This is a genomic window from Novosphingobium rosa NBRC 15208, assembly GCF_001598555.1.
Lineage (GTDB): Bacteria > Pseudomonadota > Alphaproteobacteria > Sphingomonadales > Sphingomonadaceae > Novosphingobium > Novosphingobium rosa.
This window is the reverse complement of sequence record NZ_BCZE01000045.1, coordinates 1-57,671: the sequence shown is the minus strand read 5'-3', so window position 1 is coordinate 57,671 and position 57,671 is coordinate 1. Positions and strand designations below refer to the sequence as shown.

Here is a 57,671-nt window from a genome sequence, read left to right as displayed (position 1 = left end):
CTCTGCCACACGCAGCACGCTGCAGGCCACGCCCAATTCGGCCTATGGCGCTAATTCCTATAATTCCGGGCCCTACAACAATGTGGTTTCCTATAATGGTGAACCGCAGGACAACGATCCCTCCTCCACCGATATCTCCACCCGGCAGGCCCCGCAGATACGCGGCGCGCGCGGCGCGGCGAACGGTGGCGTGAGCATGCAGGAGGTCGATGGCGCGGGCGGCGGCGATGATACCGTGCTGGCCCCCTCGGCGCTGATTCCCGGCCAGATCAACACCTTCGGCAGCGGCGATCTGCATGGCCGCCCGCTGGTGATCCGCCCCTATATCGAGGCGCAGCAGGTGGCCTATGTGCCGCTCTCGCCCTCCAGCGATGTTCTGACCTATTCGGTGCTGGCGGCGGGCGTGGACGGTCTGGTCAATGGCCGCAACACGCAGGGCGCGATTTCCTTGCGCTATCAGCGCAACATCGGCTGGGGCCGCGCGCAGGACAGCGACAATGTCAGCGGCATCGCCAATTTCTCGACCCGCCTCACCGGTGAGGGCAAAGGCGGGCTCTATATGGATTACGGCGGTTACGCCAACCGCGTGAACACCTACGCCGGGGGCGCGACCTTTGCGGGCGTGAACAGTCAGGGCGATTTCCTCAGCCAGATCTATTCGGTCTATGCCGGGCCGCGCTACGCCACGCAGCTGGGCGATGTGGCGGTGAACGCCGCCTATCACGCGGGCTACACCAAGGTGGATGGCAGCGACGGCGCGGTGGCGGCCGGCGGCGGCATCCTTGGCCATTCGCTCTCGCAGGATGCGCGTCTGGCCGCCGCGACCAAGCCGGGCGATCTGGGCCTGCCTGTCGGCCTGACGGGCGAGGCGGGCTATTACCGGCAAGATATTTCCAACCTCGACCAGAAGGTGGAGGATGTGCACGCCCGCGCGGGCGTGATCGTGCCGGTGACCCAGAATCTGAACGCCATCGGCACGATTGGCTATGAAAAGGTGCAGGTCAGCAGCCGCGATGCGGTGCGTGACGCCAGCGGCAACCCCGTGGTGGACAGCCATGGCCGCTATGTGACCGATTATGCCAGCCCGCGCATCATGGCCTTCGACACCAGCGGGCTGATCTGGGATGTGGGCGTGCAATGGCGCCCCAACCCCCGCACCAGCGCCGAGGCGCATATCGGGCGGCGTTATGGCCGTCTTGGCGGCTATGGCTTCTTCAACTGGAAGCCCAATGGCCGCACCACCTTCAATGTGGTGGCCTATGAGAACCTCACCGGTTTCGGCGGCGCCTTGACCACGGCGCTCAGCTCCGCGCCGACCAGCTTTACCGCCATTCGCGATCCGATTTCGGGTGGCCTCACCAGCTGCGTCGGTTCATCCACGGGCGGGGGCTGCGTCAGCGGCGGGCTTGGCTCGCTCAACGGGCAGATCTATCGCGGGCGCGGCGTGACGGCCAGCGCCATCTATGATTTCGGCCATTGGCAGGCGGGCCTTGCCGGTGGCTGGGAGCGGCGGCAGTATATCGGCGCCCCCGATACGGTGCTGGCTGCGCTGGACGGCAAGGCCGACCAGTATTACTGGGGCGCCGCGATGGTCAGCGGCAAGCTGAGCCAGCGCTCCACCATCCAGACCACGCTGGAGCTTTACCGCTTCGAGAGCGGTCTGGCGGCGGCAGGCGATACCACCGGCGTGAGTGCAACAGCTCTGTATAATTACTATTTCACACGGCACCTTAGCGGCAACGCCTCTGCGGTTATCACGGGGGCCAAGACCGATCAGAGCGAGGACATCTGGATCGCATCCGGGGCCCTTGGCATGCGCTACACCTTCTGATCGGCGGAGGACTGACGATGTTCGATGATTTTTACGGCTTCACCGCTCGCCCGTTCCAGCTGACGCCCGATCCGGCGTTCTATTTCGAAAGCGCGACGCATCGCAAGGCGCTCTCCTATCTGGGCTATGGCCTGGCGCAGGGCGAGGGTTTCGTGGTCATCACGGGGGACGTCGGCACCGGCAAGTCCACGCTCGTCGCTCATTTGATGGCCACCATCGACCGCCAGCGCCTGACCGCCGCGCAGGTCGTCACCAGCCGTCTGGACGATACCGATCTGGTGCAGCTTGTGGCGCAGGCCTTCGCCATCCGCGCCGAGGGCGAGGCCGCGCTGGGCCGCGATCCCGGCACCGGCAAGGCCAAAGCCCTTTCGCAGATCGAGGCCTTCCTGCATGCCGAGGCGCGCAACGGCCGCCGCTGCCTGCTGGTGGTGGATGAAAGCCAGAACCTCAGCGACGAGGCGCTGGAAGAGCTGCGCATGCTCTCCAACTTCCAGCTGGGCAATCATCCGCTGCTGCAGATCCTGCTGCTGGGCCAGCCCGAATTCCGCGACCACCTCTCGGCCCATGCCGGGCTGGAGCAGCTGCGCCAGCGCGTGATCGCCGCCCATCATCTGGAGCCCATGGGCGTGGATGAGGTGGAGGCCTATCTGGGCCACCGTTTGCGTCTGGTCGGCTGGCAGGGCCGCCCGACCTTCGCGCCCTCGCTGTTTGGTGAGATCCATCAGGCCAGCGGCGGCGTGCCGCGCCGGATCAACCAGATCGTCAGTCGCCTGCTGATGGCGGGCGGCGCCGAGCAGCGCGATCAGCTGGACGGCGTGCTGCTGGCCCGTGTGCTGAGCGAGATGGTGGCCGATGGCGGCCTGTCGCTGGGCCGCGTGATCGCCGAGCCCGCGCATGAGGCGCCTGCTGTGCTGACCGCGCGCGCCGCCGGTGGGCAGAAGCCGGTTGAGGAGCATCATGCCTCGCTGTCGGAAGAACTCGGCGCCCGTCTGGCCGAGCAGGCTGCGCAGATCGCCGAATTGCAACATGCCGTGATCGAGCTGGCCAGTGGACAGGGTGTGGAACGCCCCGAGGATGCGGCTCAAGCCGCCGCCTCGGCTGCTCAGGCCGCGGCCATCGAGACGCTGACCGCCCGCCTCGGCGAGCTTGAGGCCCGTCTGGCCGAGCAGGACCGCACTTTGCGTCACACGTTGACCATGCTGATCGAATGGATCGAGCGCGACGGGACGCCCCGCGTCGCCGCCTGACCTTTAGGAGAGTTTACCGTGCCCAAGTCCGCCATCGTCAATGGCCTGTCCGTGGACGTGGAGGACTGGTTTCAGGTCGGCGCCTTCGAAAAGGTGATCGACCGCGCGGATTGGGATTCGCTGGAACACCGCGTGGCGGCCAACACCAGCGCCGTGCTGGACCTGTTCGCCGCCGCCGATGTAAAAGCCACCTTCTTCACCCTGGGCTGGGTGGCGAAGCGCCATCCCGCGCTGATGCGGCGCATCGTGGCCGAGGGACACGAATTGGCCAGCCACGGCCTCGATCATGCCCGCGTCTTTACGCTGGGGGCGCAGCGCTTCGCCGAGGATCTGACCGAATCGCGCAAGATTCTCGAGGATGCCGGGGGCGTGGCGATCAAGGGCTATCGCGCGCCCAGCTTCTCCATCGATACGCGCACGCCCTGGGCCCACCCCATTCTGGCCGAGCAAGGGTACGACTATTCCTCCAGCGTGGCGCCCATCGCGCATGACCATTACGGCTGGCGCGAGGCGCCGCGTTTCGCCTTCCGCCCGCTGGCGGACAGCGCGCTGATTGAAATTCCCGTCACCACGGTGGAGGTGGCCGGGCGGCGTCAGGCGGCGGGCGGCGGCGGCTTCTTCCGCCTGTTCCCCTACTGGTTCAGCCAATGGGCGCTGCGGCGGGTCAACAGCCATGACCGGCGCCCCGCCATCACCTATTTCCACCCCTGGGAGATCGACCCCGGCCAGCCGCGCGTGGCGCAGGCCCCGGCGCGTTCGCGCTTGCGTCATTATACGAATCTTGACGTAATGGCGCCTAAGCTCGCGCGACTGGTGCGAGATTTTCAATGGGGTCGTATGGATATGCTGGCCAAGGCCGAGGCGCCCGGGGCGCTGCCTTTCATCATGCCGGGGGCGGAGACGGGGACCGGGGCCGGGCAGGCGGCATGAACGCGCCGCTTCGGATGGCTGTGGGGGCAGTTCGCCTCGCTGATTTGCGCGACCCTCAGGATGAGCGGCGGATCGAGGGTTTTCTGGCCGATCACCCCGACGCCACGCCGTTCCATCGCCCGGCTTGGCTGCTGGCGGTGGCGCAGGGCACGGGTAACCAGCCGCTGGCGCTGGTGCTGGAATGCTCTGGCGCGCTGATCGGCTATCTGCCGCTGACCTTGGTGACGTCGCCGATCTTCGGGCGCGTGCTGGCCTCCACCGGCTTTGCCGTGGGCGGCGGCCTGCTGATGGAGGAAGGCGCCGATCCCGCCCCGCTCTTCGCCGCGCTGGAGGATCTGGCCACAAAGCACAAAGCTCCCTCGGCGGAACTGCGCGGCGGTTTGCTGCCGGAAAGCCGCCAGGGCTGGGCGGTGAAGAACCAGTCGCATGCCGGTTTCATCCGCCCCCTGGCCGCCAGTGACGAGGCCGAACTCACCGCCATCCCCCGCAAGCAGCGCGCCGAGGTCCGCAAGGGTCTGGCCAATGATTTCGAGGTGGTGACGGGCGGCAAGGCGCTTTCCGCCGAGCATTACCAGATTTATGCCACCAGCGTGCGCAATCTGGGCACGCCGGTTTTCCCGCGCGCGCTGTTCCGCGCCGTGCTGCAGCGTTTTGGGCAGGATGCCGATATTCTCACCGTGCGCCATCAGGACAAGGCGGTGGCCAGCGTGCTGTCGCTCTATCATCGCGGCGCGGTGATGCCCTATTGGGGCGGCGGCACATGGGAGGCGCGATCCTTGCGCGCCAATGACCGCATGTATTACGAACTGATGCGTCATGCGCGCCTGCGGGGTTGCACCCATTTCGATTTCGGGCGCTCCAAGACGGGCAGCGGCGCCTATGATTTCAAGCGCAACTGGGGGTTCGAGCCCGCGCCGCTGTCCTATGGCGTCTACACCGCGCCGGGAGCCACGCCGCGCGATGCCGATCCCACCAGCGCGACGCATTCGCGCCGGATCGAGCTGTGGAAGAAGCTGCCTTTGCCCGTCGCCAATCTGATTGGCCCGTGGATCGCGCGGGGGCTGGGGTGAGCGCATCCTCTTCCGGCAACGAAATCCTGTTTCTGGCCCACCGCCTGCCGTTCCCGCCCGATCGGGGCGACAAGATCCATTCGCATCATGTGCTCAAGGCTCTGGCGGCGCTGGCGCCGGTGCATGTCGCCTGTTTCGCCGACGATGCGGGCGATTGGGCGCATGAGGACGAATTGGCCGCCTGCGCCAAGACCTATGGCCTGCGCCCCCGCAAGAAGCCTCTGCCGCTGGCCGGGCTGGAGGCTTTGGCCAAGGGCCAGCCGATCAGCCTCACGGCCTTTCATGACAAGGCTTTGGCCGATTATGTCCACGCCACGCTGGCCAGCGGCCAGATCGGCACGATTTTCGTCTTTTCCGGCCAGATGGGGCAATATGTACCGGCTGGCTTCAAGGGAAAGGTGATCCTCGATCTGGTGGACGTCGATTCGGCCAAATTCGACGCCTATGGGCGGGAGGGCAAGGGTCCGATGCGTTGGGTCCATGCCCGCGAGGGCCGCCTGCTGGCTGCGGAAGAGGCGCGTCTGGCGGCCCGTGCGAACGCCACGCTGCTGGTCAGCCAGAACGAGGCGGCCTTGTTGAAAAGCCGCCTGCCCGCCGGAAGCCCGGCAAAGGTGGGCGTGCTGAGCAATGGCATCGACTGCGACTTTTTCTCGCCTGATGGAGCGCCTGATGCTGCTCTGGCCGCCCAGCCTGGGCCGAAGCTGATCTTCACCGGGCAGATGGATTATGCCCCCAACATCGCCGCCGTCACCCGCGCGGCGCAGCAGCTGATGCCCGCCATCCTTGCCGAGCATCCCGAGGCCAGCTTCCATATCGTGGGCCGCGCCCCCACCCCCGCCGTGCAGGCGCTGCATGGGGTGAACGGCACGCAGGTCCATGGCGCGGTGCCCGATATGCGACCCTTTCTTGCCGCCGCCGATGTGGCTCTGGTGCCGCTGGAGATCGCGCGCGGCGTGCAGAACAAGGTGCTGGAGGCCATGGCCATGGCACTGCCCTGCGTCCTCTCCCCCGGCGCCGCCACAGGCATCGAAGCGCGGGACGGCACCGACTACATCATCGCCCGGAGCGATCAGGCGCTGATCGAGGCCACCCTCAACCTGCTGGGCAACCCCGAAAGCGCCAAAGCCATGGGCCAGTCCGCCCGCGCCCATGTGCTGGCCCATACCAGCTGGCAGGCCGCCATGGCCCCGCTCGCCGCGCTGGTCGGAGCCGCCTGAGATGGCGCGCGAACAATTCTCGCCGGACTGGGGCAAGGGGCTCACCCTGCTGGCCCTGCTCTGGGGCATCATGATCGGCGCGGCCAGTCAGGAATGGCGGGCCATGGCCGATCAGTGGTGGAACATCTCCACCTACACCCATGTGCTGCTGATCCCGCTGATCCTGGGCTGGCAGGTCTGGCACCGCTGGGCCGAAGCCAAACAGCTGCGCCCCGCCTGCTGGTGGCCCGGGCTGGTCCTGCTGCTGCTGGCGGCATTGGTCTGGGTGGCGGGGCGCCTCGCCAATCTGGCCGAGCTGGCGCAGTTCGGCGCGGTGGGGATGCTGATCGCCGCCGTGCCGCTGATGCTGGGCACGCGGGTGGCGGCGGCTTTCCTTTTCCCGCTGGCCTATATGGTCTTTCTGGTGCCCTTCGGCGACGAGATCATCCCGCCGCTGCAAACCATCACCGCGCGCCTGTGCATCTGGCTGGTGGTGATGACTCATGTCTCCGCCCATATCGACGGCGTCTTCATCGCCACCCCCGCCGGCCTGTTCGAGGTGGCGGAGGCCTGCTCGGGCGTGAAATTCCTGGTGGCGATGCTGGCCTTTGGCGTGCTGGCGGCCAATGTCTGTTTCCGCTCATGGACGCGCCGCGCGGCCTTTATGGCGCTCTGCGTGGTGGTGCCGGTGCTGGCCAACGGGGTGCGCGCCTGGGGCACGATCTATGTGGCGCAGATCAAGGGTGCGGCCTATGCGGGCGGGGTCGACCATATCATCTATGGCTGGTTCTTCTTCGCCGCCGTGATCGCCGCCATTCTGGCCATCAGCTGGCCCTTCTTCGACCGCAAGGTGCGCGATCCCATGATCGACGGCGCCGCCATCGCGAAAAACCCGGTGCTGGCGCAGCTGGATCGCTGGCGCTGCCCGCTGGGGCTGGCGGGGGGCGGGGCTTTTGTCATCGTGCTGGCGTGCCTCGTGTGGTCCACGGCGGCGGCGCGGCTGGAAGCGCCCATGCCGCCCCGGATCGAGGTGCCTCAGGTGCCTGGCTGGCACCGCGTTGGCACGCCGCTGCTGGTGGACTGGACGCCGCGCGCCGCCGGGGCCGACCACCGCATCCAGCTGCGCTATGCCGACGACAAGGGCCGCATCGTGGACATGTTCTTCGCTTTGTATGCGGCGCAGGGCCCGGGCCGCAAGGCGACCGGCTTTGGCGAGGGCGCTTTGCCGCCCGGCTCGGCATGGCAATGGCAGGGGCCGGGTGCGGGGGCTCTGGCGGCCAGGGGCGACCGCTTGCTGGCGCAGGGCCACCTCGCGCGCCTCGCCCAGACGACATGGCACACCGGAGACATCAGCACCGCCTCCACGGTGACGCTGCGCCTTGCGAATCTGGAGGACCGGCTGATGCTGCGCCGCGTGCCCACGATGATGCTGATCCTCTCGGTGGAAGAGGATGCCGCGCAGGCTCAGGCGCCGATGGGCGATCCGGCGGTGGATACGCTGCATGATTTCCGCCGCGCCATCGGGCCGGTGGGCAGCTTTATGGATCATATCGCGCTGGGCACGCCCGATGGCGATGATGATGCCGATTAGGGCGATGGCAAGGTCTGCCGCGCTAGGCTATGCCGCGAAAAGAGGTTTCTTATGTGCGGCATAGCAGGCATTTTCCATCGGGACGCGCGGGGCAGGGCCGATGCCGAAGTGCTGCGCGCCATGTGCGATGCCATCGCCCATCGCGGGCCGGACGGCTATGGCGTGTGGGAGGGCGGCGCGGTTGCTTTGGGCCATCGGCGGCTCTCGATCATCGATATTGCCGGCTCGCCCCAGCCCATGGCCTCGACCGATGGCCGGGCCATGCTGGTCTTCAACGGCGAGATCTACAATTACCGCGAATTGCGGGCCGAACTGGCCGGGCAGGGCGCGCGCTTCCACACCGATGGCGACAGTGAGGTCATTCTGGCGGCCTATCAGCGCTGGGGCGTCGATTGCGTCAGTCGCTTTTCGGGCATGTTCGCCTTTGCGCTCTATGATCTGGACCGGCGGCAGTTGCTGCTGGCGCGGGATCGTCTGGGGGTCAAGCCGCTCTATCTGGCGGAGCTGGCGGATGGCAGCACGATCTTCGCCTCCGAACTGAAGGCGCTGATCGCTCACCCGGCGCTGGAGCGGCGCATCGATCCGCTGGCTGTCGAGGACTATCTGGCCTGGGGCTATGTGCCCGATCATCGCTGCGTTCTGGCCGGGGTGCGCAAGCTGCCCGCCGCCCATGTGCTGCTGCTGAGCCATGATGCGCCCGTAACCGCGCCAAAACCCTATTGGGATGTGACATTCGCCGAACGCCACAAGGGCAGCGAAGCGGATCTGACGGCTCAGCTGGCCGATCTGCTGCGCTCCGCCGTGAAGAGCCGGATGGTGGCCGATGTGCCGCTGGGCGCCTTCCTCTCGGGCGGGGTGGACAGCTCCAGCGTGGTCGCGCTGATGGCCGAGGACAGCAGCCATCCGGTGCGGACCTGCTCGATCGGCTTCGATGTGAAGGCGCTTGATGAAACGGGCTATGCCGAGCAGGTGGCGCAGCGCTACGGCACGGATCATGTCAGCCGCATCGTCAGCCCCGATGATTTCGAGGCGGTGGACCACCTCGCCGCCATGTTCGACGAGCCCTTCGCCGATGCCAGCGCCCTGCCGACATGGCGCGTCTGCCAGCTGGCGCGCGAGAGCGTGACGGTGGCCCTCTCCGGCGATGGCGCGGATGAGGCTTTCGCCGGATACCGCCGCCACCGCTTCCAGCATGGCGAGGACCGGGTGAGGGGCCTGGTGCCCTCGGCGCTGCGCGCGCCTTTGTTCGGGCTGGCCGGGCGGCTCTACCCCAAGGCCGACTGGGCCCCGCGCCCGCTGCGGGCCAAGACCACGCTGCTGTCCTTGGCGGGCTCCTCGGCACAGGCCTATGCCAGCGCGATCTCGGTGACGGGGCCGGGGATGCGCGACAAGCTCTACAGCGACGATTACCGCCGCCTGCGCGGCGAGTACCGCGCCGAGCAGCCCTTTATCGAACTGATGGAGAAAGCCCCGGCGCGCTCCGGGCTGGACGCCGCGCAATATGCCGATCTCAAATTCTGGCTGCCGGGCGATATTCTCACCAAGGTGGACCGCGCTTCCATGGCGGTCTCTCTGGAGGCGCGCGAGCCTCTGCTGGATCACCGCCTGATCGAATTCGCCGCGGGTCTGCCTGAAAGCATGCGCATTCGCGGCACACAGGGCAAATGGCTGATGAAGCAGGCGATGAAGCCCCAGCTGCCCGAGGATATCCTCTTTCGCCCCAAGCAGGGCTTCGTCACCCCCATCGCGCAATGGTTCCGGGGGCCTCTGGCGGGCGCGGCGCGGGGGATCGCCCAAGGCGGAGCGCTCTCCCGCACCGGCTGGTTCGACAGCGCGGCCATCGACCGCGCCGCTCAAGCCCATATCGCGGGCACCAGCGACCACTCACGCCTGCTGTGGCAGCTGCTTCAGCTGGACCGTTCGCTCACCCACCTCGGGCTGGTCTAACCGGGCCGGTAATCGCGCTGGCCGGTGCCGGGGTGATACCAGACCTGCATGACCTGCCCGGTCTCCTCATCGAGGAATTTCTCGGTTGTGGGCTCCCAGCCGGTCACAGGCGGCTCTGCCCGCCCGCGGTAACGCCGGTCCACCAGCACCGAAATCGCCAGCACTGCGCCCATTACGCCCAGCGGCCACGCCGGCCAAAACGCCAGCGACACAGCCACCAGCGCGACCCCAATGGACAGCACCGCGATGCTGGCGACCGGACGCATTACAAAGGCTCGATCTTCACCGCCGTGCCATAGGCGACGACCTCATTCATCGCCTGCCCGATCTGCCCGGAATCGAAGCGCATCATCACCACCGCATCGGCGCCCATCGCCCGCGCATTGCTGACCAGCCGGTCCAGCGCGTGGCGGCGCGTGTCCTCCACCAGAGCGGAATATTCCTTGATCTCGCCGCCGATGATGGTGCGCAAAGCGGCGACGAAATTGCCCGTAAGCCCACGGCTGCGAACCACCACGCCAAAGACCTGTCCCAGCGATTGCGTGGTGCGATAACCCGCGACGTTTTCGGTGGTGGTGACGAGCATGGTTCGTTCTCCCTTTTGGTTAGAGGGAAACTAGCAGGAAGAAGAGGAAATGCGAGGGCCATCGCCCTCGCGCTCCCTTTCCTTGTCGGCGTTGCGCTTCGGGTTCGACCATGGCGCCAAGGTCGCCGCGCCGCAGGCATGAAACACATGGCGCCGCTCCATCGATTAGAGATTCGATTGCCTGCGGCGCTTCACGCTGCGCAGGTGGAGAGCCTGGGCGCGCCAATGCGGAACCACTGCCCGATCGCCGGGAGACGTAACGGGGGTGCAGGGGGCGATGGCCCCCTGCTTTTATCCCTTAACCTCTTCGTCCACACCATGCCCAGCGGCCAGATAATCCCGGCTCTGCATTTCCATCAGACGGCTGATGGTGCGGTCGAACTCGAAGCGGCCATCGCCGGCTTCATACAGGTCTTCGGGCGAGGTCTCCGCCGTGACGAACAGCTTCACCTTATGCTCGTAAAGCGAATCGATCAGCGTCACGAAGCGCGCGGCCTCGTTGCGGTTTTCCGGGCCCATGCGTTTCACGCCGACGAGGATCACCGTGTGGTAATGCCGCGCCACGGCGAGATAATCCGAGGCCCCGCGCGCCTCGCCGCACAGCTTCTTGAAGCTGAAGACAGCCACGCCCTTCAGGCTCTTGGGCACATGCAGCAGGCGGCCCCCGCCCACATCCAGATCGACCGAGGGCACGTTGGCGGCGTCCTCGGGCGGGTAGTCGGTGAGGCGGAAGAAGGCCTCGCGCACGCGGTGGGTTGCGGCTTCGCCCAGCGGCATGTGCCAGGTGGCGATGCCGGTGAGGCGTTCGAGGCGGTAGTCGACCGGGCCGTTGAGCGTCAGCACATCCAGATCGCCCTCGATCAGGGCGATGAAGGGCAGGAAATGCTCGCGGTTGAGGCCGTCCTTGTAGAGATCCTTGGGCGCGCGGTTGCTGGTCGTCACAATCACCAGCGCGTGGTCGCGGATCAGAGCGGTAAAGAGCCGGCTCATGATCATGGCGTCGGCGGAGTTGTTGACGACCATCTCGTCGAAGGCCAGCACGCGCAGGCCCTTGGCGATGCGCGCGGCGACCTGCGGGATAGGATCGCCGGTTTCGCCCTTGCGGACGTCGCGCATCACCTCGTGCACTTCCAGCATGAAGGCGTGGAAGTGGACGCGGCGCTTTTCGGGGATGGAGAGCGTATCGTGGAACAGGTCCATCAGCATGGACTTGCCGCGCCCCACGCCGCCCCACATGTAGAGCCCGCGCGGGGGAGCCGCCTTGCGGCCCAGCAGGCGGCCGAAGAAGCCGCCGGAGGGGGCGGCCTCCAGCTCGTCCTGCAAATGGGCCAGACGCTGGGCCGCAGCGGCCTGTTCGGCGTCGGGGCGCAGCTCTTCTGCGGAAATCAGCTTTTGATAATGTGCGATCAGGCCAGCCATGGCGCTCGTTAGACCCGGTGGGAGGGTTTGCGCAAGGCGGCGCTGAAGGCGGCGATGGTGGCGCCCTCCTGCTCGATCAGGCCGCGCATGAACACCATGCGCCCGGTTTCGCGCAGCACCTCGCCCACGGCGTCGAGCGGCGCGCCCACGCGACCGGCGCCGATGAACTGGCAGGAGAGGTCCAGCGTGACGCCACCGGCCAGATGCTCGCCCAGCAGGGTGCGCGCGGTGGCGAAAAGGCTGACATCGGCCAGCCCCAGCAGCACGCCGCCATGGATGCTGTCGAGCAGATTGGTGTGGCGGTGGGCCGGGGTGAGGCGCAGGCGGACCTTGTCGCCTTCCTGCCTCAGGATCAGATCGCCCAGCGTCGTGCCGTTATAGCGGGTGGGGTCTGAAAGATTCCAGCGAACCCAGCCCGGATTGTCCGGATCGGGTTCGCTGACAAAGACTGGCCGTGTAGAAATGGTCCGGGCCGCAATCAGATCTGGCGCTCGGCCTGCATCTTCTTGATTTCCGCGATAGCGCGTGCGGGGCTCAGGCCCTTGGGGCACACGTTGGCGCAGTTCATGATGGTGTGGCAACGGTACAGGCGGAAGGGGTCTTCCAGCGCGTCCAGACGCTCGCCGGTCATCTCGTCGCGGCTGTCGGCCAGCCAGCGATAGGCCTGAAGCAGGATGGCCGGGCCCAGGAACTTGTCCGAGTTCCACCAGTAGGAGGGGCAGCTGGTCGAGCAGCAGGCGCACAGGATGCACTCATAGAGGCCATCCAGCTTCTCGCGCTGTTCGGGGCTCTGCAGGCGCTCCTTGCCCGAGGGCGTGGTGGAGACGGTCTGCAGCCAGGGGCGGATGCTGGCGTATTGCGCATAGAAATGCGTGAAATCGGGGACGAGGTCCTTGATCACTTCCATGTGCGGCAGCGGGGTGATGCGCACATCGCCCTTCAGATCCTCGATGGCGGTGGTGCAGGCCAGACCGTTGCGACCGTTGATGTTCATCGCGCAGGAACCGCAGATGCCTTCACGGCAGGAACGGCGCAGCGTCAGGGTCGAGTCAACCTCGTTCTTGATCTTGAGCAGCGCGTCCAGCACCATGGGGCCGCAGCTGTCCAGATCGATCTCGAAGGTGTCATAGCGGGGGTTTTCGCCGCTGTCGGGATCATAGCGATAGACGGTGAATTTCTTCACATGGGTCGCGCCCTCCGCCTTATGCACATGGCCTTTGCCATTGATCTTGCTGTTGGCGGGGAGGGTAAAGGTAGCCATAGGTCGCTTCCACTGTCCATCGAACACGAGTCAGGCTTGCCGCATAGGCGTCCCGAACGCATTTTGTCTACTGTCTTATGGCGGTGGGGCAAGCGCCTTATGCTGCGGTGCCACGAAAGTCGGGGGCATCGGACGTGAAAAGGGCCGGGCAACCTCGCGGCGACCCGGCCCTTTTCGTTTGGCGAAGGCTTCGGCTTAGCCGAAGGTGCGCTGCCACCAGCCGCGACGCGGGCTTTCGGCGCCCTCGGCGCTGCCATCCTCGGCCGGGGCCACGGCGGCGTCGACTTCCACCGCCGCTTCCGCAGGGGCTTCAGCAGCCGGAGCTTCTTCCACCTTCTTCTTGCGGGGCGCGCGCTTGGGCTTGGGCTTCGCTTCGGCTGCAGCGGGGGCCTCGGCAGGCGCTTCGGGAGCGGCTTCCGCAGCGGGAGCCTCCTCGGCGACCTTCTTCTTGCGGGGCGCGCGCTTGGGCTTGGGCTTCACGTCCGCTTCGGCGGGAGCTTCAACCGCAGCGGGCTCGGCTTCCACCGGCGCCGGGGCCTCTTCGGCAGCAGGCGCTGCTTCCACGACCTTCTTCTTGCGAGGCGCGCGCTTGGGCTTCGGCTTCTCGGCTTCGACCGGAGCAGGCTCGGCCTCGACCGGGGCGGGCTCAGCGGCGACCGGCGCTTCCACCGGAGCCTCTTCGCTCACCACGTCCTCGGCGTCACCGGCATCCTCGCCGGCCTGCACGTCGCCTTCCTCACGGCCACGGCCACCACGACGGCGGCGACCGCGACGGCGGCGCTTGCGCTGACCGCCCTGATCGTCAGAGCCCTCGGCGGCGGGAGCGGCTTCGTCGCCCCCATCCTCGGAGATGTCGTCGGCGGCGTCTTCAGCCTCTTCACCGGCTTCGCCAGCTTCGTCCTCGGTGTCCTCGGCGGTGGCTTCGGTGCCATCCTCGCGGCGGTCACGGCCACGGCCACGGCGGCGCTTGCGGCGCTTGCGGTTGCGGCCGTTCTGGCCTTCACCGTCCTCCTCGGCGGCCTCGATGGCCTCTTCTTCCTCGTCGAACTCCTCCTCGGGCAGATCCTCAAGATCCTCCTCGAAGGTGATCGGGCTGAAGGTGGGGACGTAATCGTTGCGCGGGCCGCTGGAGATGACGCGCATCTTCGCGCCCTCGTTCTCGCCCTCGGGGATCACCTCCACCTCGACGCGGTAGCGTTCCTCGATCTCGTGCAGATCGGCGCGCTTGCCGTTCAGCACATAGATCGCCGCTTCCTGGCTGGCGAAGAGCGTGATCGTGGTGCCCTTGCCCTTGGCGGCCTCTTCCTCGATCAGGCGCAGCGCCGACAGGCCGGCGGAACCGGCGGTGCGGACCAGACCCGTGCCGTCGCAATGCGGGCACGAACGCGTGGTGGCTTCGAGCACGCCGGTGCGCAGGCGCTGGCGGCTCATTTCCATCAGGCCGAAGGAGCTGATGCGACCGACCTGGATGCGGGCGCGATCGTTCTTGAGCGCTTCCTTCATAGCCTTCTCGACCTTGCGGACGTTCGAGCCATATTCCATGTCGATGAAGTCGATCACGACCAGACCGGCCATGTCGCGCAGGCGCAGCTGGCGGGCGATTTCGCGCGCGGCCTCGAGGTTGGTGGCGACCGCCGTCTGCTCGATGCCATGCTCCTTGGTGGAGCGGCCCGAGTTGATGTCGATGCTGACCAGCGCCTCGGTCGGGTTGATGACGATGTAGCCGCCCGACTTCAGCTGCACGACAGGGTCGTACATCGCGGTCAGCTGATCCTCGGCGCCGTAACGCTGGAACAGCGGCACGGGGTCGGCATAATGCTTCACCCGGCGCGCATGGCTGGGCATCAGCAGCTTCATGAAATCGCGTGCGTCATGGAAGCCATGATCGCCCTCGACCACCACTTCCTCGATCTCGCGGTTGTAGATGTCGCGGATGGCGCGCTTGATGAGGTCGCTGTCCGAATGGATCAGCGCCGGGGCCGAGGCCTTCATCGTGCCTTCGCGGATCTCGTCCCACAGGCGGGCGAGATAATCGAAGTCGCGCTTGATCTCGGTCTTGGTGCGCTGCAGGCCGGCGGTGCGCACGATGCAGCCCATGGTCTTGGGCAGATCCATCTCGGCGATGATCGACTTCAGGCGCTTGCGGTCGGCAACCGAGCTGATCTTGCGCGAAATGCCGCCACCATGGCTGCTGTTGGGCATCAGCACGCAGTAGCGGCCTGCCAGCGAGAGATAGGTGGTGAGGGCGGCGCCCTTGTTGCCGCGCTCTTCCTTCACGACCTGAACCAGCAGCACCTGGCGGCGATGGATCACGTCCTGGATCTTGTAGCGGCGGCGCAGCGCCATGCGCTTGGCGCGCAGTTCGTCGGCTTGCTTGGCGCGATGGCCCTGCTGGCCGCCCTGACGGCGACGGCGGCCACGCGGGCTGCCATCGGTCTCGGCGTCTTCCTCGGCGGCGTGATCGTCGTCGAAGCCGTCTTCAACGTGACCGGCCTCGATGGTGGCGACGGCGTCCTTCTCGGAGGTGTCGACCTCGATCACCGAACCGGCGTCATCGGCGTTTTCGTCGCCGAAGTCCTCGCCCTCATCCTCATCGTCGCCTTCGGAATTGGCGCGCAGGGCGGCCTCTTCCTCGGCATGGGCGGCTTCTTCCGCCAGCAGGGCCTCGCGGTCCTCCTTGGGGATCTGGTAGTAATCGGGGTGAATTTCGCTGAAGGCGAGGAAACCGTGACGGTTGCCCCCGAAATCGACGAAAGCGGCCTGCAGCGAGGGTTCGACCCGCGTTACCTTGGCCAGATAGATGTTGCCCTTGATCTGCTTGTGATCGGCAGAATCAAAGTCGAATTCCTCAATACGATTGCCTTTTAGCACCGCCACCCGGGTCTCTTCCGCGTGGCGCGCATCGATCAGCATGCGCGTTGTCATTATAAACTCTCCAGCCGCGCGACAGGGTTTCATCCCCGGCGCGGCGATTGATGGACATGCCGCTTGTGGCGGAGCGCCGGGCGCTCCTGTTTCCTGCGGCGAAGTGGGAAAGCCCGAGGCGCTGAACGGGTCCATGGCGGACCTGTTCAGAGACCGGGGCGGTGAGGCCGCGGCGCAGTCCGGAAAGCCCGGGCGCAACGGCGTTTTTCGTGTCTGCAAGGCAGGAAAGGCGCGGCTTCATGGCCTGCGCAAAGGCATTCAGGACCATCCCTGAGGCATCATGGCTTCGGAATGTGTTGAAATGCGACCCTGGTTCTGCCGATCCATCAGACGCCCACGCCATCACCGCCCCGTGGGGCAGTGAGGAACGGGACATCGAACGGCTCATCATACCTGCATCAACCTGTCGGGCCCGGGGGAAATTGGGTTTCCGGGCCATGCGAAACGGCAAGCGGGCTTTCAACGCAGCTACCCCGGGCCTGTTGGCTATGGGTAAAAGGGATCGGCCTCAGGCAAGCCTGTTTCGACTTTTTGATGCCTAGCATTGGTTTGCGTTCCCGGCAAGCGCGATGCGTCTTGCGAGTCGCGCGCGGGCCGGGGAAGGTGGAAGGGGGTGGCCAGCCCATTGCGCTGATGCCTGCACTTGCCTAATCTGTGTTCAGACAAAGGGGTTGCGACCCGAAACGGGTTGTGGTGCGGAACGCTTTCAGGTGACATCCAGCGAAGAAGAACAGCCGGGCAGCGCGGAGGACCAGACGGTTCCTGCCGAAGAAACGTCCGAGCCAGCACCGGAGGCCACCGAGGACCAGGCTGGCGAAGCTGAGGATGCGTCTTCTGGCGTGCCGCCCCAGCCCTCGTCCCGGCAGCGCCTGCTGTTTGTGATCGCGGCTGTGCTGCTGGCGCCTGTCGCCCTGCTGGCGGGGGCTTTCGGGGCTTCGCGCTTTCTTGCGCCCCCGCCCGATGCAGGCCATGCCTATGTGCTGCATATCGCCCTGCCGCCCGCCGGAGGCACGCTGGGCCTGCCGCCGGTGCAGGGGCCGCTCGATGCCAGCCGTCCGCTGGTGGTGATCGATCCGGGCCATGGCGGGCACGATCCCGGCGCGCCGGGCGTCGATGACAAGGGCCACCCCTTGCGCGAAAAGGACATTACGCTGGCCCTCGCTCTGGCCCTGCGTGACAAATTGCTGGCGGCGGGCGGAGTGCGCGTGGCGCTGACCCGCGACACCGACCGCTATCTGATGCTGGAGGAACGCTCCGGCATCGCGCGGCAGCTGAAGGCGGACCTTTTCGTCTCGATCCACGCTGACAGTTCCGAGGCGGCGGACGCCAGCGGAGCGACGCTCTACACCCTCTCCGACCGGGGCAGCAGTCAGGAAGCCAGCCGCATCGCCGCGCGGGAAAACCGCGCCGATACGGTCAGCGGCGTGCCTCTGGCGGGCACCAGCACAGCGGTCAGCGCCATTCTGGTGGACCTGTCGCAGCGCCATGCCGGGGCGCAATCCACCCGCTTCGCCGAACTCGCCCTGCGTGAGGGCAAGGACCGATTCGACTTCCGCGCCAGGCCCTTGCAATCGGCCGCCTTTGTGGTGCTGAAATCGCCGGACGTGCCCTCCGTGCTGTTCGAGGCGGGGTATATTTCCAATCAGAAGGACAGCGTGCGCCTCGCCTCGCCCGAGGGGCGCGAGGCTTTCGCCGCAGCCACGGCTCAGGCCATCCGCGTCTACTTCGCCCGCGAGAACGGCGTTGCGGCGGCTCCCTAAGGCTGTGCTGGCCTTGGCCGCATTCGCCATGCTAGGGGGCGGCAAGAAGCAAGTTTGTGGTAACGGGCCAGTTTGCGGCCAGAGTTTCGAAAGCCATCATGCCTGACCTGCCCAACACGCCCGATCCAGAGCGCGACGAAGACCACCACCTGCGTATCCGCCGCAAGGCCGGGGGCTTTCTGGGCCGTCTGCGCGGGGGCTTGAGCGCCACGGGCCGGGCTTTCGCGCATCTGCCGGGCATGGGCGGCCTGCGCAACGCATGGGGCCGCAGCCGTCTGGTGCGGCTTGGCGGCTATGGGCTGGGCGCGCTGGTGCTGGCCTATGCGCTGGTCTGGGTGACGGTGATCCGCAACCTGCCTTCCGCCGACAGCCTGCTGACCTATCAGCCGCCGCTGCCCACCATGGTGCGCGGCGCGGATGGCGGCATCATCTATTCCTATGCCCGCGAACGGCGCGTGCAGCTGCGTTTCGTCGACTTCCCCAAGCCGATGATCAACGCCTTCCTCTCTGCCGAGGACAAGAATTTCTTCCATCATGGCGGCGTGGATTTCATCGGCCTCGGGCAGGCGGTGGTGGATTACGCTTCCAAATTCGGCTCGGGCGAGCGCGCGCGCGGTGGCTCCACCATCACCCAGCAGGTCGCCAAGAACATCCTGATCGGCAACGAATATTCCGTCAGCCGCAAGCTGAAGGAAATGCTGCTGGCCCGCCGCATCGAAAGCGTGCTGGGCAAGGAGCAGATCCTCGAACTCTACCTCAACGAGATTCCGCTGGGCCGTCAGGCCTTTGGCGTGCAGGCCGCCTCGCGCGCCTATTTCGGCAAGGATGTCGGCGATCTGCAGCTGCATGAGGCGGCCTTCCTCGCCATCCTGCCCAAGGCGCCCGAAACCTATGGCCGCGCCAAATTCGCCGACAAGGCCATCGCCCGCCGCAACTGGGTGCTGGACCAGATGGTCAAGAACGGCTTCGTCCCCGCCGCCGAGGCCGAGGCCGCCAAGGCTCAGCCGCTGGGCATCATCGCCCAGCCCAAGCGCGACACTTATGATCCCTCCGTCGGCTATTTCGTCGAGGAAGTGCGCCGCCGCCTGCTGGACCAGTATGGCGAAAGCGCCGAGGACAGCCCCAACAGCGTCTATGCCGGTGGCCTCTGGGTCCGCACCTCGCTCGACAGCGAATTGCAGAAATCGGCGCAGGATGCGCTGCGCGGCGGGCTGCTGCGCTACTGGTCGGGCAAGGGCTGGCACGGCCCCATCGCTCATATCGAGATCGATCCGGAGCATTGGCAGGGCCAGCTGATCGGCCTCAACAAGAGCATCGCCTATCAGGACTGGCGCGTCGGTCTGGTGTTGAAGCGCGGCGGCGGCAACGGCCAGATCGGCTTCACCGATGGCTCCACCGCCGCGCTGATCGGCGACCTCGCGCAGGTCCATGTCGGCGATGTGGTGGCCAGCGCGCCCGCCAGCGATGGGGTTTATGCCCTGCGCATCATCCCCGGCGTTTCGGGCGGCATGATGGTCGAGCAGCCCGGCACCGGCCGCGTGATGGCCATGGCGGGGGGCTTCGACTTCGGGCTCGACAGCTTCAACCGCGCCACGCAGGCCGAGCGGCAGGTGGGCTCCACCATCAAGCCCTTCGTCTATGCCGCCGCGCTGGACAATGGCATGACCCCGGCCACCATGGTTCCCGACCAGAGCTTCTGCGTCGATCAGGGCGCGGGCCTCGGCACCAAATGCTTCAAGAACTTCGGCAATGAAGGCGGCGGCGGCATCCACACCATGCGCTGGGGCCTTGAGCAATCCCGCAATCTGATGACCGTCCACATCGCCAATGACACCGGCATGAGCAAGGTGGTCAGCACCATCAAGCGCGTCGGCATCGGCAATTACCAGCCCTACCTCTCCTTCTCGCTGGGCGCGGGGGAGACCACGGTGGCGCAGATGGTCAACGCCTATTCGGCCCTTGCCGACAATGGCCTGCAGCACGACCAGTCGCTGATCGACTTCATTCAGGACCGCAACGGCAAGGTCATCTGGCGTGCCGACGAGCGCGCCTGCAACGGCTGCGCGATGCCGGAATGGGATGGCAAGCCCATGCCCCGCTTCAGCCAGCGCGGCCGTCAGGTGCTGGACGCGCGCACCGCCTATCAGGTGGTCCATATGCTGGAAGGCGTGATCACCCGCGGCACCGGCGTGGCGCTGCGCGATCTTGGCCTGCCGCTCTTTGGCAAGACCGGCACCACCACCGGGCCGACCAATGTGTGGTTCATGGGTGGATCGCCCAGCATCGTTGGCGGCGTCTACCTCGGCTATGACCAGCCCAAGTCGCTGGGCGGCTATGCGCAGGGCGGCACCTTCGCCGCGCCGATCTTCCGCCAGTTCGTGATGGCCACCCGCGATCGCTGGGATCACACGCCCTTCCTGATGCCGCCGGGCGTGCGCATGGTGAAGATCGACCGCGTTTCCGGCCAGCGCGTCTTCGGCGGCGACCCCAGCGACGAGGCCAAGGCGGCAACCATCTGGGAAGCCTTCAAGCCCGAAACCGAACCGACCCGCGTGACGCGTCAGGAGCAGGTCGCGGCGAAACGCGCGGAGCTGCTGGATGCGATCCGGCGCGGATTCAATGCGAACGCCGGGAAGACGGATCAAGGGTCTTCCGGGAATTTCGCCGGGGAGCAAGGCGGGGTTTATTAAGGGGTTAAAGCAGAAATGCGAGGGCCATCGCCCTCGCGCTCCCTTTACTGTCTACGTTGCGCATCGGGTTCGGCCAAAGAGCTGACGTCGCTGCGCCGCAGGCAAAATCGATAGCTTGGCACCAGCGGTTTTAGAGCCTGCGGCGCCTTAGGTGGCGCAGGTGGAGAGGTGGCGCGTACCGCTTCGGCGCCATCGCCGTTTCGTCGGGAGACGTAAAGGGAGCGCGAGGGCGATGGCCCTCGCTTTTCCCCCTTCCTGCCTCCCACCCCTTTACTTTGCGACCAATAAGTCTAACGCGCCACAGCTTGAACTCTGGTGGAGTGAGTGAGCATGCGTGCCGAGGGCCAGGCCCATATTGACCGGATCGAGGCGGCGTTGGCGCTCGTCCGCAAGTTCCTGGACTGGGACCGTGCGCTGCGGCGCTTTGACGAGCTGAACGCGCGCGTGGAAGATCCCAAGCTTTGGGACAATCCCAAGGAGGCCGAGGCGGTGATGCGGGAGCGTCGCCGGCTGGAGGCCAGCATCGGCGCGGTCAATTACATCGGCCAGGAGATGGCCGACGCCATCGAGTTCATCGAGCTGGGCGAGATGGAGGGCGACGAGGCCACCATCGGCGAGGGGCTTTCCTCCCTGGCCGCGCTGGCCGAGCGCGCCGACAATGACAAGGTGCAGGCGCTGCTGGCCGGTGAGGCCGATGCCAGCGACACCTACATCGAAGTCCATGCGGGCGCGGGCGGCACCGAGAGCCAGGACTGGGCCGAGATGCTGCAGCGCATGTACAGCCGCTGGGCCGAGCGCCATGGCTACAAGGTCGAGCTGGTCGATTACCACGCGGGCGAGCAGGCGGGCATCAAGAGCGCCACGCTGCTCATCAAGGGCGAAAACGCTTACGGCTATGCCAAGACCGAGAGCGGCGTGCATCGTCTGGTCCGCATCAGCCCCTATGATAGCTCGGCGCGTCGGCATACGTCGTTCTCGTCGATCTGGGTCTATCCCGTGGTCGATGACAACATCGAGATCGACATCAACCCGGCGGATCTGAAGATCGATACCTATCGCGCTTCGGGCGCGGGTGGTCAGCACGTGAACACCACCGATTCGGCGGTGCGTATCACCCACGTTCCCAGCGGCATCATCGTCGCCTCGCAGAACGACCGCAGCCAGCACAAGAATCGCGCCACCGCGATGAACATGCTGAAGGCGCGCCTCTACGAGACCGAGCTGGCCAAGCGCGAGGCCGCCACCAACAGCGAATACAACGCCAAGACCGAGATCGGTTGGGGCCACCAGATCCGTTCCTATGTGCTCCAGCCCTATCAGCTGGTGAAGGATCTGCGCACCGGCGTCACCAGCACCTCGCCCGACGATGTGCTGGATGGCGCGCTCGATCCCTTCATGGCCGCCGCCCTGTCGCAGCGCGTGACGGGCGACAAGGTGGACGTCGAGGACGTGGATTGATGCAACGCCGCCAGTTCGGCGCGGGGCTTGCCGCGGTGCTGGGCGCCGGGGCGGCTTTCCCGCGCCTTGCGCTGGCGGATGCCCAGGCCCCCGCCGATGTCGGCACGCTGGGCTTCTATCTGCTCGATACGGCGACTGGTCAGGGCTTTGGCGAGCGCATGGACGAGCGTTTCGCCATGTGCTCCTCCTTCAAGCTGAGTCTTGCCGCCCATGTGCTGCATCTGGCGCAGCAGGGACGGATCGATCTCACGCAGAACGTGACCTACGGCGAGGCTTTCGTCGCCGCGCTGGGCCATACGCCGGATACCAAGGCGCATCTCTCCACCGGCATGAGCGTGCTGGATCTGGCCCGCGTCAGCGTGGTCAACAGTGACAATGCCGCGGCCAATCTGCTGCTGGAACGCACCGGCGGGCCGGAGGCGCTGACTGCCTTCTGGCGCGCGCTGGGCGACACCTTCACCCGCCTCGACGCCAATGAGCCCAGCCTCAACCGCGTGCCCCTGGGCGAGGTGCGTAACACCAGCACCCCTCGCGCCATGGCTCACACCGTCGCCACATTGCTGACCGGCCCTCTGCTGACGGCGCCTCACCGCACCCTGCTGCTGGACTGGATGCATGAGAGCGCCACCGGCCTCAAGCGTATCCGCGCGGGCGTGCCGCAGGGCTGGTGGGCCGGCGACAAGACCGGCACCGCCTCCTATGATGATGCCCCCGCCAATTGCATCGATCTGGCCTATCTGCGCCCCCCCTGGCCATGCGCCGCTGATCGCCACCGCTTTCCTGCGTGTCGCTGGCCCTCACGCCGAGATCACCCCGGCCGCCGAAGCGCGCATCGCTCAGGCCGCCCGCACGGCGCTGCAACGCTGGATGGGGCAGGGCCGAGGTTGATGCGTCTGCACACCGCTGCCTTGCTGCCGCTGGCTTTGCTCGCGGCCTGCCATCAGGCGCAGGCGGACCCGGATGCCGGTCGCCCGCCCGAAGCGCGCGGTTTTCCCCGCGCCGAGCATCAGACCGCCCACCTCTCCACCGAAAACGCCCCCGAAGCCGAGCGTGACCGCAACGATGAGGCCCGCTCGGTGATGGATCTGGCGAAGATCGCGCCAGCCATGACCGTGGCCGATATCGGCGCGGGCGAAGGCTATTACACCGTGCGCCTTGCCGCGCGTGTCGGCAAGAAGGGGCGCGTGCTGGCCGAGGATATCGATCCGGCCAGCCTCTCCGCGCTGGGCGACCGCGTGGCGCGCGAGAATCTCGACAATGTTTCGATCCAGCACGGGGCGCAGGCCGATCCGCATTTGCCCCGTGACAGTTTCGACCGAATTTTCATGGTCCATATGTACCACGAAGTGTCCGAGCCCTATGCCTTCCTCTGGTATCTGCGGCCTGCGCTGCGCGCCGGAGGGAAGATTGTGGTGGTGGACAGCGATGTGGTCGCCAGCGGTCCCCACGCTGGTCATGGTATCGCCCCGGGTCGCCTGTTCTGCGAATTTTCCGCCGTCGGATATCGATTGACGGAATTCCTTCGCAAGCCGGAGATTTCCGGGTATTACGCGGAATTTGAAGCCGCCGGCGCTTTGCCGGCTCCGTCCTCGATGCAGGCGTGCCGGATGGGGATAGCTCCGGCGCAGCGCACTGTTCCAGGCAAGGGGTGAAAGAAAGTCAAATGGGTTTCAAGGGTTTGCAGCCGATTCTCTACGGGGGTAGGGAGGTCTGGCCGCTGGTTGAGGGAGGCAAGGGGGTTGCCGCCACCAACCACGCGAGTTCGGGCGCATGGGCGGCCGCAGGCGGTATTGGAACGGTTTCGGCCGTCAATGCCGACAGCTATGACGACAAGGGCGATTTCATCCCGCAGATCTATCATGCGCTAACCCGTCAGGGCCGCCATGCCGAACTGATCCGCTATGCCATCGACGGCGCCGTGGAGCAGGTGCGCCGCGCCTATGACATCGCCAGCGGCAAGGGCGCGATCAACATCAACGTGCTCTGGGAAATGGGCGGCGCTCAGGAAGTGCTGGAAGGCGTGCTGGAAAAGACGCGTGGGCTGGTGACGGGCGTCACCTGCGGCGCGGGCATGCCCTATAAGCTGTCCGAGATCGCGGCGCGCTTCAACGTGCATTACCTGCCGATCGTCTCCTCGGGCCGCGCTTTCCGCGCGCTGTGGAAACGCGCCTATCACAAGGTCGCGGATCTGATGGCGGCGGTGGTCTACGAGGATCCCTGGCTGGCCGGTGGCCACAACGGTCTCTCCAACGCCGAAGATCCCACCAAGCCGCAGGATCCCTATCCCCGCGTCAAGCAGCTGCGCGAAACCATGCGCGCCGAGGGCGTGCCCGATTCGGTGCCCATCGTGATGGCTGGCGGCGTGTGGTTCCTGCGCGAGTGGGAAAACTGGATCGACAACCCCGAGCTGGGCGCCATTGTCTTCCAGTACGGCACCCGCCCGCTGCTGACCGAGGAAAGCCCGATCCCCCAGGCGTGGAAGGATCACCTCCGCACGCTGGAGCCGGGCGACGTGCTGCTGCACAAGTTTTCGCCCACCGGTTTCTATTCCTCGGCGGTGAAGAACCCCTTCCTGCTGGACCTTGAGGCCCGCAGCCAGCGCCAGATCCCCTATTCCAAGGTGGAAGCGGGCGATCACACGGTGCAGCTCGATGTGGGCGTGAAGGGCAAGAACTTCTGGGTCACGCCCTGCGACCGTGAACGTGCACGCGGCTGGGTTGGCCAAGGCTACACCGAGGCGCTGCGTACCCCTGACGATACGGTGGTCTTCGTCACCCCCGACACGCGCACCGTGATCCGCAAGGATCAGGCCGATTGCATGGGCTGCCTCTCGCATTGCGGCTTCTCGGCCTGGAAGGACCATGACGACTGGTCGACCGGTCGCCTGGCCGATCCGCGCAGCTTCTGCATCCAGAAGACGCTGCAGGACATCGCCCATGGCGGCGATGTCGAGCAGAACCTGATGTTCGCGGGCCACGCGGCCTATCGCTTCAAGCAGGATCCGTTCTATTCCAACAACTTCACTCCTACGGTGAAGCAACTCGTCGACCGCATCCTGACCGGCGATTGATCGATCATGCACCCGCTCCGGTCCAAACCGGAGCGGGTTGCTCTTGAGGTCAGGGCTTGCTGCTGGCGCTTTGTTGCGCTTACAAGGCAGCCCATGTCATCCCCCCGCATGTTTTCTGCCGCGCGCGTCGCCGCCGCATCGCTTCTGGTGCTGGCCGCGCATTACGCCGTTCCCCTGACCGCCGCGCCCGACCGCAAGCCGCCCTATTGGCAGTCGCTGAAGGCTGATGAGGTCAACATGCGCGTTGGCCCTGGCGAGGATTACGGCATCCGCTTCGTCTATCACCGCCGCCACCTCCCGGTGAAAATCCTGCGCATCAAGGAAAACTGGCGCTTCGTGGAAGACCCGGACGGCGTGCGCGGCTGGATGGTGATCAATTTTCTCGGCAATGAACGCACGGCCTCGGTGCGCGGGAGTGGGCCTGCGGAGATGCGCTCGGGCGGCAGCGATTCGGCGGGGCTGCTGTGGAAGATCGCTCCGGGCGCCGTGGGCAAGCTGGGCGATTGCGGGAATGGCTGGTGCAAGCTCGATATCGACCGGCATGTGGGGTATGTGCGGCAGGATCGGCTTTGGGGTGTCGGGCAGCCTTAAGGGTTCAAGGTAAAAAGGTGAAATGCGAGGGGGTTACCCCCTCGCGCTCCCATGAATGTCTTCGTTGCGCCACGGGTTCGGCCAAGGCGCAAGGCCGCTGCGCCGCAGGCAGACTTTGCCAGCGCAACGTTTCGATCATGAATGTGATGGCCTGCGGCGCCTGGCGCCACGCAGGTGGAGAGGTTCAGCGCAACCTCTGGGAACCACTGCCGTATGGTCGGGAGACGTAACGGGGGTGCAGGGGGCGTAACGCCCCCTGCGTTATTCCTACTTAAATCAATTCAACAGCAACAGCCGTCGCCTCGCCACCACCGATGCACAGCGCGGCAACGCCCTTCTTCAGCCCGCGCTTGCGCAGAGCGCCCAGCAGCGTGGTGATGATGCGCGCGCCCGAGGCGCCGATGGGGTGGCCCAGCGCCGTGGCGCCGCCGTTGACGTTGATCTTCTCGTGGGGGATGCCCAGATCGATCATCGCGAACATGGCGACGCAGGCAAAGGCCTCGTTGACCTCGAACAGGTCCACGTCATCGATGCTCCAGCCGGCCTTGTCGAGCACCTTCTTCACCGCGCCGACGGGGGCGATGGTGAACTCGCGGGGCTCCTGCGCGTGGGCGGCGGTGGCCACCAGCCTGGCGACGGGCTTCAGGCCCTTGGCTTCAGCCGTGCTGGCGCGGGCGAGAACCATGGCGGCAGCGCCGTCCGAGATCGACGAGGAGGACGCCGCCGTGATCGTGCCATCCTTGGCGAAAGCGGCGCGCAGGGTGGGGATCTTGTCGGGGCGGCCCTTGCCGGGCTGCTCGTCGGTGTCCACCACCACCTCGCCGGCGCGGGTCTTGATGGTGACGGGGACGATTTCCTCGGCGAAGGCGCCGCTCTCGATCGCGGCCTTGGCGCGGCGCAGCGATTCGATGGTGTACTCGTCCATGCCCTCGCGGGTCAGCTTGTACTCATCGGCGGTGTTCTGGGCGAAAGCGCCCATGGCGGCGTTCTCATAGGCGTCTTCCAGGCCGTCGAGCGCCATATGGTCATAGATCGTGTCATGCCCGAAGCGGGCGCCGGAGCGGTGCTTTTTCAGCAGGTAAGGCGCATTGGTCATGCTTTCCATGCCGCCCGCGACCACGAATTCGATGCTGCCCGCGGCCAGCGCTTCGGAACCCATGATGACCGTCTGCATGCCCGAGCCGCAGACCTTGTTGACGGTGGTGGCCTGAACCGACTTGGGCAGGCCGCCCAGCACGCCGGCCTGACGGGCCGGGGCCTGGCCGAGGCCGGCGGGCAGCACGCAGCCCATATAAAGGCGGTCGATCTCTTCAGCATTCACGCCCGAGCGCTCGACAGCAGCCTTGACGGCGGTGGCGCCCAGCTGGGTTGCAGGAACATCGGCAAGCGCGCCCTGAAGCCCGCCGATGGGCGTGCGGGCGAAGGACAGGATGACGACGGGATCTGAATTCTCAGCCATGAGGGGCAGTGCCTTTCAGGATAGTTGAGCGTCCTAGGGGGGAGAGGCATAAAGGGTGCAGTGCGGCAATTATGTGACAAAGCCCGCAGAAAGCCTCCGCACCGATTCATACCTATTCCACCCCCAAGGTCGTGCAGGGTGGACGAAAGGACAAGGGGCAAAGTTGCATATTCGTTCAGCTAGCGGTGGTTCCGCCACTTGCGCATGGGCTCAAGCGGTACTAGGGCCCGCTCAACCCACAAACAAATGCGAGTCAGCTCCTTGGTCGACCTGTCGCACTACCTGCCCATTCTGATTTTCCTGGTTATCGCGCTGGGACTCTCATCGGCATTCGTTTTCCTGCCCCAGCTGGTAGGCCGTCTGACCGGCTCCTATAAGCCGGAAGCTGACAAGCTTTCGGAATATGAGTGCGGTTTCCCCACTTTTGAAGACCCGCGCAGTCAGTTCGACGTGCGATTCTATCTGGTGGCCATTCTTTTCATCATCTTCGACCTGGAAGCAGCCTTCCTGTTTCCCTGGGCGGTCAGCCTCAAGCAGACCGGCTGGGCCGGTTGGGCCACCATGATGGTGTTCCTGGCCGAACTGGTGATCGGCTTCATCTATGCGTGGAAGAAGGGAGCTCTGGACTGGGAATGAGCAACATCAATCCTCTTGAGCCCATCATGGGGGCCAATGGCCGCCTGATGAACCCCCAGACGCTGGCGCCCGCCGTGACGCCGCCCGACCAGGCCTTCTTCAAGGACCTGTCTCAGGAAGTGTCGGACAAGGGTTTTCTGGTCACCAGCACCGAGGATCTCTTCCACTGGGCCCGCACGGGCTCTTTGTGGTGGATGACCTTTGGCCTGGCATGCTGCGCCGTGGAAATGATCCACGTCAACATGCCGCGCTATGACATGGAGCGCTTCGGCGCCGCGCCGCGCGCGTCCCCGCGTCAGAGCGACGTGATGATCGTGGCCGGCACGCTGTGCAACAAGATGGCCCCGGCGCTGCGCAAGGTCTATGACCAGATGTCGAACCCCAAATGGGTGATCTCGATGGGCAGCTGCGCCAATGGCGGTGGTTACTACCACTACAGCTACAGCGTGGTGCGCGGTTGCGACCGTATCGTCCCCGTGGACATCTATGTGCCCGGTTGCCCGCCGACCGCGGAGGCGCTGCTGTATGGAATCATGCAGTTGCAGCGCAAGATCCGCCGCACCGGCACGATCGAGCGTTAAGGGGCTAAGACTATGGCTGTTGTGCATGCCGCACCCAAATGGTCCTCGAATGAGGGCGTGCTGGCCAAGCTGAGCGACTCGCTGGCTGGCCTGCTGATCGCCGCGCGCGAGGAGCATGGCGAGATCGTGCTGACCATCGCGCGCGACAAGATCGTCGAGGCGCTGACCATCCTGCGCGATCAGCATGCTTATCAGCAGCTGATGGAGATGGCCGGTGTGGATTACCCCGATCGCGCCGAGCGCTTCGAGGTGGTCTACATGCTGCTTTCGCTGACCGCGAACCACCGCGTGCTAGTGAAGGTTTCGGCCGCCGAGCACACGCCGGTGCCGACCGTGACGGGCCTGTGGCCGGTCGCGGGCTGGCTGGAGCGCGAAGTCTTCGACATGTATGGCGTGATCTTCGCGGGCAACCACGATCTGCGTCGCATCCTGACCGACTACGGCTTCGAGGGGCATCCCTTCCGCAAGGACTTCCCGCTGACGGGCTATCAGGAACTGCGCTATTCGCAGGAAGAGCAGCGCGTGGTCTATGAGCCGGTCAAGCTGGCCCAGGATCTGCGTCAGTTCGACTTCATGAGCCCCTGGGAAGGCGCGGAATACGTGCTGCCCGGCGATGAGAAAGCACAGGGAGAAGCCAAGTGACCGGTCTTGTCCTGGAAGAATCGCCGACCACCGGCGATCAGATCATCACCAATTACACCATCAACTTCGGTCCCCAGCATCCTGCCGCCCACGGTGTGCTGCGCATGGTCACCGAGCTGGATGGTGAAATCGTCGAGCGTATCGATCCGCATATCGGCCTGCTGCATCGCGGCACCGAGAAGCTGATCGAGCACAAGACCTATCTGCAGGCGCTGCCCTATTTCGACCGGCTGGACTATTGTTCGCCGCTCGGCATGGAGCACAGCTACGTTTTGGCGGTGGAAAAGCTGCTGAACGTGGAAGTGCCGCTGCGCGCCCAGTATCTGCGCGTGCTGTTTGCCGAGCTGACCCGCATCTGCAATCACATGATGAACATCGGTTCGCAGGTGATGGACGTGGGCGCGATGACGCCCATGCTGTGGATGTTCGAAATCCGCGAGGACTGCCTCAACTTCTTCGAGCGCGCCTCGGGCGCCCGCATGCATTCGGCCTATTTCCGTCCGGGCGGCGTGCATCAGGATGTGCCCCTCAAGCTGCTGGTCGACATCGGCGAGTGGCTGGACAAGCGCTTTGTCGAGCTGTTCGACGATGCCTGCTCGCTCTTCGTGGACAACCGCATCTTCAAGCAGCGCAACGTCGACATCGGCGTGGTCAGCAAGGAAGACGCGCTCAAGTGGGGCTTCTCGGGCCCGATGCTGCGCGGTTCGGGCATCCCCTGGGATATCCGCAAGTCGCAGCCCTATGACGTCTATGACCGCATGGACTTCGACATTCCCGTCGGCACCAGCGGCGACTGCTATGACCGCATGATGGTGCGTGTCGAGGAAGTGCGTCAGTCGGCGCGCATCATGAAGCAGTGCCTGGCCGAAATGCCCGAAGGCCCGATCCAGAGCGAAGACCGCAAGGTTTCGCCGCCCAAGCGCGGTGAGATGAAGCAATCGATGGAAAGCCTGATCCACCACTTCAAGCTCTACACCGAAGGCTTCCACGTGCCCGCCGGCGAGGTCTATGTGGCGACGGAAAGCCCCAAGGGCGAATTCGGCGTCTATCTGGTCAGCGACGGCGGCAACAAGCCCTATCGCTGCAAGATCCGCCCGACGGCCTTCAGCCACCTGCAGGCGATGGACTTCCTGACCAAGGGCCACATGCTGCCCGACATCACCGCCATTCTGGGCGCAATGGACATCGTGTTCGGGGAGTGCGACCGTTGAGCAACCTCGCAACCGCCGAGGCGATGCTGGCCGCCTATAACGCGCAGGATGCCGACCTCTACGTCAGCTACATGACCGAGGACGCCAGCGAGGCTGGCTACCGCGGCGATGTGGTGCGCGAAGGCAAGGAAGGCACCCGCACGGGTCTGGCCGCCGCTTTCGTGAAATGGCCGGAAAACCGCGCCGAAGTCCGCCACAAGCAGGACATCGGCAATTATGTCCTGATGCGCGAATATGTGACGCGTGGGCCCGCCAGCGACGGTTCGCCGCTGGTCGAGCCTTTCGAGGTCATCGCCGTCTATTCGTTCGAGGGCGACAAGTGCTCTCGCGTGGAGTTCATCCGCTAATGGCTGATCGTCATCTTGAACCCGATACCCCCGAGCTGCGCGCGCGCTGGGGGAATTTCGCCTGGACCGAGGCCAATGCGGCCCAGGCCAAGGTCGTTGTCGCGCGCTATCCCGAAGGGCGCCAGCGCTCGGCGGTGATGCCGCTGCTCGATCTGGCCCAGCGCCAGGTCGGCGCCGAGACCAACACGCAGGGTTGGCTGCCGATCCCGGTGATGGAGTATGTCGCGAAGTATCTCGACATGCCGATCATCCGCGTGGTCGAGGTCGCCACCTTCTACACCATGTACAATCTGGTCCCGGTGGGCCGTTATCACGTGCAGGTCTGCGGCACGACGCCCTGCATGCTGCGCGGATCGGACGATCTGATCACCGCCTGTCACAAGCGTGGCATGAAGGCCGGGCACATCAGCGACGATGGCCTCTGGAGCTTCACCGAGGTGGAATGCATGGGCAATTGCTCGTCGGCGCCGATGGTGCAGATCAATGACGACAATTACGAAGACCTCACCACCGAGCGTCTGGACAAGGTGCTCGACGCGCTGGCGCGCGGCGAAACGCCCAAGGCCGGCACGCAGGAGCCGGGCCGCCACACGGTGGAGCCCGCTGGCGCGCTGTCGAACCTAACCGCGATGGTTGGCGACAATCACGATTACCGAGGGGAGTGGTAAGTCATGGCCCTGCAGGACAAGGATCGCATTTTCACCAACCTCTACGGCTATCAGCCGTGGAACCTGGACGCCGCCCGCAAGCGCGGTGACTGGGACAACACCAAGGCGCTGCTGGAAAAGGGCCGTGACGGCATCATCCAGGAGATGAAGGACTCGGGTCTGCGCGGGCGTGGCGGCGCCGGCTTCCCCACCGGCATGAAGTGGTCCTTCATGCCCAAGGAAAGCCGCGACGGTCGTCCCAGCTTCCTGGTCATCAACGCCGACGAATCCGAGCCCGGCTCGTGCAAGGACCGCGAGATCCTGCGCCACGATCCGCACAAGCTGATCGAGGGCGCGCTGGTCGCCGGTTTCGCGATGGGGGCCCGCGCGGCCTACATCTACATTCGCGGCGAATACATCCGCGAAGCCGAAACCATGTTCGCCGCCGTGGCCGAGGCCTATGAGGCCGGGCTGATCGGCAAGAACGCCTGCGGTTCGGGTTACGATTACGACGTTTTCGTCCATCGCGGCGCGGGCGCCTACATCTGCGGCGAAGAAACCGCGATGATCGAAAGCCTTGAGGGGAAGAAGGGCCAGCCCCGTCTGAAGCCTCCGTTCCCTGCCGGTGCTGGCCTCTACGGCTGCCCCACCACGGTGAACAATGTGGAATCGATCGCCGTGGCGCCCACCATCCTGCGCCGTGGCGCTGGCTGGTTCGCCAGCTTCGGCCGCGAAAACAACAAGGGCACCAAGCTCTTCCAGATCAGCGGGCACGTCGACCGTCCCTGCGTGGTCGAGGAAGAGATGAGCATCTCCTTCCGCGAGCTGATCGAAAAGCACTGCGGCGGCATTCGCGGCGGTTGGGACAATCTGCTGGCGGTAATCCCCGGCGGTTCCTCGGTGCCGCTGGTGCCTGCCGCCGAGATCATGGACTGCCCGATGGACTTCGACGGCCTCAAGGCGGTCGGTTCGGGTCTGGGGACTGCCGCGATCATCGTGATGGACAAATCCACCGACATCGTGCGCGCCATCAGCCGCATCAGCTACTTCTACAAGCATGAGAGCTGCGGCCAGTGCACCCCCTGCCGCGAAGGCACCGGCTGGATGTGGCGCGTGATGGAGCGCATGCGCACGGGCGACGCGCATGTCGAGGAAATCGACATGCTCTTCAACGTGACCAAGCAGGTCGAAGGCCACACCATCTGCGCTCTGGGTGACGCGGCCGCCTGGCCGATCCAGGGCCTGATCAAGCACTTCCGCCCCGAGATGGAACGCCGCATCGCCGCCAAGGCCGGTGCGCTGCAAGAGGCAGCCGAGTAATGCCCAAGGTAACAGTCGACGGCGTCGAACTCGAAGTTCCTGCGGGCGCCACCGTCCTGCAGGCCTGCGAGCTGGCCGGCAAGGAAATCCCCCGCTTCTGCTATCACGAGCGCCTGAGCATCGCCGGCAACTGCCGCATGTGCCTGGTCGAGGTGAAGCCCGGACCGCCCAAGCCGCAGGCCTCCTGCGCGCTGCCCGCTGCCGAGGGTCAGGTGATCCGCACCGACAGCGAGATGGTCAAGAAGGCGCGTGAAGGGGTGATGGAGTTCCTCCTCATCAACCATCCGCTCGACTGCCCGATCTGCGATCAGGGCGGCGAATGCGATCTGCAGGACCAGTCCGTGGCCTATGGCCGTGGGCACTCGCGTTACCACGAGCACAAGCGCGCGGTGACCGAGAAGTACATGGGCCCGCTGATCAAGACGGTGATGACGCGCTGCATCCAGTGCACGCGCTGCGTCCGTTTCAGCGAGGAAATCGCGGGTGTGGATGAGATCGGCGCGCTGTATCGCGGCGAAAACATGCAGATCACGACCTATCTGGAAAAGGCCGCGGCGCATGAGCTGTCGGCCAATGTCATCGATCTGTGCCCGGTCGGCGCGCTGACCTCGCGTCCCTACGCGTTTGAAGCCCGCCCCTGGGAGCTGAAGAAGACGCTGGGCATCGACGTGTCGGACGCCACGGGCGCCAACATCCGCATCGATGCGCGCGGTCGCGAAGTTCTGCGCGTGCTGCCGCGCAACAACGACGACGTGAACGAGGAATGGCTGAGCGACAAGGGTCGCTATCAGGTCGAAGGCCTGACCAAGCGCCGCCTCGATCGCCCCTGGATCCGCCGCGACGGCAAGCTGACCGTGGCAAGCTGGGAAGAGGCGCTGCATGCTGTCGCCAGCATCAATCCGGGCGCTTCGGTGGCCGCGATTGCCGGTGATCTGCTCGATGCTGAGACCATGTTCGCCGCCAAGAAGCTGGTGAACGCGCTGGGTTCGCATCTGCTGGAAGGCCGTCAGACGGGCCTCGCCTATGATTGCTCCAATCTGGCGGCGGTGAACTTCAACACCACCTTCACCGGCATCGAGAGCGCTGACGCGATCCTAATCGTCGGCAGCCAGATCCGCAACGAAGCCCCGCTCCTCAACGTCCGCCTGCGCAAGGCGGCGAAGAAGGGCGCGAAGGTCTTCATCATCGGCCCCGCATGGGAAACGACCTATCCGGCCGAATTCCTGGGCACCGATGCCGCGATCCTGAACAACCTGCCGCAGCATGTGGCCGATGCGCTGAGCGCTGCCCAGCGTCCGGCGGTCATTCTGGGCGGTGCGGCTCTGGCCAGGAACGCGCTGGGCGCGGCTCTGTCGCTCTCCGCCACGTTCAATCTGGTGCGCACGCTGGAAGACGGTTCGGTGTGGAACGGCTTCAACGTTCTGCACATGGCCGCCAGCCGCATGGCCGGTCTGATGCTGGGTTACGCCCAGAAGGGCGGCATCGCCGATCTGGTCGCCGCCGCACCGAAGCTGGTCTTCTCGCTGGGCGCCGATGAGGTGGATTACAGCAAGTTTGCGAACAGCATGGTCGTCTACATCGGCCATCATGGTGACAAGGGCGCTCACGCCGCTGACATCATCCTGCCCGCCGCCGCCTTCACCGAGAAGGACGGCACCTATGTCAACACCGAGGGCCGGGTGCAGTATGGCGAGCGTGCCGTCTTCGCTCCGGGCCAGGCCCGCGAGGATTGGACGATCCTGCGCGCTCTGGCCGATGCCTTCGGCGTGAACATCGGTTTCGACAGCTTTGCCGAGCTGCGTGGCGCGCTGGTGGCTGAAAACGCCGCTTTCGGTGAGGAAGGTCTGGCCGATTACGGCGCTCTGCCCGCCGGTGGCGGCGAGGCTGCCGGCGAGATCGCCTATCCCATCGCCGATTTCTATCTGACCAACCCGATCGCGCGGGCCAGCGAGACGCTTCAGCGTTGCTCGGCTGAACTGCTGCACGGCGAGATCCAGGCGGAGGCCGCAGAATGAGCTTTTTCCGACCCCCGACCCAGCTTTTCGAAAGCTGGGGGATGGGCCATGATCTGGCCTTTCTGATCGCCACCGTTGTCTGCATTCTGGCCATCTGTCTGCCGGTGATGCTCTCGGTCGCCATGGTGATTTACGTCGACCGCAAGATCTGGGCCGCCATGGCGCTGCGCCGTGGTCCCAACGTGGTCGGCCCGCTCGGTCTGCTGCAGTCCTTCGCGGACGGTCTGAAGGTGTTCCTGCAGGAAACCATCATCCCGACCGCCGCCAACAAGGGCCTGTTCCTGATCGGCCCCATCGTCACCTTCACGGTGGCGCTGCTGGCCTGGGCGGTGATCCCCTTCAATTCCAACGCCATTCTGGCCAACATCAATGTCGGCCTGCTGTATATTCTCGCGATCTCCTCGCTGGGTGTTTACGGCACGATCATGGCCGGTTGGGCGTCGAACTCGAAGTATCCCTTCTTCTCGGCGATGCGCGCCTCGGCCCAGATGATCTCCTATGAAGTCTCCATCGGCTTCATCCTGATCTGCGTGGTGCTGTGGGCGGGTTCGTTCAACATGGACACCATCGTTCAGGCGCAGAAGGGCCATGTCCTCGGCTTCTTCAACGGCTTCGCGTTCAACCCGCTGCTGTTCCCGATGTGGGTGATGTTCCTGATTTCCGGCATGGCCGAAACCCAGCGCGCGCCTTTCGATCTGGCCGAGGCTGAATCGGAACTCGTCGCCGGTTACCAGACCGAATATTCCTCGATGGCCTTCGCGCTGTTCTGGCTCGGCGAATATGGCAACGTGCTGCTGATGTGCGCGCTCAATGCCACGCTGTTCTGGGGCGGTTACCTGCCGCCGCTGGAAATCCCCATCCTTTACGCCGTGCCCGGCATCATCTGGCTGCTGCTCAAGATCGCTTTCGGCTTCTTCGTGTTCAGCTGGGTCAAGGCCACCGTCCCGCGCTATCGCTATGATCAGCTGATGCGCCTGGGCTGGAAGGTCTTCCTGCCGGTTTCGCTCTTCTTCGTCTTTCTCGTCAGCGGTTGGCTGATGGCAACGGGGCACTTCGCATGACAGTCGCTCAGCTCGTCAAGAGCTTCACCCTCTGGGAGTTCGTGAAGGCTCACACCTTGACCTTGAAGTATTTCTTCAAGCCCAAGGCGACCATCAACTATCCTTTCGAGAAGAACCCGCTTTCGCCGCGTTTCCGTGGTGAGCATGCGCTGCGCCGCTACCCCAACGGGGAAGAGCGCTGCATCGCCTGCAAGCTGTGCGAGGCCGTGTGCCCCGCTCAGGCGATCACCATTGAATCGCAGCCGCGCGATGATGGCAGCCGCCGCACCACGCGCTACGATATCGACATGACCAAGTGCATCTTCTGCGGCTTCTGCCAGGAAGCCTGCCCGGTCGATGCCGTGGTCGAGGGGCCGAACTTCGAATACGCGACGGAATCGCGCGAAGAACTGCTCTATGACAAGGCGAAACTTCTGGCCAACGGCGACAAGTGGGAGCGGGCGATTGCCGCGAACCTTGAAGCCGATGCGCCCTATCGTTAAGGGGCCGCGCCATGATCCAACTTCTTGCTTTCTATCTGTTCGCCACGCTGGTGATCGTCTCGGGCCTCGCCACGATCCTGGCCCGCAACCCGGTGCATTCGGTGCTGTGGCTGATCCTGGCCTTCTTCAACGCCGCGGGCCTGATGGTTCTGGTCGGCGCTGAATTCATCGCCATGCTGCTGGTCATCGTCTATGTGGGCGCCGTCGCGGTGCTGTTCCTCTTCGTGGTCATGATGCTCGACATCGACTTCGCCACGCTGCGGGCCGGTTTCGTGCAGAATGCCCCGCTTGGCCTGCTCATCGCGCTGGCGCTGGTCGCCGAGCTGCTGATCGGCACGGGCGCGGTCAAGTCCGGCGCTCTGGTGCTGGGCGTGGCCGACGGTCACGCTGGCAACGCCGAGGGCCTGTCGAACACCGCCGCCATCGGTGCGCTGCTTTACACGCGCTACATCTTCCTGTTCGAGGCTTCGGGCGTGATCCTGCTGGTCTCCATGATCGGCGCGATTGTGCTCACGCACCGCAAGCGTGGCGATGTGCGCACCCAGAACATCTCGAAGCAGGTCGCCCGCCGTCCCGAGGACGCGACTGTCAACCTCAAGCCCGTCAGCGGGCAGGGCGTCGAGCTGTAAGGAGACGACTGTGATTACGATCGGACATTACGTCTTCGTCAGCTCGGTGCTTTTCGTGCTGGGCGTGCTGGGGATCTTCCTCAACCGCAAGAACATCATCATCATCCTGATGGCGATCGAACTGATCCTGCTTTCGGTGAACATCAATCTGGTGGCCTTCAGCGCCTTCCTCCACGATCTCGTGGGCCAGATCTTCGCGATGTTCGTGCTCACCGTTGCGGCGGGCGAGGCAGCCATCGGTCTTGCCATCCTGGTGATCTACTTCCGTGGCCGCGGCACCATCGCCGTGGACGACGTCAACCGGATGAAGGGGTAAATCTTCGTGCATCCTATCCTCTTCATCGTCTTCGTGCCGCTTCTGGCGGCGGCGATTGCGGGCCTTGGCAACAAGGCGCTGGGCAAGATCCCGGCCAAGGTCATCACGACCGGCGGCCTGTTCCTGTCCTGCGCGCTGTCCTGGCCGATCTTCCTTTCCTTTCTGGGCGGCCATGCCGAACCCTCGGTGACTCCGGTCCTGAACTGGGTTCAGTCGGGCGGTCTGCAGTTCAACTGGGAACTGCGCGTCGATACGCTGACCGCCGTCATGCTGGTGGTCATCACCAGCGTGTCGAGCCTGGTCCACCTCTACAGCTGGGGCTACATGGATGAGGAGCCGGATCAGCCGCGCTTCTTCGCCTATCTCTCGCTGTTCACCTTCGCGATGCTGATGCTCGTCACGGCCAACAATCTGGTCCAGATGTTCTTCGGTTGGGAAGGCGTGGGTCTGGCCTCGTACCTGCTGATCGGCTTCTGGTTCCGCAAGCCTTCGGCTGGCGCTGCCGCCATCAAGGCTTTCGTGGTCAACCGCGTGGGCGATCTTGGCTTCATGATGGGCATCTTCGGCGTCTTCCTCGTCTTCAAGACGGTGTCGATCCCCGAGATTCTGGCCCATGCGCATGACTATGCCGGTTCGACCATCGGTTTCCTTGGCTACCGTGTCGATACGCTGACCGTGCTCTGCCTGCTGCTGTTCATCGGCGCGATGGGCAAGTCGGCGCAGCTGGGCCTGCACACCTGGCTTCCCGACGCCATGGAAGGCCCGACCCCCGTGTCGGCGCTGATCCACGCGGCCACCATGGTGACCGCCGGCGTGTTCATGGTCTGCCGCCTCTCGCCGCTCTTCGTCGAGAGCGAGACCGCGCTGCATGTCGTCACTTTCGTTGGCGCCGCCACCTGCTTCTTCGCCGCCACGATCGGCACGACGCAGTGGGACATCAAGCGCGTCATCGCCTATTCGACCTGCTCGCAGCTGGGTTACATGTTCTTCGCCGCTGGCGTGGGCGCGTTCGGCCCGGCCATGTTCCACCTCTTCACGCATGCCTTCTTCAAGGCTCTGCTGTTCCTGGGCGCCGGTTCGGTGATCCACGCCATGCATCACGAACAGGACATGCGTTACTATGGTGGCCTGTGGAAGAAGATCCCCTGGACTTTCGCGGCAATGATGGCGGGCACGCTGGCCATCACCGGCGTCGGCCTTGAGGAAATCGGCGGTTTCGCCGGCTTCTACTCGAAGGATGCGATCATCGAGGCCGCCTATGCCAAGGGCACCGGCTTGGGTCACTTTGCGGCCTGGATGGGCATCATCGCGGCGCTGCTGACCAGCTTCTATTCGTGGCGCCTGGTGTTCCTCACCTTCTTCGGCAAGCCGCGCTGGAACCAGTCGGAGCATATCCAGCATGCGGTGCATGACGCGCATGGCCATGACGATCACGGCCACGATCATGCCCATGGTCACGACGATCACCACGCTCACGGCCACAAGCATGATGATGACGGCACCGCCGGTTATCATCCGCATGAAAGCCCGCTGGTCATGATGATCCCGCTGGCGATCCTCAGCTTCGGCGCGGTCTTCGCGGGCGCGATCTTCCACCATGCCTTCACCGGCATCGAGGGAGCCCCCGAATTCTGGCGCGGCGCGCTGGTGTTCAACCATGAACTGGCTGAAGCCGCTGAGCATCTGCCGGAATCGATCAAGCTGGCTCCCTTCATCGTGATGCTGATCGGCGCGATCACCGCTTGGGTCTGCTATCTCAAGGTTCCCAGCATCCCCGCGGCCTTCGTCAAGGCGTTCAAGCCGCTGCACACCTTCGTCTACAACAAGTGGTTCTTCGACGAACTCTATGATTTCCTGTTCGTGCGCACGGCCTTCGCCCTGGGCAAGATCTTCTGGAAGAGCGACAAGGCTGTCATCGACGGGCTCGGCCCCGATGGCGCGGCCTGGGTGGTCGCCAAGGGTTCGGTGGGCGCACGCAAGGTGCAGTCCGGCTTCCTCACCAGCTATGCGCTGTGGATGCTGGTCGGCCTTGTGGCTGCGGTCACCTGGGTGTTGAAACATTAAAGGCATCAGCGACAGGGCACGCAAACAATGAACGGTTTTCCAATCCTTTCGCTGATGCTGGCGGTTCCGCTGGTCGCGGCCATCGCATGTCTCTTCGCTGATGCGAAGGGCGCGCGGTGGGTCGCGCTGGCGGCAACGCTGGTGGACTTTGTCCTCGGCATCATTCTCTGGACTCATTTCGAGGTGGGCGGCGCGCAGTGGCAGTTCCAGGAGAGCGTTCCGCTCTTCGCGGGCTTCAAATGGGCGCTGGGCATCGATGGCATCGCGCTGACGCTGATCGGCCTGTCGGTCCTGCTGATGCCGATCTGCATCGGCGCCAGCTGGCACGCGATCGAAAAGCGCGTGCCCGAATATATGGCCGCCTTCCTGCTGATCGAAACGCTGATGATCGGCGTGTTCACCGCGCAGGACATCTTCCTGTTCTACATCATGTTTGAAGCCGGCCTGATCCCGATGTATCTCATCATCGGCATCTGGGGCGGTGCGGATCGCATCTACGCCAGCTACAAGTTCTTCCTCTACACGCTGCTCGGCTCGGTGTTGATGCTGATTGCGATGATGTGGATGGTGAATGAGGCAGGCACCACCGATGTGCCCACCCTGATGGCCTACAACTTCCCCGTCGCCGCCCAGAAGTGGCTGTGGCTCGCCTTCTTCGCCAGCTTTGCGGTGAAGATGCCGATGTGGCCGGTCCACACCTGGCTGCCCGATGCCCACGTTCAGGCGCCGACCGCCGGTTCGGTCATTCTGGCTGGCGTGCTGCTGAAGATGGGTGGTTACGGTTTCATCCGCTTCAGCCTGCCCATGTTCCCCGAAGCCTCGGCCTATTTCGCGCCGTTGATCTGGGGTCTGTCGATCGTCGCCGTGGTCTACACCTCGCTGGTCGCTCTGGTGCAGACCGACATGAAGAAGCTGATCGCCTATTCGTCGGTGGCGCACATGGCCATCGTGACCGTGGGTCTCTTCGCCTTCAACCAGCAGGGTCTGGAAGGTTCGATCGCCGTCATGCTGGCGCATGGTCTGGTTTCGGGCGCGCTGTTCCTCTGCGTCGGCGTGATCTACGACCGCCTGCACACCCGCGAGATCGCCCGTTACGGCGGCCTGTCGATCAACATGCCGAAGTATTCGCTGTTCTTCATGTTCTTCACCATGGCGTCGGTCGGCCTGCCCGGCACCGCCAACTTCGTCGGTGAGTTCCTGTCGCTGGCCGGTATCTACCAGGCTTCGAGCTGGATCGCGCTGATCTCCACCACCGGCATCATTCTGGGTGCGGCTTACATGCTGTATCTCTACCGCCGCGTGGCTTTCGGTGAGCAGAAGAATGCCGATGCCGCCGCCATGCCCGACATCGACGCGCGCGAATGGCTGCTGTTGGCCCCGCTCGCCGCGCTGACGCTGTGGATGGGTGTCTATCCCGAAACCTTCATGGCGCCGGTGCATGCCGATGTCGCCCATCTCGACGCGCGCCTCGCCCAGGCCAAGCCCAAGGGCGACGCGCAGGTCACCGCCGGCCATCCCGAGGCCAAGGCGGAAGAAGCGCACGCTCAGGGGAGTGCTGAATAATGAATCTTCTCACATCCCTGGGCCTCGTGCTGAGCGAGGAAATGCTCAGCGGCATCGGTCTGCTTCTGCTGCTCGTCTCGGCATGGGGCGGCGACAAGGCGGCGCGGACGATCTCCTTCGCCTCGATCCTGGCGCTGGCCGCCGCGGCGGTTATGGCGGTGCCTTCGCTGATGCTGGGCCGCCACGGCATCGAGGTCTCGGCCTTCTCCGGCCAGTTCGCGCAGGACGGTTTTGCCTCCTACGCCAAGCTGCTGATCTATCTCTCCGCCGCCGTCACGCTGGTCGTGGCCCCCAAGTTCTTCGAGAAGGCGGGCACCTACCGCGCCGAATTCCCGATCCTGGTGCTGTTCGCGGCGCTGGGCATGGGGATCATGGTCTCGGCCACCGATATGCTGACGCTGTATATCGGTCTGGAAATGAACTCGCTGGCCTCTTACGTGCTGGCCGCCATGCTGCGCACCGATGAGCGTTCGGCCGAAGCCGGTCTGAAGTATTTCGTGCTGGGTTCGCTCGCCTCGGGCATCCTGCTCTTCGGCATCAGCCTGACCTATGGCTTCACCGGTTCGACCCAGTTCGACGCGATCCACACCGCTCTGGGCCATGGCATGTCCACCGGGGCGCTGTTCGGCATCGTCTTCGTGCTGGCTGGCCTGGCCTTCAAGATCAGCGCCGTGCCCTTCCACATGTGGACGCCCGACGTTTACGAAGGCGCCCCGACCCCCGTCACCACCTTCTTCGCCACTGCCCCCAAGGCGGCCGCTCTGGCCCTGACCATCCGCGTCGCTCTGGGTGCTTTCGGCACTCAGTCGGACGCCTGGCAGCAGATCGTGATGTTCGCCGCCATCGCCTCGATCGTGGTCGGCGCGCTGGGCGCCATCGGGCAGGGCAACATCAAGCGCCTGCTGGCTTACTCGTCGATCAACAACGTTGGCTTCATGCTGCTGGGTCTGGCGACGGGCACGGCGCAGGGTGGCTCGGCCATGCTGGTCTATCTGGCGATCTATGTGATCACCTCGCTGGTCAGCTTCGTCTCGGTGCTGATGCTGACCGATGCCGAGGGCAACCAGATTGAGCAGATCGCCGATCTGGCGGGTCTCTCGCGCGTGAAGCCGGGTCTGGCCGCGGCTCTGGCCATGGCGATGTTCAGCCTTGCCGGCATTCCGCCGCTGTTTGGCTTCTGGGGCAAGTTCGTGGTCTTCATGGCCGTGGTGAAGGCGGGCTATGTTCCGCTGGCCGCCCTCGGTATCGCTGCGAGCGTCATCGGCGCCTTCTACTATCTGAAGGTCGTCAAGGTGATGTTCTTCGATGAGCCCTCGGGCAAGATCGGTGGCAAGTGCGATCTGGTCTACACCGCCCTGGTGGCCATCGGCTGCGTGTTCCTCTCGCCGCTGGGTTATCTGCTGACCGGTCCGCTGGGCCGTCTGGCCGATACCGCCATCGCCAGCCTGATCCACTGAGATCTGATCTTTTGATCGAAACCGTCGCCGTCACCGGCTCGACCAACGCCGACCTTCTTGCAAGGCTGGCGGCGGGCGAGCCGCTGGGCGATGGTTTCTGGCTTGTCGCCCGGCGTCAAAACGCCGGGCGTGGTCGTTTGGGGCGCATCTGGAACGATGGCGCGGGCAATTTCATGGGCTCGGGCGTGGTGCGCTTGACACCAACCGACCCTCATGCCGGTTCACTGGCGCTGGTCGCCGGGCTGGCGGTGCATGAGGCGGTCGGGCCCTTCGTTCCGGCGCCCCATCGCGCCATGCTGAAATGGCCCAACGATCTGCTGGTCGATGGCGCGAAGATGGCCGGCATCCTGCTGGAGCGGGTCGGCGATGCGGTGGTGGTCGGTATCGGCGTCAATCTGGCGCAGGCCCCCAGCCTGCCGGATCGCGCCACCTGCGCGCTGGCCGATCTGGCGCCCGCGCCGGATGTGGATGCCTTTGCCCAAAGGCTGACATCGGCCTTTGCCGCGCAGCTGGCGCTGTGGCGCAGCTATGGTCTAGGCGCGCTGGTCAGCCGCTGGCAGGCTGCGGCCCATCCATCCGGCACGCCGCTTTCCGTGAGCGAACCCTCGGGCAGCACGCTGCAGGGGCTTTTTGCCGGTCTCGACGAGCAAGGGGCCTTGCGTCTGTCGCTGGCAGACGGCACCACGCGCATTATCCATGCGGGCGATATCAACCTCGCCTGATATAAAATTAGTCGACACAATCGCTTGAGGGGATTGCCATGCTGCTCGCCGTCGATGTCGGCAACACCAATGTCGTCTTCGCCCTGTTCGACGGGCTGACAATCAAGGCGCGCTGGCGCATCGCCACCGATCCGCGCCGCACCGCCGATGAATATGCCGTCTGGCTGATGCAGCTGCTCACCATCGAGGGCTACACGCGCGAGACGGTCGAAACCATCATCATCTCCACCGTGGTGCCGCGCGCGCTTCACAATCTGGAGGTGCTCTGCACCAAATATTTCAATGTCGAGCCGCTGATCGCCGGGCAGGGCGCCGCCGCTTACGGGATCGATATCGATGTCGACCAGCCCAAATCGCTGGGGGCGGATCGCGCCGTCAATGCCATCGGCGCCCATGCCAAATATCCCGGCGATCTGATCATCGTGGATTTCGGCACGGCGACCACCATCGATGCCATCGACTTCAACGGCGCCTACAAGGGCGGGATCATCGCTCCGGGGCTCAACCTGTCGCTCGATGCGCTGGTGGGCAACACCGCCAAGCTGCCGCGCATCGCCATTGCTCGGCCCGCCACTGAAAGCGTGATCGGCACCAACACCGAGGATCAGATGCTGATCGGCATCTATTGGGGCTATGTCTCGATGATGGAGGGGCTGATCGCGCGCATGCGCCACCAGATCGGCCGGCCCGCCAAGGTGGTGGCGACGGGCGGTCTGGCGGTGCTGTTCAACGGCCATCCGGGGCTTTTCGACGCGGTGGACCCCGACCTTACGCTTGACGGGCTGGCGCTTCTGGCCCAGCGCGCTGCAACACGTTAAATATCTCACGCGCCACCTTGCGCGGCCTGAAAGGACAAGACGCTGAAACCGGGTGACGAACTGCTATTTTGCGCGCTGGGGGGATCCGGCGAGATCGGCATGAACGTCAACCTCTATGGGTGCGACGGCAAATGGCTGATGGTCGATCTGGGCATGACCTTCAGCGGCAATGAATATCCCGGCATCGATCTGGTCTTCGCCGATCTGGATTTCATCGAGGAGCGCCGCAAGGATCTGCTCGGCGTGGTGCTGACCCATGCGCATGAGGATCACATTGGCGCGGTGCCCTATTTCGCCGCCGATCTGGGCGTGCCGCTTTATGCCACGCCGTTCACCGCCAAGCTGGTCGCCGCCAAACTGGACGAGGCCGGGCTGACCGATACGGTCGAACTGATCGTCATCGATCACCTCGACCGCTTTGCGCTGGGGCCTTTCGGCATCCGTTATGTGCCGCTGGCGCATTCCATCGCCGAGGGCAACGCCCTGCTGATCGACACGCCCTATGGCAAGGTCTTCCACACCGGCGACTGGAAGCTGGACAAGGAGCCACTGATCGGCCAGCCCGCCACGCCCGAGCAGCTCACCGCCATTGGCGACGAGGGCGTGCTGGCGGTGGTCTGCGACAGCACCAATGTCTTCAACCCCGAACCTTCGGGCAGCGAGGGCGATGTGGCGCGCGGGCTGATGGAGGAAATCAGCCGCCACAAGGGCAAGCGCGTGGTGGTCACCACCTTCGCCTCCAATGTGGCGCGTCTGAAAACGCTGGGCAAGGTGGCCAAGGCCACCAACCGGCAGCTCTGCGCCTCGGGCCGCTCGCTGGACCGGATCATCGCCAGCGCCAAGGCCTGCGGTTACCTCAATGACCTGCCCGATCTGATCGACGCCGACCATGCGATGGACCTGCCGCGCGGCGAGGTGTTGATCGTCGCCACCGGCGGCCAGGGCGAGCCGCGCGCCGCGCTGGCCCGCATCGCTGACGACAACCACCCGATCAAGCTCGACAAGGGCGATGTGGTGCTGTTCTCCAGCCGCCAGATCCCCGGCAATGAGATCCCCATCGGCAAGATCCAGAACCAGCTGGCCGGCAACGGGATCACCATCGTCACCGACCGGCAGAGCATGATCCATGTCTCCGGCCACCCCGGCCGCCCCGAGCTGGAAGAGCTTTATGGCTGGCTGCGGCCCGAGATCCTGGTGCCGGTGCATGGCGAGGTGCGCCATATGCGCGAGCAGGGCCGTGTCGGCAAAGCCAAGGGCATTCGCCATATCGTCAATCAGGTGAACGGCGATCTGGTGCGTCTGGCGCCGGGCAAGCCGGGCAAGTTCGACGAGGTGCGCCATGGCCGTCTGGTGCTGGACGGCGACATCATCGGGCCCGCCGATGGCGAGGCAGTGGTGATGCGCCGCCGTCTGGCCCATGCGGGCATCGTGGTGGTGGCGCTGGCCGGGCAGATCGGCAGCAAGAGCGGCCGCGTCCGGGTGGAAGGCATCGGCCTGCCGCTGGTGGAGGATTACGACCAGTTCGTTGAGGAAGCCATCGGCGATGTGGTGAAGGCCATCGGCAAGCTGAAGGGTGGCGACGCCCGTGACCGCGATGCCATCTCCGAGGCCGCGCGTCTGGCCGCGCGCCGCGCCGCGCTGCGCTGGTGCGGCAAGAAGCCTCAGGTCAAGGTGATGCTGCTGGAAGGTTGATCTCCCATGCGTTTGACGTCGATTGTTGCGATTTACCTGCTGTTCTGGGTGATGTCGGCGTTTCTGGTGATGCCCTTCGGCATCCGCACGCATGAGGAACAGGGCGAGGAGCTGGTCAAGGGGCAGGCCACCAGCGCCCCCGCCAACTTCCGCCCGGGTCGCGTGGCTCTGCGGGCCACGGCGTTGTCAGCGGTTCTGTTCGGCCTGTTCTATGCCAATCTGCAGTTCGGATGGGTGACGATTGACGATGTCAGTGTGATCCATCCGCCAGCCTCGCTGAAATCAGCGGGCTATTGAGCTACCCGACATCTGCGGCTGCTGCCTGTGGGAGCTTGCTTGCGTCGACGATCCCGAGCTGTCGTTGCCGCTCAAGGCGGGGCGCCTGGCTACATAGAAGCCGGAAGGGCGGGATGGCGGACAGCGATTGGCCCAACTGCTGACCAAAGCACCGCATCTTCACGGATAAGGCTGGCGCAGTACTGCTGCCCAGCCCCCTGCGATCAATTGCGCAGCCGCTCGATCGCCTGCGCCAGCGCCACATAAAGCTTGCCGACATCCGAGGACAGCAGAGTCACCCCCAGCGCATGGCCATCGCGCGTGGACAGCAACTGGCGCAGCAGCCCTTCGAAATCGTGGATGTAGCGGTTGACCTCCACTGCGAAATGCGGGTCGTTCTCATAGGTCGACAGCACCGATTTGGCCTCGGCATTGTCGAGCAGGCGCACCGCGCGGCGGGTGAAGATGCCCCGCTCACCGCGCAGATAGGCGGCCCATGCCGTTTCGCCCACTTCGGTATCCAAAGCCTTGGCGATATCGATGGCGCTGGAGTTCAGCGTCTCGGTGATGGAGGCCACGCGGCGGGCGAAATCATTGTCCACCTGCTCCTCGGCGCGGGCGCGGGCATCGCTGACGCGGCGCTCCAATCGGCCCGCCAGTTCATCGACGTGGCCCATCTGCAGCTTCAGCTGTACGGCGGCTTCCTTGGCCAGCCCGGCGGCATGGGCGGCGGATTGCTCAAGCTGCCCGGCGATTTCCGCGCTCTGGTTGCGCATAGCGCGCTCGATCACCGAGGCGCTGTCGGCGCCCAGCTTGGTGGCCAGCGTGGCGACGCGCTCCGCGCCCTCTTCCTCGATGGCGGTCACGGCCTGACGTGCGGCCTCGCCCAAAGCCTTGATGGCGCTGGCCAGCTCACCCTGAGCGCGCGCGCCCAGCTGCTCGCTGTCACGGTCCATCACCACCAGAGCGGCGCGCAGCGACGCCAAAGCCTCGCCATGGGCCGCCACGCGATCGTCCAGCCCGTCATGCAGCGTGCCCAGCGCATGGGTGGCGTTGGCGATGCGGGCTTCGGCGCTGGTGACATGCTCGGCCAGCGCTTCGCCCGAGGCGCGCGCCTTGGCCATATTTTCGGTGAGGGCGGCCACGCGGCCACCATAATCCGCCAGACGCGATTCGCTCTGCCCCAGCGACGCGGGCAGTTCCTGCGCGGTGTAGCGCGCGCTGGCCTGGATCAGCTCCAGCAGGCGCACGCTGGCCTCGGTCAAAGCGGTGACGCTGCTGTCGGCCTCGACAAGGCGGCGCTCCATCGCGTCCATGCGCTCGCTCATCGTGGTGATCGAGGCGCGGCTGCCTTCGCCGATCACCGTCAGGCGGGCATCCAGCGCCTCGTAACGCGCGGTGGCGACGCGGGCGGTCTCGCCCAGCGCCTGCGCCTGAGTCATCTGGTCGCGGGTGCGCTTCTCGATCTGGCCGTCCATATCGCGCAGCTGGCTCTCGATGCGTTCGATCACGGCCTGCCATTCGGTCAAGGCGCTGGCCTCGCTCTCGCGCAGTGCGCGCGCCACCGTGGCGGTTTCATCGCGCAGGCCCGACAGACGCGCGCGCAGCGAGGTCAGGCTTTCGGCCTCCTCATTGTCCAGTTGGGCACGGGTGGCGGCGATTTCCTCGTTCAGCGTGGCGGAACGGCGGCGCAACGTGTCGCGCGCCTCTTCCTCATGCTTCTCCAGATCCATGGCGAAGCCCTGCGAGCGCTTGTCCAGCGCCTCGAACTGGTCATCGATCGAGCCGAGCAGCTGGCTGACGCGCCCGTCCAGCTCGGCCATCGTCTGCTCCACGCCTTCGCGCAGGCTCAGCACCTGCCGCTCGCTGGCGGCGCCGAAATCGTTCAGGCGGTTGAGGCCATAGACCATGTCCTGCAGATGCGCCTGAGCCACCCGCCCGGTGTTGGCGATGTTGTTGGCCAGATCCTTGGTGGAGTTGCTGATCACCGGCAGATGCTCGCGCAGGCGCTCCATATTGCCCATGGCGGCGTCGCTGACGGTGCTGATCACCTCCAGCCCCGAGGCATTGTCACGCACCAGCCCGGCCAGATGATCGCCATGTTCACGCAGGCGCTCCACCGTCTGGCGGCCCAGCGAATCGAGATCGCGCGATTGGGCGGCGATAAAATCGCGCGCGAGGCTCAGTTCGCGGTTCATCGCGGCCAGCCGCTCTTCCAGCGCGAGGGATTCGCCGCGCAGGGTGCGCGCGGCATCGCCCATGCGCAGCGCCGAGCGGGTGCCGCCCATCTGCAGGGCATAGGCCAGCATGCCCAGCAGCACGGCGGGGCCGCTCCACAAGGCGATCAGCATCACCGCGGTGGTGGGCAGCAGATTGGCCTCGCCCCGGTTGATCCAGACGAAGGCGCCGGTCCACACCGCCAGCAGCGCCAGCGCCAGAATCGGCAGCACCGGGCGGCGCGGAGCGGCAGGCGAATCGCTCTCCTCCACCTCATCCTGCCAGCTGGCGGCCGGTGCGGGCATATCGAAGGCATCGTCGCTCAGTGCCGAGAGATGCGCAGCTTCCCGCGCTTCCTCGCCCTTGCTGATCGTCTGATCCCCCAAAGCTGCCTCGCCTTCCGCCGCAGCGGCTGCGCTGTCTTGTCTCGATGCCATGGCGCGGACGATAGCACGAAAGAGGCGACGTTAAACCGGTCTTCACCCTTAGGCGGTTATGATTCCCTTTATGGCCTATGAAGCAGGAGCTCTCGACGCGACCATCGCCGCCGCCGCAGGTGACGATCAGGCGCTGTTTCTTGAACTGCGCGGCGCCTTTCTGGACAGTCTGACGCGCCAGATCGACCTGCTGCGCCGCGCTCGTTGCGACGCCAATTGGGAGATCGCCGCGCTGCGCCTGCACGGGCTTGGCTCCAGCTTTCAGGCCTGGCCGCTGATCTCGCTGGCCGATGAGGCGCTGCATTCGGCGCCGGGCGAGCCGGTGGTGATCCGCAAGCTGCAGGCCTTCGCGCAGGATTTCGCCGGGGCCTGATCGGCGCAAGGGGTTGGTGGGCAATCTTCTTGCCAATGTTTCTTGCCAATGTTTCTTGGCACTCCGCCCGCCCTCCTTTACATACCCCTGATCCCCATTCCCCGGGACGTTTTTGCGGAGAGCCCGGCTGCGTATCGCCCTGCTATCATTGGTTGAACCGACAGGGCCCGATCACAGTGGGCAGCCTGCTGCGACTGCCGTGGGCGCGCTGCGCGTGGGCGGCATGTCTCTGGCGCGGCATCAGCTGGGCCTTGCGCTGGCGCTGGGCTGCGAACGGATCATCTGCGCGACGGGCCCGCATGAGCCCGAAATGCCCGTGCTGCGTCAGGCGGCGGAGGATGCCGGGGCCTCCTTCCATGCGGTGCCGGGGGTGCGCGGCATGCTCGGGCTGGTCTCGGTGGCGGACGATGTGATCGCCTTTGCCGAGGGGCTGCTGGTGCTGCCCGAACTGATGCTGCCGCTGATCGGGGACGGGCCCTGCGTGCTGTCCCAGCCCATCGAGATCGGCCTGGCCGCCGGTTTCGAGAGGCTGGATATCAACCATGCTTCGGCGGGCGCGTTGCGCGTGCCGGGTCGCCTGATCGAGCGTCTGGCCGGCGTGCCCGACGATGCCGATCCCTTCTCGATTCTTCAGCGCGTGGCGCTGCAATCGGGCATCGGTCAGCGCGTGCTGCCCGGCGCCGCGCTGGAGCCCGGCCATTGGCAACTGGTCCACAATGACGAGCAAGCCCATGCCGTGGAAGAGGGCTGGTTCCGTCTGCACACCAGGGATGGCGGCGCACAGGGCCTGTCCGGGCGGATTGCGCGGCGCGGGGTGCGGCTGCTCGGGCCGGCGCTGCTCCATGCGGGCAGCGGCGGCACGGTGGTGGCGCTGGCGGGCGGAGTGCTGTGCGCGCTGGCGCTGGTGACGGGCTGGTTCTCGCTCATCGTGGCAGGCTGCGTGCTGGCGGCGGCGGCCTGGGTGTTGTTTCTCTCCGCCTCGCTGTTCGGGCGGGTGGAGCGGCGTTCGCTGCGTCTGGCCCGGCCCCGGCTGGCGCCGATGCGGGTCTATGGCGGCGCCTTGGATGCCACGCTGCTGCTGCTGCTGCTGTGGAACGAAAGCCCGCGCATGGGGCAGGAACTGGCCTATCGCGCCTTTGCCCCGGCGGTGCTGCTGGGGCTGCTGCGCCTCGCCTCGGCGCTGATGCCGCCCGAGCGCGCCGCATGGGTCAGTGATCGCGCCTTGCTGGCGGTGGTGCTGGGCGCGGCATCGCTGGCGGGTTGGCTGGATGGTGCGATCCTGGCGCTGGCGCTGCTCTATCTGGGGCTGGCGCTAAATGCCGTGCATCGCGCGTCACAGCTAACATCAGCTTAACCTTGTTGCGCTAGGCCGGAACCCATGCGACCCGCGCCAACAGAACAGAAAGACCCCGTCGAGGCAGGCTTGCGCGCGGAACTGGCGCGTGGGGATGGCCTTGCTTCGGGTGTCGGGCCGGTGTTGCGCCACCTGCTGGTCCATGATGACCGCGAATTCTTCGCCGACGATGTGGTGGCCGCCCTGCGCGGCATGATTGCCGATGCCGCCGCGCAGCTGGCGCCTGAGGATGCGCTGGACGCCGACAGCGCCGCTCTGGTGGATGTGCCGGGCCTTGTGCCGCTGGCCCATGCGCTGGCGCTGGAAACCCATGTGACGCGGCGCTTGCAGGAGGTGCAGGGCCTCGACCCCGTGCTGTCGCCGCTGCTTCAGGCGCTGATCGCCTCCACCGATGGCGAGACCTCGGCGCTGGCGATGCAGGTGCTGGCGGCGCAGGCGCGCTTCGTCCAGCAGCAGCGCCGGATGCAATGGCCGCTGCGCGAATGGCCGGCCGAACTGCTTCACGGCGCGTTGCTGGCGGCTGACGCCAAGTCCGATCATCACGCCGCTTTGCGCGCCGATTACAATGAGGCGGCCACCCGCCTCGGCCTGCTCTCGCGCCTGATCGGGGCGATGGGGCCGGGCGCGCTGGCCGCGCTGGACCTTTCCCATGCCGGCGTGGCGCTGTTTGCCAGCGCGCTGGCCCATGCCAGCGGGCAGAATCGCGCGCAGGCCCTGCTCTCGCTGCTCTCGCGCCACAAGGCCCGACTGGTGCTGGCGCTGCGTGCCGGAGGCCTCACCACCAGCGGTATCGAGGCGGTGCTGATCGCCCTGCACCCCGGCGTGATCCTGCCCGAGGGGCTGGGGCGCATCACACCCGATCGCGCCGCCGCCTTGCTGAGGGAGGGCTAAGGCCATGGATATGTCCGAAAGCGTTCTCGCCCGCGCGCATAGCGATGCGCATGACCAGATGATTGCCGCGGACGAGCCGCTGGCGGGCCTGCAACTGCGCTGCGGCGGCGCGCTGCCGGGCCCCATTGCTATCCCCGAATTGCAGGAGGTGGTCGCCAAGGCGCGCCGTTTCGGTCTGAAACTGGCCCGCGCCATCACCGCTCAGGACGGCCATGACGTGATCCGCGCCTGGGTCGAGGTGCAGCCCCGTCCCGGTCCAAACCATGAGGGCGGCTGCGACATCGTGCTGCGCCATTGGCAAAGCTCGCCGCTGCCCGCAGAAAACGCCGACCTCACCCTGCGCCGCCGCGCCGAAATCGACCGCGCGCTGGCCGAAATGACCGTCCGCCTCGACGCGCGCCAGAACGTGCTGGCCGTCACCTGCGACGGCGGCGATCTGGCCGAGGCCGCCGCCCGCCTGCGCGCCGCCACCGGTCATCCATGGACTGATGTGGTGACCATTCCCGGCAGCACGCACCGGCAACCCTTGCATTGGCGCTTGCTCGATGGCGCCAGCGTGGACCTGCCGGGCTCCGCCCGCCGCTGGCGCGCCACGCTGATCCCCACCGGCCTGAGCCCCGTGACCGCGCGCGGCGCCGAGCCGGGCGGTTTCGACCTCTGCCTCACCTCCGATACGCCCGCCCCGCTGCATCGCCCCGCGCCTGCCGCCGCGCAGCCTGTCGAGCGCTCGGTGATCGGCAGCGATCTGGCGCCGGTGCTGCGCCAGCCCATCGCCCGCATCATCGCCAATGCCGAGACGATCCGCACCCGCCTCGCCGGGCCGCTGTCCGAGGATTACACCCGCTACGCCGCCGATATCGCCGCGGCGGGCGAGCATCTGATGGGGCTGGTGGACGATCTAGCCGATCTCGACGTGATCGAGGCCGAAGGCTTCTCGACCATCGCCGACACCATCGATCTGGCCGATGCCGCCCGCCGCGCTGCGGGTATCCTTTCGATGCGCGCGCGCGAAAAGGGCATCACCATCAGCGCCCCCGCGCTGGATGTGACTTTGCCCGCCGTGGCCGAGTTCCGCCGGGTTTTGCAGATTCTGCTGAATTTGATCGGCAATGCCATCCGCTACAGCCCGGACAATTCGACGATCATCGTCGATCTCTCCCGCGATGAAGGCTTCGCCCGCGTGGCCATCGCGGATCAGGGCCCGGGCCTGTCGCCCGAGGACCAGCCGCGCATTTTCGAGAAATTCGAGCGCCTTGGCCGCAGCGGAGATGGCGGATCGGGGCTGGGCTTGTACATTTCCCGTCGTCTGGCGCGGGCGATGGGGGGTGAACTGTCGGTCGTTAGCGCCAAGGGCGAGGGGGCTTGCTTCCTGCTGGATGTTCCGGCGGGGGGTGAAGGGATTTAAGGGAAGATGCGAGGGGGTTACCCCCTCGCGCTCCCATGACGTCTTCCGACGCAAGGGCGGTGACGCCGAAATGATGTGCACCAGCTCTCCACCAGCATCACCTAAGGCGGCCGCAGGCATCAAATCCCCTGCCTGCGGCGCGGCGATGTCGTTTTACACCCAATAAAGGGATTGCAAAGGGCAATGGCCCTTTGCCCGCCGGAGGCAAACGTCTTTTCCAAACCCAAAACAAAAGCGCGAGAGGTTTCCCCCTCGCGCCTTCATATTCAGCGTAATCGCAGAAATCAGCGCTTGCTGATGTCCACGTAATCGCGCTCCGTCGGCCCGGTGTAGAGCTGGCGGGGGCGGCCGATCTTCTGGCCTGGATCGGAGATCATTTCGTTCCACTGCGCCACCCAGCCCACGGTGCGCGCCAGGGCGAACAGCACGGTGAACATCTCGGTCGGGAAGCCGATGGCCGAGAGGATGATGCCCGAATAGAAGTCCACGTTGGGGAAGAGCTTCTTTTCGATGAAGTAGGGATCGTTCAGCGCGATCTCTTCCAGACGCAGCGCGGTCTCGAACACGGGATCCTGCACGTTGAGCGCCTCGAACACCTCGCGCACGGTCTTCTGCATCACGGTCGCGCGGGGATCGCGGTTCTTGTAGACGCGGTGACCGAAGCCCATCAGACGGAACGGATCGTTCTTGTCCTTGGCGCGGTCGATGTAGTGCTGGATCTTGTCGGGCGTGCCGATCTCGCGCAGCATGTTGAGCGCCGCTTCGTTCGCGCCGCCATGGGCCGGGCCCCACAGGCAGGCGATGCCCGCCGCGATGCAGGCGAAGGGGTTGGCGCCCGAGGAACCGGCCAGACGCACGGTGCTGGTCGAGGCGTTCTGCTCGTGGTCGGCGTGCAGGATGAAGATGCGGTCCATCGCCTTTTCGACGGCGGGGACGACTTCATACTCCTCGGCGGGGACGCCGAAGGTCATCTTCAGGAAGTTGCCGGCGTAGGACAGCTTGTTGTCGGGATAGACGAAGGGCTGGCCGACCGAATACTTGTAGGCCATCGCCGCGATGGTGGGCACCTTGGCGATCAGGCGGTGGGCGCTGATCTTGCGCTGCTCGGGATCGGCGATGTCGGTCGAATCGGGATAGAAGGCCGACAGCGCGCCCATCACGCCGACCATCACCGCCATCGGGTGAGCGTCGCGACGGAAGCCGCTGAAGAAGCTGGTCAGCTGCTCATGCACCATGGTGTGGCGGCTGATGGTGTGGGTGAAGCCCGACAGCTCGTCCTTGCTGGGCAGCTCGCCGTTCAGCAGCAGGTAGCAGGTCTCCATGAAGGAGCTGTTTTCCGCCAGCTGGCCGATGGGATAGCCGCGGTGCAGCAGGACGCCTTCGTCACCGTCGATGTAGGTCAGCGCGCTTTCGCAGCTGGCGGTCGAAGTGAAGCCCGGGTCATAGGTGAAGGCGCCGGTCTGGCCGTAGAGCTTGCGGATGTCGATCACATCCGGCCCGACGGTGCCCTTCAACACGGGAGCTTCAACCTCCGTGCCGCCAAGATTGATTTTGGCGAGATCAGCCACAACAGTTCTCCTTAACTGTGCCCTGCCGTGACGCTGCTTGCCTGTGCCGCAATGCGGGCCAGGCTTTCGTCACGACCGAGCAGAACCAATACGTCGAAAATACCGGGCGAGGTGCCCTGGCCCGTCAGCGCCGCGCGCAGCGGCTGAGCCAGCTTGCCAAGCCCCAGATTGAGGTCGGCGGCCATGGCTTTCAGGCGGGCCTCCAGCGGTTCGATGGCCCATTCGGCCTCGCCCGCGAATGTTTCGTGGATCTGGCCCAGCAGTGCGCGCGCATCCTCGGTGAGCAGGCTTTCGGCCTTGGCGTCGAGGGGCAGGGGGCGCTGGGCGAAGAGGAAACCGGCGCCCTGCGCCAGCTCGTTCAGATCCTTGGCGCGCACCTTCAGCACCGGCATGGCGCGGGTGAGCAGGTCCATGTCCACCGTTTCGGCGGTCACCTTCGGGGCGACCAGCGCGGCAAGCCGGGCATCGTCGGCCTCACGGATGTAATGGCCGTTGAGGTTCTCCAGCTTCTTCATGTCGAAGCGCGAGGCACCCTTGTTGACATTGGCGATGTCGAACCACTCGATGGCCTGCTCGCGGCTGATGATTTCCTCATCGCCATGGCCCCAGCCCAGACGCAGCAGATAGTTGAACACGGCTTCCGGCAGCAGGCCCATCTCGTCGCGATAGGCGTCCACGCCCAGCGCGCCGTGGCGCTTGGAGAGCTTGGCGCCATCCGAGCCGTGGATCAGCGGGATATGGGCGTAGATCGGGTCTTCCCAGCCACCCTCGATGGCATGCATCGCGCGGATGATGACCAGCTGGCGGAAGGCGTTGTTGAGATGGTCGTCGCCGCGGATCACATGGGTGACGCCCATGTCATGGTCGTCCACCACCACGGCGAGCATATAGGTCGGCGTGCCATCCGAGCGCAGGATGACGAAATCATCGAGCTCGGCGTTGGCGACGGTGACATCGCCCTGCACACGGTCAGGGATGGTCACCTCGCCCTCGCGGGGCGCCTTGACGCGCACCACATAGGCCTTGCCTTCTGGCCACTGGGCCGGGGTGGCATCGCGCCATTCGGAGACGACGCGGAATGGGCGCTTTTCGGCAGCGGCGGCCTCGCGGCGCGCGGCCAGCTCTTCCTGCGTGAGATAGCAGCGATAGGCATGGCCCGAATCGAGCAGCCGCGCGGCGACCTGCGCATGGCGGTCTGAACGCGCGAACTGGAAGACGGGGGCCTCATCGCCGCCCAGGCCGAGCCAGTTCAGACCATCGAAGATCGCCTCGATCGCGGGCTCGGTCGAGCGCGCGCGGTCGGTATCCTCAATGCGCAAGAGGTATTTTCCCCCATTGGCGCGCGCATAAAGCCAGTTGAAAAGAGCGGTGCGAGCCCCACCGATATGCAGATAACCGGTGGGAGAAGGCGCGAAACGGGTGACGACAGGCCGGTTTTCGACGGAAGAAGTGACAGTCGCGCCATCCTTGGCCACGCCATCACCGTTCACGTCAACACTTGCCATTCACTCGTCCTTCCTGTCACTCTGCCCATCTATGGCCAGCCGCTTCGGCATCACCATAAAGCTCACCATTGGCGGGCTCACTTTTCGCGCCCCGCGCTTACGGCGCCTGTGGGGCGCCGCTGCATTGCAACACGGCCATAGGACCAGCGGCGCGATCTTGTCCAGCCTTGCCTTGCGGGCAGAACATTTTCTGAACGATGCCGGAGCGGATCGCTGGCCGTGGCTGGCCGTGGGGGTTGGCGGTGGCATAGGCCTGTGGTTCGTGCTTGCCAATGGCTGGCTTTGGTGTGGCGTACTGGCCTTTGGTCTGGGGTTGGCGGCCTTGGCCTGGCTGCTTCCCGCAGTTTCCTATGGCTATGTGCGTGCCGCCTTGATCGGCATGGGGCTGGCTGTGGCGGCGGGTTGCGGCCTGATCTGGGCGAAATCGGCGCTGGTGGGCACGCCCGCCATCGTCCAGCCGATGGCGCCGGTGATCACCGCCCGTGTGATGGACCGCTATGCCCAGCCCGCCGACCACCGCCTGCGCGTTGAACTGGCCTTTGCCGAGCCGGGCAGCAACCGCCCGATTCTGGCGCGACTCTCCATGCCCGACAGCGCCGACCGCCCCGGCCTGACCGAAGGCGCGGTTGTGCGCCTGCGAGCAAGGCTGATGCCGCCGGGCGCCCCGCAACTGCCCGGCGGCTACGACGCAGCGCGCGCGGCATGGTTCGACGGCGTGGCGGCGACGGGCACGGTGATCGGCCCGGTGACGGTGGTGAGCCCTGCGCCGGGCGATTCGTGGCTGGCCCGGGCGCGCCATGCTCTGGCCGACCATGTACGATCCCGCGTGGCGGGCCCGGCGGGCGGCATCGCGGCGGCCTTCGCCAGCGGCGACCGGGGTGGCATTCCTGTCGCGGATGAGGATGCCATGCGCGACTCGGGGCTGACGCATCTGCTGTCGGTCAGCGGTTTGCATGTCAGCGCGGTGATCGCCGGGGTCTATGTGTTGGCGATCAGGCTGCTGGCGCTGTTCCCATGGCTGGCGCTGCGGGTGCGCCTGCCGCTGGTGGCGAGCGGCTGCGGCGGACTGGCGGGTATCCTGTACACGCTGCTGACGGGCGCTCAGGTGCCCACGGTGCGTTCGGTGCTGGGGGCGCTGCTGGTGATGGTGGGGCTGGCGTTGGGCAGGCAGCCCTTCACGGTGCGGCTGCTGGCGGTGGGGGCGCTCTGCACCATGCTGCTGTGGCCCGAGGCGGTGATCGGCCCCAGCTTCCAGATGAGTTTCGGTTCGGTGCTGGCGCTGGTGGTGCTGCATGATTGCGCGCCGGTCCGCGCCTTTCTGGCCCCGCGCGAGGAGGGTTGGTGGGTGAGGATGTCGCGCCATCTGGCGATGATCCTGCTGGCGGGGATGGTGATCGATCTGGCGCTGATGCCGATTGCCCTGTTCCATTTCCACCGGGCGGGGATTTATGGCTCGCTGGCCAATCTGGTGGCCATTCCGCTGACGACCTTTGTGTCCATGCCCGCCATCGCGCTGGGGTTGGCGTTGGATCTGGTGGGAGCGGGCGGCCCGGCGTGGTGGGTGTGCGGGCAATCGCTCGACCTGCTGCTGGCCATCGCGCGTTGGACAGCGGCGCGGCCCGCTTCGGTGACGCTGATGCCCGCGATGGATGGCGGGCGCTTCCTGCTGTTTGTCGGCGGCATGCTATGGCTGGCGCTGTGGCACGGGCGGGCGCGGCTTTGGGGGCTGGTCCCGGCTTTGCTCGCCATCGTTTCGCTGGCTTGGCTGCACCCGCCCGATGTGCTGATCACGGGTGACGGCAAGAACATCGGCATCACCGGCATTCCGGGCCGGGCTTTGCTGATCCTGGGCGAAAGCAAGGGAGGCCGCATGGGCGAGTCCATGCTGGAGACTGCCGGACTGACGGGCCCGGTCACGCCTCTGGCGACATGGCCCGGAGCGCATTGCACCGAGGGCTTTTGCGCCCTGGATCTGGACCGTGCCGGACGGCGCTGGCGACTGCTGATCGCGCGCGGCAAAGGCGAGCCCAAGCCTGCCGAACTGGCCCAGGCCTGCGCCGGGAGCGACATCGTGGTGGCGCCCGACAAGCTGTATGGCCCATGCCACCCCAGATTGCTCAAGGCCGACCGCAGCCTGTTGTTGCGCAGCGGCGGACTGGCGCTGGATCTGGAGCATCGCAGCGTGACGACAGTGGCCCAAACTGCCGGAAACCACCACTGGTGGCGGGCGCCGCATCGAGCGCCGCGCGAGGCGGCGGAGCCGTGAGGTTGCGATTGCTCGTGAGCGTGGGCGACCGGGGCAAAGGCGATAAGGACATCAGCCGATACGGCGCCAAACTGATGCCAAAAGCGACAACATTGGAACAGGCTCGCGCCGCATGGGCTATGCCAAACGGCTTAGCCCATGCGGC

46 protein-coding genes and 1 pseudogene (1 of these 47 running past the window's edge) are annotated in these 57,671 nt (G+C 65.6%); 37 read left to right on the top strand and 10 right to left on the bottom strand.

Annotated features, from left to right (window positions below):
* The 7 genes in view from SR3_RS17715 to SR3_RS17685 are tightly spaced (at most 51 nt apart) and all read left to right on the top strand, a layout consistent with a single transcriptional unit that may run on beyond the window.
* Window positions 1–1,831, top strand: partial view of a preprotein translocase subunit YajC gene (locus SR3_RS17715; protein WP_157098930.1) — the 3' portion only. The gene continues 182 nt to the left of window position 1, outside the view; only the last 1,831 of its 2,013 coding nucleotides appear in the window; its start codon lies beyond the left edge, outside the window; it ends in the stop codon at window positions 1,829–1,831.
* A 17-nt stretch (window positions 1,832–1,848) separates the two neighbouring features.
* Window positions 1,849–3,078, top strand: coding sequence for an AAA family ATPase (locus SR3_RS17710; protein ID WP_068089173.1), 1,230 nt, complete (start codon window positions 1,849–1,851; stop codon window positions 3,076–3,078).
* A gap of 18 nt (window positions 3,079–3,096) precedes the next feature.
* Window positions 3,097–4,008: an XrtA system polysaccharide deacetylase gene (locus SR3_RS17705; RefSeq protein ID WP_068089170.1), complete on the top strand. Its 912-nt coding sequence runs from the start codon at window positions 3,097–3,099 to the stop codon at window positions 4,006–4,008.
* Complete coding sequence (locus SR3_RS17700) at window positions 4,005–5,078, top strand: FemAB family XrtA/PEP-CTERM system-associated protein (RefSeq protein ID WP_068089166.1); 1,074 nt, start codon at window positions 4,005–4,007, stop codon at window positions 5,076–5,078. Before SR3_RS17705 ends, SR3_RS17700 begins: the two co-directional genes overlap by 4 nt.
* Window positions 5,075–6,295 (top strand): TIGR03087 family PEP-CTERM/XrtA system glycosyltransferase, encoded by a 1,221-nt coding sequence (locus SR3_RS17695; protein WP_068089225.1) that lies wholly within the window; start codon window positions 5,075–5,077, stop codon window positions 6,293–6,295. The genes SR3_RS17700 and SR3_RS17695 overlap by 4 nt, the downstream gene beginning before the upstream one ends.
* 1 nt (window position 6,296) lies before the next feature.
* Window positions 6,297–7,865 (top strand): exosortase A, encoded by a 1,569-nt coding sequence (gene xrtA, locus SR3_RS17690; RefSeq protein WP_068089163.1) that lies wholly within the window; start codon window positions 6,297–6,299, stop codon window positions 7,863–7,865.
* 51 nt (window positions 7,866–7,916) lie between these two features.
* Window positions 7,917–9,812 carry an XrtA/PEP-CTERM system amidotransferase gene (locus SR3_RS17685; protein WP_068089160.1) on the top strand — a complete coding sequence of 632 codons (1,896 nt, stop codon included), beginning with the start codon at window positions 7,917–7,919 and terminating at the stop codon, window positions 9,810–9,812.
* On the opposite strand, the gene SR3_RS17680 is transcribed toward SR3_RS17685, so the two are convergent.
* The 6 genes from SR3_RS17680 to SR3_RS17655 all read right to left on the bottom strand — a co-directional run bounded on the left by SR3_RS17680 (window position 9,809) and on the right by SR3_RS17655 (window position 16,003).
* Window positions 9,809–10,078: a hypothetical protein gene (locus SR3_RS17680; RefSeq protein ID WP_068089157.1), complete on the bottom strand. Its 270-nt coding sequence runs from the start codon at window positions 10,076–10,078 to the stop codon at window positions 9,809–9,811. The genes SR3_RS17685 and SR3_RS17680 overlap by 4 nt on opposite strands.
* A complete protein-coding gene (locus SR3_RS17675; protein WP_068089154.1) occupies window positions 10,078–10,398 on the bottom strand; it encodes a heavy metal-binding domain-containing protein in 321 nt (106 codons plus the stop codon). Before SR3_RS17675 ends, SR3_RS17680 begins: the two co-directional genes overlap by 1 nt.
* Window positions 10,399–10,689: 291 nt before the next feature.
* Window positions 10,690–11,817 (bottom strand): cell division protein ZapE, encoded by a 1,128-nt coding sequence (zapE, locus tag SR3_RS17670; protein WP_068089151.1) that lies wholly within the window; start codon window positions 11,815–11,817, stop codon window positions 10,690–10,692.
* 8 nt (window positions 11,818–11,825) lie between these two features.
* Window positions 11,826–12,368 (bottom strand): PaaI family thioesterase, encoded by a 543-nt coding sequence (locus tag SR3_RS17665; RefSeq protein ID WP_307562347.1) that lies wholly within the window; start codon window positions 12,366–12,368, stop codon window positions 11,826–11,828.
* Window positions 12,296–13,078, bottom strand: coding sequence for a succinate dehydrogenase iron-sulfur subunit (locus SR3_RS17660; protein WP_068089147.1), 783 nt, complete (start codon window positions 13,076–13,078; stop codon window positions 12,296–12,298). The genes SR3_RS17665 and SR3_RS17660 overlap by 73 nt, the downstream gene beginning before the upstream one ends.
* A 195-nt stretch (window positions 13,079–13,273) precedes the next feature.
* On the bottom strand, window positions 13,274–16,003 hold the full coding sequence (locus SR3_RS17655; RefSeq protein ID WP_068089144.1) for an Rne/Rng family ribonuclease: 2,730 nt from the start codon (window positions 16,001–16,003) through the stop codon (window positions 13,274–13,276).
* 710 nt (window positions 16,004–16,713) lie between these two features.
* Between SR3_RS17655 and SR3_RS17650 the strand changes: the two genes are divergently transcribed.
* The 6 genes from SR3_RS17650 to SR3_RS17625 all read left to right on the top strand — a co-directional run bounded on the left by SR3_RS17650 (window position 16,714) and on the right by SR3_RS17625 (window position 25,572).
* Window positions 16,714–17,763 carry an N-acetylmuramoyl-L-alanine amidase family protein gene (locus SR3_RS17650; RefSeq protein ID WP_245653970.1) on the top strand — a complete coding sequence of 350 codons (1,050 nt, stop codon included), beginning with the start codon at window positions 16,714–16,716 and terminating at the stop codon, window positions 17,761–17,763.
* Between the two features lie 98 nt (window positions 17,764–17,861).
* Complete coding sequence (locus tag SR3_RS17645; protein ID WP_068089142.1) at window positions 17,862–20,453, top strand: penicillin-binding protein 1A; 2,592 nt, start codon at window positions 17,862–17,864, stop codon at window positions 20,451–20,453.
* Window positions 20,454–20,783: 330 nt separating this feature from the next.
* Window positions 20,784–21,911: a peptide chain release factor 2 gene (prfB, locus tag SR3_RS17640; protein WP_068089139.1), complete on the top strand. Its 1,128-nt coding sequence runs from the start codon at window positions 20,784–20,786 to the stop codon at window positions 21,909–21,911.
* On the top strand, window positions 21,911–23,563 hold the full coding sequence (gene bla, locus SR3_RS32750) for a class A beta-lactamase (RefSeq protein WP_084455682.1): 1,653 nt from the start codon (window positions 21,911–21,913) through the stop codon (window positions 23,561–23,563). Before prfB ends, bla begins: the two co-directional genes overlap by 1 nt.
* A gap of 11 nt (window positions 23,564–23,574) precedes the next feature.
* Window positions 23,575–24,981 carry an NAD(P)H-dependent flavin oxidoreductase gene (locus tag SR3_RS17630; RefSeq protein ID WP_068089136.1) on the top strand — a complete coding sequence of 469 codons (1,407 nt, stop codon included), beginning with the start codon at window positions 23,575–23,577 and terminating at the stop codon, window positions 24,979–24,981.
* A 93-nt stretch (window positions 24,982–25,074) separates the two neighbouring features.
* Window positions 25,075–25,572, top strand: a complete 498-nt coding sequence (locus tag SR3_RS17625) for an SH3 domain-containing protein (RefSeq protein WP_245653969.1) — start codon at window positions 25,075–25,077, stop codon at window positions 25,570–25,572.
* Between the two features lie 271 nt (window positions 25,573–25,843).
* Here SR3_RS17625 and SR3_RS17620 read toward each other — a convergent pair whose 3' ends face one another.
* Window positions 25,844–27,031 (bottom strand): acetyl-CoA C-acyltransferase, encoded by a 1,188-nt coding sequence (locus tag SR3_RS17620; RefSeq protein ID WP_068089131.1) that lies wholly within the window; start codon window positions 27,029–27,031, stop codon window positions 25,844–25,846.
* Between the two features lie 261 nt (window positions 27,032–27,292).
* On the opposite strand from SR3_RS17620, the gene SR3_RS17615 reads away from it, so the two are divergent.
* From SR3_RS17615 to SR3_RS17525, 19 genes and pseudogenes are all read left to right on the top strand, one after another.
* Window positions 27,293–27,667 carry an NADH-quinone oxidoreductase subunit A gene (locus SR3_RS17615; protein ID WP_068089128.1) on the top strand — a complete coding sequence of 125 codons (375 nt, stop codon included), beginning with the start codon at window positions 27,293–27,295 and terminating at the stop codon, window positions 27,665–27,667.
* 26 nt (window positions 27,668–27,693) lie between these two features.
* Entirely contained in the window at window positions 27,694–28,248 is a 555-nt protein-coding gene (locus tag SR3_RS17610; protein WP_068089213.1) for a NuoB/complex I 20 kDa subunit family protein, read from the top strand.
* 12 nt (window positions 28,249–28,260) lie between these two features.
* A pseudogene (locus SR3_RS17605) lies at window positions 28,261–28,872 on the top strand (NADH-quinone oxidoreductase subunit C); the annotation flags it as partial.
* 14 nt (window positions 28,873–28,886) lie between these two features.
* Window positions 28,887–30,101 carry an NADH-quinone oxidoreductase subunit D gene (locus SR3_RS17600; RefSeq protein WP_068089122.1) on the top strand — a complete coding sequence of 405 codons (1,215 nt, stop codon included), beginning with the start codon at window positions 28,887–28,889 and terminating at the stop codon, window positions 30,099–30,101.
* Complete coding sequence (locus SR3_RS17595) at window positions 30,098–30,448, top strand: nuclear transport factor 2 family protein (protein ID WP_068089119.1); 351 nt, start codon at window positions 30,098–30,100, stop codon at window positions 30,446–30,448. Before SR3_RS17600 ends, SR3_RS17595 begins: the two co-directional genes overlap by 4 nt.
* Window positions 30,448–31,116, top strand: coding sequence for an NADH-quinone oxidoreductase subunit NuoE (gene nuoE / locus SR3_RS17590; protein WP_068089116.1), 669 nt, complete (start codon window positions 30,448–30,450; stop codon window positions 31,114–31,116). The genes SR3_RS17595 and nuoE overlap by 1 nt, the downstream gene beginning before the upstream one ends.
* 3 nt (window positions 31,117–31,119) lie before the next feature.
* The gene (nuoF, locus tag SR3_RS17585; RefSeq protein WP_068089113.1) at window positions 31,120–32,415 is read left to right on the top strand and encodes an NADH-quinone oxidoreductase subunit NuoF; all 1,296 of its coding nucleotides are present in this window, start codon (window positions 31,120–31,122) and stop codon (window positions 32,413–32,415) included.
* Window positions 32,415–34,430: an NADH-quinone oxidoreductase subunit NuoG gene (gene nuoG / locus SR3_RS17580; RefSeq protein ID WP_068089111.1), complete on the top strand. Its 2,016-nt coding sequence runs from the start codon at window positions 32,415–32,417 to the stop codon at window positions 34,428–34,430. Before nuoF ends, nuoG begins: the two co-directional genes overlap by 1 nt.
* Before the next feature lie 41 nt (window positions 34,431–34,471).
* A complete protein-coding gene (nuoH, locus tag SR3_RS17575) occupies window positions 34,472–35,491 on the top strand; it encodes an NADH-quinone oxidoreductase subunit NuoH (RefSeq protein WP_407668174.1) in 1,020 nt (339 codons plus the stop codon).
* Window positions 35,488–35,973, top strand: a complete 486-nt coding sequence (gene nuoI, locus SR3_RS17570; protein WP_068089104.1) for an NADH-quinone oxidoreductase subunit NuoI — start codon at window positions 35,488–35,490, stop codon at window positions 35,971–35,973. Before nuoH ends, nuoI begins: the two co-directional genes overlap by 4 nt.
* Window positions 35,974–35,984: 11 nt before the next feature.
* A complete protein-coding gene (locus tag SR3_RS17565; protein ID WP_068089101.1) occupies window positions 35,985–36,602 on the top strand; it encodes an NADH-quinone oxidoreductase subunit J in 618 nt (205 codons plus the stop codon).
* A gap of 10 nt (window positions 36,603–36,612) precedes the next feature.
* A complete protein-coding gene (gene nuoK / locus SR3_RS17560) occupies window positions 36,613–36,918 on the top strand; it encodes an NADH-quinone oxidoreductase subunit NuoK (protein ID WP_068089098.1) in 306 nt (101 codons plus the stop codon).
* 6 nt (window positions 36,919–36,924) lie between these two features.
* Window positions 36,925–38,982 carry an NADH-quinone oxidoreductase subunit L gene (nuoL, locus tag SR3_RS17555; RefSeq protein ID WP_068089095.1) on the top strand — a complete coding sequence of 686 codons (2,058 nt, stop codon included), beginning with the start codon at window positions 36,925–36,927 and terminating at the stop codon, window positions 38,980–38,982.
* 27 nt (window positions 38,983–39,009) lie between these two features.
* Window positions 39,010–40,545, top strand: coding sequence for an NADH-quinone oxidoreductase subunit M (locus SR3_RS17550; protein WP_068089093.1), 1,536 nt, complete (start codon window positions 39,010–39,012; stop codon window positions 40,543–40,545).
* Window positions 40,545–42,002, top strand: a complete 1,458-nt coding sequence (gene nuoN / locus SR3_RS17545) for an NADH-quinone oxidoreductase subunit NuoN (protein WP_068089090.1) — start codon at window positions 40,545–40,547, stop codon at window positions 42,000–42,002. Before SR3_RS17550 ends, nuoN begins: the two co-directional genes overlap by 1 nt.
* 11 nt (window positions 42,003–42,013) lie before the next feature.
* Window positions 42,014–42,724 (top strand): biotin--[acetyl-CoA-carboxylase] ligase, encoded by a 711-nt coding sequence (locus SR3_RS17540; protein ID WP_068089087.1) that lies wholly within the window; start codon window positions 42,014–42,016, stop codon window positions 42,722–42,724.
* A 38-nt stretch (window positions 42,725–42,762) separates the two neighbouring features.
* Window positions 42,763–43,542, top strand: a complete 780-nt coding sequence (locus tag SR3_RS17535; RefSeq protein WP_068089084.1) for a type III pantothenate kinase — start codon at window positions 42,763–42,765, stop codon at window positions 43,540–43,542.
* A gap of 42 nt (window positions 43,543–43,584) precedes the next feature.
* Window positions 43,585–45,234 carry a ribonuclease J gene (locus tag SR3_RS17530; RefSeq protein ID WP_068089082.1) on the top strand — a complete coding sequence of 550 codons (1,650 nt, stop codon included), beginning with the start codon at window positions 43,585–43,587 and terminating at the stop codon, window positions 45,232–45,234.
* 6 nt (window positions 45,235–45,240) lie between these two features.
* Window positions 45,241–45,531: a DUF1467 family protein gene (locus tag SR3_RS17525; protein WP_068089078.1), complete on the top strand. Its 291-nt coding sequence runs from the start codon at window positions 45,241–45,243 to the stop codon at window positions 45,529–45,531.
* A 203-nt stretch (window positions 45,532–45,734) separates the two neighbouring features.
* Here SR3_RS17525 and SR3_RS17520 read toward each other — a convergent pair whose 3' ends face one another.
* The gene (locus tag SR3_RS17520; RefSeq protein WP_157098929.1) at window positions 45,735–48,164 is read right to left on the bottom strand and encodes a coiled-coil domain-containing protein; all 2,430 of its coding nucleotides are present in this window, start codon (window positions 48,162–48,164) and stop codon (window positions 45,735–45,737) included.
* A 70-nt stretch (window positions 48,165–48,234) separates the two neighbouring features.
* On the opposite strand from SR3_RS17520, the gene SR3_RS17515 reads away from it, so the two are divergent.
* From SR3_RS17515 to SR3_RS17500, 4 genes are all read left to right on the top strand, one after another.
* Window positions 48,235–48,537, top strand: a complete 303-nt coding sequence (locus tag SR3_RS17515) for a hypothetical protein (RefSeq protein ID WP_068089211.1) — start codon at window positions 48,235–48,237, stop codon at window positions 48,535–48,537.
* 199 nt (window positions 48,538–48,736) lie between these two features.
* Entirely contained in the window at window positions 48,737–49,891 is a 1,155-nt protein-coding gene (locus SR3_RS17510) for a hypothetical protein (RefSeq protein WP_068089072.1), read from the top strand.
* A 24-nt stretch (window positions 49,892–49,915) separates the two neighbouring features.
* Window positions 49,916–50,782: a hypothetical protein gene (locus tag SR3_RS17505; RefSeq protein WP_157098928.1), complete on the top strand. Its 867-nt coding sequence runs from the start codon at window positions 49,916–49,918 to the stop codon at window positions 50,780–50,782.
* A gap of 4 nt (window positions 50,783–50,786) precedes the next feature.
* Window positions 50,787–52,187, top strand: coding sequence for a sensor histidine kinase (locus tag SR3_RS17500; RefSeq protein ID WP_068089066.1), 1,401 nt, complete (start codon window positions 50,787–50,789; stop codon window positions 52,185–52,187).
* Between the two features lie 284 nt (window positions 52,188–52,471).
* On the opposite strand, the gene gltA is transcribed toward SR3_RS17500, so the two are convergent.
* Window positions 52,472–53,755 (bottom strand): citrate synthase, encoded by a 1,284-nt coding sequence (gltA, locus tag SR3_RS17495; RefSeq protein WP_068089063.1) that lies wholly within the window; start codon window positions 53,753–53,755, stop codon window positions 52,472–52,474.
* An 11-nt stretch (window positions 53,756–53,766) separates the two neighbouring features.
* Window positions 53,767–55,260: a glutamate--tRNA ligase gene (gene gltX, locus SR3_RS17490; RefSeq protein WP_068089060.1), complete on the bottom strand. Its 1,494-nt coding sequence runs from the start codon at window positions 55,258–55,260 to the stop codon at window positions 53,767–53,769.
* A 157-nt stretch (window positions 55,261–55,417) separates the two neighbouring features.
* Between gltX and SR3_RS17485 the strand changes: the two genes are divergently transcribed.
* Window positions 55,418–57,526, top strand: coding sequence for a ComEC/Rec2 family competence protein (locus tag SR3_RS17485; RefSeq protein WP_245653968.1), 2,109 nt, complete (start codon window positions 55,418–55,420; stop codon window positions 57,524–57,526).
* The last annotated feature ends 145 nt before the right edge of the window (window positions 57,527–57,671 follow it).

Coding starts and splice junctions, on each gene's coding strand:
- SR3_RS17710 (WP_068089173.1), top strand. CDS start 1,849: ATGTTCGATGATTTTTACGGCTTCACCGCTCGCCCGTTCCAGCTGACG.
- SR3_RS17700 (WP_068089166.1), top strand. CDS start 4,005: ATGAACGCGCCGCTTCGGATGGCTGTGGGGGCAGTTCGCCTCGCTGAT.
- xrtA (WP_068089163.1), top strand. CDS start 6,297: ATGGCGCGCGAACAATTCTCGCCGGACTGGGGCAAGGGGCTCACCCTG.
- SR3_RS17685 (WP_068089160.1), top strand. CDS start 7,917: ATGTGCGGCATAGCAGGCATTTTCCATCGGGACGCGCGGGGCAGGGCC.
- SR3_RS17680 (WP_068089157.1), bottom strand. CDS start 10,078: ATGCGTCCGGTCGCCAGCATCGCGGTGCTGTCCATTGGGGTCGCGCTG.
- SR3_RS17675 (WP_068089154.1), bottom strand. CDS start 10,398: ATGCTCGTCACCACCACCGAAAACGTCGCGGGTTATCGCACCACGCAA.
- zapE (WP_068089151.1), bottom strand. CDS start 11,817: ATGGCTGGCCTGATCGCACATTATCAAAAGCTGATTTCCGCAGAAGAG.
- SR3_RS17660 (WP_068089147.1), bottom strand. CDS start 13,078: ATGGCTACCTTTACCCTCCCCGCCAACAGCAAGATCAATGGCAAAGGC.
- SR3_RS17655 (WP_068089144.1), bottom strand. CDS start 16,003: ATGACAACGCGCATGCTGATCGATGCGCGCCACGCGGAAGAGACCCGG.
- SR3_RS17645 (WP_068089142.1), top strand. CDS start 17,862: ATGCCTGACCTGCCCAACACGCCCGATCCAGAGCGCGACGAAGACCAC.
- prfB (WP_068089139.1), top strand. CDS start 20,784: ATGCGTGCCGAGGGCCAGGCCCATATTGACCGGATCGAGGCGGCGTTG.
- bla (WP_084455682.1), top strand. CDS start 21,911: ATGCAACGCCGCCAGTTCGGCGCGGGGCTTGCCGCGGTGCTGGGCGCC.
- SR3_RS17630 (WP_068089136.1), top strand. CDS start 23,575: ATGGGTTTCAAGGGTTTGCAGCCGATTCTCTACGGGGGTAGGGAGGTC.
- SR3_RS17625 (WP_245653969.1), top strand. CDS start 25,075: ATGTCATCCCCCCGCATGTTTTCTGCCGCGCGCGTCGCCGCCGCATCG.
- SR3_RS17620 (WP_068089131.1), bottom strand. CDS start 27,031: ATGGCTGAGAATTCAGATCCCGTCGTCATCCTGTCCTTCGCCCGCACG.
- SR3_RS17610 (WP_068089213.1), top strand. CDS start 27,694: ATGGGGGCCAATGGCCGCCTGATGAACCCCCAGACGCTGGCGCCCGCC.
- nuoE (WP_068089116.1), top strand. CDS start 30,448: ATGGCTGATCGTCATCTTGAACCCGATACCCCCGAGCTGCGCGCGCGC.
- nuoF (WP_068089113.1), top strand. CDS start 31,120: ATGGCCCTGCAGGACAAGGATCGCATTTTCACCAACCTCTACGGCTAT.
- nuoG (WP_068089111.1), top strand. CDS start 32,415: ATGCCCAAGGTAACAGTCGACGGCGTCGAACTCGAAGTTCCTGCGGGC.
- nuoH (WP_407668174.1), top strand. CDS start 34,472: ATGGGCCATGATCTGGCCTTTCTGATCGCCACCGTTGTCTGCATTCTG.
- nuoI (WP_068089104.1), top strand. CDS start 35,488: ATGACAGTCGCTCAGCTCGTCAAGAGCTTCACCCTCTGGGAGTTCGTG.
- SR3_RS17565 (WP_068089101.1), top strand. CDS start 35,985: ATGATCCAACTTCTTGCTTTCTATCTGTTCGCCACGCTGGTGATCGTC.
- SR3_RS17550 (WP_068089093.1), top strand. CDS start 39,010: ATGAACGGTTTTCCAATCCTTTCGCTGATGCTGGCGGTTCCGCTGGTC.
- nuoN (WP_068089090.1), top strand. CDS start 40,545: ATGAATCTTCTCACATCCCTGGGCCTCGTGCTGAGCGAGGAAATGCTC.
- SR3_RS17535 (WP_068089084.1), top strand. CDS start 42,763: ATGCTGCTCGCCGTCGATGTCGGCAACACCAATGTCGTCTTCGCCCTG.
- SR3_RS17525 (WP_068089078.1), top strand. CDS start 45,241: ATGCGTTTGACGTCGATTGTTGCGATTTACCTGCTGTTCTGGGTGATG.
- SR3_RS17520 (WP_157098929.1), bottom strand. CDS start 48,164: ATGGCATCGAGACAAGACAGCGCAGCCGCTGCGGCGGAAGGCGAGGCA.
- SR3_RS17515 (WP_068089211.1), top strand. CDS start 48,235: ATGGCCTATGAAGCAGGAGCTCTCGACGCGACCATCGCCGCCGCCGCA.
- SR3_RS17505 (WP_157098928.1), top strand. CDS start 49,916: ATGCGACCCGCGCCAACAGAACAGAAAGACCCCGTCGAGGCAGGCTTG.
- SR3_RS17500 (WP_068089066.1), top strand. CDS start 50,787: ATGGATATGTCCGAAAGCGTTCTCGCCCGCGCGCATAGCGATGCGCAT.
- gltX (WP_068089060.1), bottom strand. CDS start 55,260: ATGGCAAGTGTTGACGTGAACGGTGATGGCGTGGCCAAGGATGGCGCG.